The organism is Streptomyces sp. NPDC048643 (assembly GCF_040650615.1).
Taxonomy (GTDB): Bacteria; Actinomycetota; Actinomycetes; order Streptomycetales; family Streptomycetaceae; genus Streptomyces.
Genome location: NZ_JBEZHO010000010.1, coordinates 1 through 56,795, shown reverse-complemented (window position 1 = coordinate 56,795; position 56,795 = coordinate 1). Strand labels below are relative to the sequence as shown.

Genomic DNA, 56,795 nt, shown 5'->3' with positions numbered 1-56,795 from the left:
GCGCCCACGCGCACCTCCCGGGTCCGAGCGGACGCCTCCTCCCGCGTCCCTCCCGCGTCCCGAATCCGACGTCCGCGGGGGGTTCGCCGCCGTCGACGACCCCGAGACGGCGCTACGCTCCGTGTATGAGGGCTGAAGCGTCCACTCCGGAGCAGTACGCCGTCGTGGCGGTCGCCTCCTCCGCGGGCGGCATCTACGCGCTCATCGAACTACTCGGCGGTCTCGGCGCCGACTTCCCCGTGCCGGTCCTGGTCGTCCAGCACCTCGACCGCCGGCACCGCACGGTGATCGCCGACGTGCTCTCCCGGCGTACGGAACTCGCGGTCAAGCTCGCGGAGGCCGGCGAGCGGATCGAGGCCGGCACCGTCTACATCGCCCCGCCCGACCGCCATCTGCTGACGGGTCCCGGGGGCGTCCTGAGCCTGTCGGACAGCGAACTCGTGCACTTCGTCCGTCCCTCGGCCGACCTGCTCTTCGAGTCGATCGCGGGCGCGTACGGCGACCGGGCCATCGTCTGCGTCCTCACCGGATCGGGTGGTGACGGTGCGACGGGGGTGGACGCCGTGAAGTCGCGGGGCGGCACCGTCATCGCCCAGGATCCGGCGAGCGCGCAGTTCCGGGGGATGCCGGAGGCGGCCGTGGCCACGGGCGCGGTGGATTTCGTCCTGCCGCTGGCGGAGATCGCCGCACTCATGAGGGGCCTGGTCGGAAACGACAAGAAGTGAGCGACAAGAAATGAGCGACCCGAAGTGAGCGACAAGAAGTGAATGTCACGAAGTGAATGAGGAAGTCATGGCTGACGGGCGGGACGTCGAGACCGACGAGGAACTGGAGGAGCTTCTCGGCTTCCTGCGGGACGCGCGCGGATTCGACTTCACCGGGTACAAGCGGTCGACGCTGGGCCGCCGCATCCGCAAGCGGATGGCCGACGCCCAGGTCACGTCGTACGCCGACTACCGCGACCGGCTGGAGACGGACGCCGACGAGTTCGGCGCCCTCTTCAACACCATCCTGATCAACGTCACCTCGGTCTTCCGCGACCCCGACGCCTGGACCTTCCTCCAGAACGAGGTGGTGCCCGAGGTGCTCGCCCAGCTCGGGGACGACGAGGAGATCCGGGTGTGGAGCGCGGGCTGCTCCAGCGGCGAGGAGGCGTACTCGCTGGCGATCATGTTCGCCGAGACCCTCGGCCTGGACGAGGCACTCAATCGGGTGAAGATCTACGGCACCGACGTCGACGAGGAGGCGCTCCGGGAGGCCCGGGCGGGGCTCTACCCGGCGAAGGCCCTCGAATCGCTCGCTCCCGAGCTGCGCGACAAGTACTTCGAGCCGAACGGCGCCCAGTTCAGCTTCCGCGGCGACCTGCGCCGCCGGGTCATCTTCGGACGCCACGACATCACCCGCGACGCCCCGATCTCCCGCCTCGACCTCCTCCTCTGCCGCAACACGCTGATGTACTTCAACGTCGAGGCGCAGACGCAGATCGTCGACCGCTTCCACTTCGCTCTGCGCGAGAGCGGCTTCCTCTTCCTCGGCAAGGCCGAGCTGCTCCTCAACGACGCGGATCGCTTCGACGTGGTCAGCATGCGCCAGCGGATCTTCCGCCGCCGCCCCGGGAGCCAGCCCACGCCGTACCAGCCGACCGGCGTGAAGATCAGGCCGGGCTCCGCCACCGAGGTGAAGACGGTGGCCCGCACCCGGCAGGTCCGCGACCTCGTCGTCGACGGCGCGCCGACCCCCATGCTCGCCGTCGACGCCGACGGCATCGTCGTCCTCGTCAACAGCCAGGCCCGCACCCAGTTCGGACTCACGGCCGGTGACCTCGGCCGCCCCTTCCAGGACCTGGAGATCTCCTACCGGCCCCTGGAACTGCGCTCGCTGATCGAGCAGGCGACGAACGAGCGCCGCTCCCTGCGCATCAACGGCACCGAGCGCCGGGTCGGCGAGGAGCACCAGTACTACGACATCCTCATCCAGCCGCTGATGTCGCCGGGCAGCCCGCCCGTGGCCACCAGCATCACCTTCACCGACGTCACCGTCGCCACCCAGCTCAAGGCCGAGGTCAAGCGCGTACGCGAGGACCTGGAGACCGCCTACGAGGAACTCCAGTCCACGAACGAGGAGCTGGAGACCACCAACGAGGAACTCCAGTCCAGCATCGAGGAACTGGAGACCACCAACGAGGAACTCCAGTCCACGAACGAGGAGCTGGAGACCACCAACGAGGAACTCCAGTCCGGCAACGAGGAACTGGAGACCATGAACGAGGAACTCCGGGTGCGCACCGAGGAGCTGGACGCCGCCCGCCTCTTCCTCGAAGGCATCCTCTCCAGCGTCGGCGCCGGCGTCGTCGTCCTCGACCGGGAACTCAAGGTGACCAGCTGGAACTCGGGTGCCGTCGAGCTGTGGGGGCTGCGCGGGGACGAGACCATCGGGAAGTCGTTCTTCTCCCTCGACTTCGGGCTCCCCACGGACTCGCTGCGCACCGTGGTGCACGAGTGCCTCGACACCGGCAGACGGGACACCCCGCGCTATGTGGCGGCCGTCAGCAGACTGGGCAAATCCCTGCGGTGCGCGGTGCTGACCAGCCCCTTCGACGGCGACGGCGGCGGGGTGGTCATGCTCATGGAGGAGAGCTCCGGCGAACCCCCCGCCCGGACCTGACGGGCGTAGGCTCAAGACATGGAGCCCCAGGGCGGTCGGCCCGACCCGGCGGCGCAGGCCCTGCGCCGCGCCGCCCTCGCCCGAGAGCGCGCGCAGCGCGAGCTGGCCGCGGCCGCACGCCAGGAGCGACTGGCCGAGCGCACCGGCACGGACCTGCACGACCGTCTCGCGCGACTCCACCGGGACTCCGCCTCCTGCCAGCGCACCGCGGCCGAGCTCCAGGAGGCCTACGCCCGGCTGCTCACGGGCGCCGCGGCCGAGGGACTGTCCGCGACCGCTCCCGGCTTCATGGCCTCCGTGGCCGAGGTCTGCGGCACGCGCGGCGCCGCCCTCAGCTACCTCGCCGCCGACCGGAGCCAGCTCGCGGTCGCCGCGTCCGACGAACCGGCCCGCGCCGCACAGGAGTTGGAGTTCCTCCTCGGCGAGGGGCCGGCCAGGGACGCGGCCGTGGCCGGCAGCGCGGTACGTGCCGCGGGACCCGAACTGCGCGAGCGCTGGCCGGTGTACGGGACGGCGCTCGCCGAACTCGGCTTCGACGAGGTGGTCGCCGTGCCGCTTCGGCAGCACGACACCTTCGTCGGCTCCCTCACCGTCTTCGACCCGCGCTCCGGCGCGGCGGGTTCCCTCACCGAGGTCGCCGACGCCCTCGTCCGGACGATGGTGCTCGGCCCGCAGGCCGACCCCGGCCTGTACGGCGGTACCGACGTGCGTGCGGTGGTGCACCAGGCCGCGGGCATGGTGTCGGTCCAGGCGGGCTGCGCCGTCGCGGACGCCCTGGAACTCGTCAAGGCCCGCGCCTTCAGCGAGGGCCTGCCGGTCGACAGCGTGGCCGAGCGGATCGTCAGGGGAGAGTTGCTCCTCGGCTGACACGGACAGGCGCCCACGGTGCGCGGACGGCAGACCTGGACGCCCGCGCCCAGCACACCCGGGACACACCCGGGCCGGATTCCACAGACCTGAAGCACCAGTAGCAGGAGAGATCCCGAGTGGCAGAGATCCGAGAGGTGGCTGACGACCCCATGAGCACGCCCGTGTCGCAGCAGCGGCTGGCCCACGCCTTCGTCGAGTTGGCCGGGCACGGGGTGACCGAGCCCGACGACCCGTTCGGCCTGCTCGCCACACTCGCCGCGTTCGGGCCACGGCTCCTCGGCAGCCACGGCGCCACCGTGATGCACGTCCCCGACGACCATCTGCCGGTCCAGCTCGCCGGGACGGACCCGGACCTGGTGGACCTGGAATGGGAGGCGGTGGAGTGGGGTGAGGGGCCGGGGTACGACGCCCGGCGGACCGGCCGCCCGGTACCGGACAGCGCCCTGGACGCCCTGCCCGCCCAGGAGGCCTGGCCGCGGTACGCCCCCCGCGCCGTGGAACTCGGCTGCCGGCGGGCCGTCGCCCTCCCGCTCTCCGCGGGCCCCGGCAGGGGCCTGACCCTCGGTGCGCTGGTCCTGCTCTACACCGGGCCCGATCCGCTCCCCGACGATGTCCTCGCCCTCGCCCGGTCGTTCGCCGACGCGGCGGGCTACACCCTGGCGCGCGACCGCGAGATCCGCCAGAGCCGTGCCCTCGCCGACCAGCTCGGGCACGCCCTGAAGAGCCGGGTCGTCATCGAGCAGGCCAAGGGCGTGCTCGCGGCCCGCCGGAAGGTGTCGGTCGACGAGGCGTTCGTCGTGCTGCGTTCCCACGCGCGGTCGCAGCAGCGGCGGCTGGCGGAGGTGGCCCGGGACGTGGTCGACGGACGACTGGACCTGGGAACCGACTGAACCGTCCCGGACACCGGCGGGCGCACACGCCGCCGCCCGGCCCCTGACGGCGGGGCCGGGCGGAGAAGGCGAGAGAGGCCGGGCCCGCCGGACCTCAGGAGGAGACCGGTGCGCTGCTCGCGTCCGGCGTGGGCGGGGCCGGCGGAGCGGGCTTCGGCGGGCCGGGCTTCGGCGGCGTCCCCGCCGTGCCGGACGCCGGCGTCGCGGTGCCGGCCTTCGACGGCGCGTCCGTACGGCCGGACGCGGACGGTGACGTACCACCGGTCGCCTTTCCGGACGCGGCCGTGGTGCGCGCCTGCGGGGCCGCGCCGGTGCCCGCCGGCTTCGACTGCGCCGCCGCGACCGCGTCGCGCAGCGCGTCCTCCTGCTCCTGGCTCAGCGAGGTCTGCACCAACTGGCCGCCGAACTCCGCGATCTGGGGGATCACCTTGTCCCCGGCCGCCTGCTTCACCAGGACGAACAGCGCGGCGGCGCCGGGCCGCAGGTTCTGGCTCAGGTCCTTCATGAACCGGTCGTCGACCCCGGTGTCCGTGATCGCGCCGCCGGCCGCTCCGGCCGCCGCTCCCACCGCCGCGCCCAGCAGCGGCGCCAGGAACAGCAGCCCGATGACACCGCCCCACAAGGCGCCGCCGGCCGCCCCCACGGCCGTGTGGCTGACCGCCTGATGCAGCTTGATCCGGCCGTCCTCGTGCCGTTCGACGACGACGGCGTCCTCCACCTCGACGAGATGCTGCTTCGACAGCTCGAACAGCTTGTCGCGCACCTGGTTGGCGGTGGCCACGTCGTCGTAGGCGACGACGAACAGATTGCTCATGAGGGGCACCCCTTATGTCGATTTCGTTTGACTTTATAGTGATATCGCACAAGGTGCAGTCGGGAGAAATCCAGATGCGTCCGGGCCTTCACGCTCCCTACGCTGAGGTGCGTTCACGAACGACACGGCACCGCTTTCCGCCGCACAGGCACCAGTTCACGGACGCGGGGCTACTCTCTACGCACCGACGGACGGCTGCCTCCCCCAGCGCCCCGCCGGACCATCCAGAAAGCCGTCAAGGCCCTTTCCTCCACGCATCCAAGGAGTCCCGTCATGGGCACCTTGATCTTTTCCGCGACCGCGATCCTGGTCGTCATGGGTTTCTCCAACCATGTGCTCTGGCTCGCGGCGGTGGCCGTCCTCTTCCTGTACGTCCGCTACGGCCGCACCGGGGGAAACACGTCCGCCGCGTCCTCCCCGGGCGCGCCGGGCACCCAGGGTCCCGCCGCCGGCGGCTCCGGTGCCCGGCCCGACTCCAGCTACCGGGCGTACCGCGACCGGCGCGACCGGCAGGCCAGGTGGGAGCGCCGCTACCGGCGCGAACGTCCCCTGGAGTCGCGCCGCCAGGAACGCAAGTAGCTCCGCCACCGCCCCGGGGCCGCGCGGTACCGGGGCGTCACAGCCCCGGCGCACCCCAGATCGGGAACCAACGGCCGAGGTCCTCCTCGATCCGCAGGTCGCTCGCGAGCACCGCCTTGATCTGGAGCTCCAGCGCGTTGTCGCGCCGCTCGCCCGCTCCGGCGAGCGGCGCGAAGGGGTAGAAGGTCCCGCGCTTGTACAGGTAGACGAGGCCGAGGTGGCGCTGCCGGCTGTCCTGGAACGTCGCCACGGAGCAGAGCAGCTGGGGTCCGAAGCCGGTGCTCTCCAGGGCGCTGTTCACCGCGTGCAGATCACTCACCAGCGCGGGGAGGTCGTCGGGAGTCCGGCGGGAGACCAGCCAGGCGTATCCGTACTCGTCCCGGCTGACCTCCACCGGTGGTCCCGACCGTTCGGCGTCCGCGTCGAGCAGGGCCTGCGCCTCCTGGTGGGCCTCGGCGAAGGCCGCGCCCTCCACGGACGCGCAGCACACCGCGCCGGTGCCGGTCGGGGTGAACCCGGCCGCCGCCTCCAGGGTCACCGCGGCCGACGGCAGCCCGAAGAGCTGGTCGAGGTCCGGAGCGACGGGCTTGCTGCGGCCGAGCAGGATGTCCAGGAACCCCATGCGGTCAGACGGCCTCTCCGGGAGTCGGGGCGATCGGGTCCGGCACCGCGGGCTCGCCCAGCTCGACGGAGATCCGGGCCAGTTGTTCGAGCCGCTGTTCGAGGCTCGGGTGGGTGGAGAAGAGGTTGGCGATACCGGGCTCCCGACCGAACGCCGGGGTGAAGTAGAAGGCGTTGAAGGCCTGGGCGGTGCGCAGGTCCTTCGTGGGGATGCGGCCGATGTCCCCGGTGACCTTGGTCAGGGCCGACGCCAGGGCCGAGGGGCGGCCGGTGAGCAGGGCAGCGGCCCGGTCGGCGGCCAGCTCGCGGTACCGGGAGAGCGCCCGGATCAGCAGGAAGCTGATGGCGTACACGGCCGCGGACACCGCCATCACCGCCATGAAGATCGCGACGGTGTTCTGGTCCTTGCGGCCCCGCCCGCCGAAGAGCTGCGAGTAGAAGGCGAACCGCACGATCAGACCGGCGAGCACACCCAGGAACGAGGCCACGGTGATCACGGCGACGTCCTTGTGCGCCACGTGCGACAGCTCGTGCGCGAGGACGCCCTCCAGCTCGTCGGGCTCCAGCCGCCGCAGCAGGCCCGTGGTCACGCAGAGCACCGCGTGGTCGGCGTTGCGGCCGGTGGCGAACGCGTTCGGCATGTCGATGTCCGACACGGCGACGAGCGGCTTGGGCATGTCGGCCACCGCGCACAGCCGGTCGACCACGCCGTGCAGCTGTGGATACTCCTCGCGCTCCACGATCCGCCCGTGCATCGCGTACAGCGCGATCCGGTCGGAGAACCAGTACTGCGCGATCAGCAGCCCGGCCGCGATCACCACGACCAGCACCCACGACTTCAGCAGCACGATCAGCGCGGCGACGAACGCCACGTACAGCAGTCCGAGCAGGAACAGCGTGACCGTCATCCTCACGGTCAGCCGTCGATCGTTCCGGAACCGGCTCTGCATCTCGCATCACCCCGCAGCTCAGGCACTCGCCCCGCTGTCCATTGTGCGCCCGGCACCCCCCATGAACAGGTGCCGATACCCCCCGCGCTGGGCAAAGAACTCCCCTGTCAAGAGCCACTTATTTACGCCGCTCCGACAGCAGGGCAGGCCCGGGCAGCACGACGGCCGTGTCCCTCCCGGAGGAAGGACACGGCCGGCGGTTTGGCGGTGGGGCGGGGTTTACACGTCGAAGTAGAGCTCGAACTCGTGCGGGTGCGGACGCAGCTGCAGCGGGGCGATCTCGTTGGTGCGCTTGTAGTCGATCCACGTCTCGATGAGGTCGGACGTGAAGACGTCGCCGGCGAGCAGGAACTCGTGGTCGGCCTCGAGGCGGTCGAGGACGGCCGGGAGCGAGGTCGGCACCTGGGCGACGCCCGCGTGCTCCTCGGGAGCCAGCTCGTACAGGTCCTTGTCGATCGGCTCGGCCGGCTCGATCTTGTTCTTGACGCCGTCCAGGCCGGCCATGAGCAGGGCCGAGAACGCGAGGTAGGGGTTGCCGGAGGAGTCGGGCGCGCGGAACTCGACGCGCTTGGCCTTCGGGTTGGAGCCCGTGATCGGGATACGCATGGCGGCGGAGCGGTTGCGCTGCGAGTACACCAGGTTGACCGGGGCCTCGAAGCCGGGCACCAGGCGGTGGTACGAGTTCACCGTCGGGTTGGTGAACGCCAGCAGCGACGGGGCGTGCTTGAGGATGCCGCCGATGTAGTAACGGGCGGTGTCCGAGAGGCCCGCGTAGCCCGCCTCGTCGTAGAACAGCGGCGAACCGTTGGTCCACAGCGACTGGTGGACGTGCATGCCCGAGCCGTTGTCACCGAAGATCGGCTTCGGCATGAAGGTCGCGGTCTTGCCGTTGCGCCAGGCGACGTTCTTCACGATGTACTTGAAGAGCATCAGGTCGTCGGCCGCGGCAAGCAGCGTGTTGAACTTGTAGTTGATCTCCGCCTGGCCGGCGGTGCCGACCTCGTGGTGCTGGCGCTCGACCTGGAGGCCGGAGTTGGCCAGTTCCAGGGAGATCTCGGCACGCAGGTCGGCGAAGTGGTCGACCGGCGGGGTCGGGAAGTAGCCGCCCTTGTAGCGGACCTTGTAACCGCGGTTGTCCTCGACCGCACCTGTGTTCCAGGCGCCCGCCTCGGAGTCGATGTGGTAGAAGGACTCGTTCGCGGAGGTCTGGAACCGCACGCTGTCGAAGACGTAGAACTCGGCCTCGGGACCGAAGTACGCCGTGTCGGCGATACCGGTCGACGCGAGGTAGGCCTCGGCCTTCTTGGCCACGTTGCGCGGGTCACGGGAGTACTGCTCGCCCGTGATCGGGTCGTGGATGAAGAAGTTGATGTTGACCGTCTTGTCGCGGCGGAAGGGGTCGACGCGCGCGGTGGACAGGTCGGCGCGGAGCGCCATGTCGGACTCGTGGATGGCCTGGAAGCCGCGGATGGAGGACCCGTCGAACGCGAGCTCCTCGGCCGGGTCGAAGGCCTCGGCCGGGATCGTGAAGTGCTGCATCACACCCGGCAGGTCGCAGAAGCGGACGTCGACGAACTTGACGTCCTCGTCCGCGATGAACTTCTTGGCCTCGTCGGCGTTCTGGAACATCCAGCTCCTCCTACTCCCGCCCACTGTGGACCGGGGTGGTAGTTCGTTCGTGCGGCCAGTGCGGTGGCACACGCTGGAGCCGACCATAGGGACGGGGGATTTCTCAAGCGTGACCCATTTGTTTCGCCCAAGTTAACCGACCCGGGTCCGTACGGCCCCTCCTGTCCACAGGTCAAAACGGGCACAGTACCGTGGACACGTGGACAACAGGCAAGCAATCGGATCGTGGCTCTCCGGACCCCGCGCGGCCGCCGAGGACGCCGGTGTCGACTTCGGATACCGCGGCGAACAGCTCGGTCTGCCGGAGCAGGGACCGGGCTCGATCGCCCGCCCCGGCCGCCGGCTCGGCGCCCTCGTCGTCGACTGGGGCCTGTGCCTCCTGATCGCATACGGGCTGCTCACCCATGGCTACAACCAGGCCACGGGCAACTGGGCCCTCCTCGTCTTCTTCGTCCTCGGCCTGCTCACGGTCGGTACCGTCGGCTTCACGCCGGGCAAGCGCCTGTTCGGCCTGCGCGTCGTCCCCGAGGGCGGCGGCCGGCTGAACCCGCTGCGTGTCCTGCTGCGCACCGCGCTGCTGTGCGTGGCCGTCCCGGCGCTGATCTGGGACCGCGACGGCCGCGGCCTGCACGACCGGCTGGCCCGCACGATCGAGGTGCGCGCCTGACGGCCACGGCGCGGCCGTCCGCGGCCGCTCCGTAGGTCCCGGCAGCCGTCGCTGTCGGGGAGTGAGCGATCTCTCTTCGTCGGTCGGTCCGCGACGGCATCGCGACGCGGGCACACACGACGAACAGAACGCCGATGGGGCGCCCGGAGCACGACGTACAGAACGCCGATGGGGCACCCGGAGAAGTCTCCGGGTGCCCCATCGGCGTTCTGGTCCTGGGGGAAGGTCAGCGACCCTTGCCGCCGCGCGGCATCCGCATGCCCTTGGGCATCGGGCCCTTCGGCAGCGGCATGTTGCTCATGAGGTCGCCCATCGCGCGCAGCCGGTCGTTGGTCGCGGTGACCTGCGGGCCGGTGAGGACGCGCGGCAGCTTGAGCATCGTCGTGCGGAGCTTCTTCAGCTCCACCGTGTTCTCGCCCGTGCCCACGAGGATGTCGTGCACCGGAACGTCCGAGACGATCCGCGCCATCTTCTTCTTCTCGGCGGCCAGCAGGCTCTTCACCCGGTTCGGGTTGCCCTCGGCGACCAGCACGATGCCGGCCTTGCCGACCGCGCGGTGCACCACGTCCTGGCTGCGGTTCATCGCCACCGCCGGAGTCGTGGTCCAGCCTCGGCCGATGTTGTCGAGCACCGCCGCCGCTGCGCCGGGCTGCCCCTCCATCTGCCCGAAGGCGGCCCGCTCGGCCCTGCGCCCGAAGACGATCGCCGTCGCGAGGAAGGCGAGCAGGAGCCCGAGGATGCCGAGATAGACCGGGTGGCCGATCAAGAAGCCGATCGCGAGGATGACACCGAAGGTGACAATTCCGACAGCCGCGAGTACAAGACCGATCAATTTGTCGGCCCTGCGGGTCATCTTGTACGTCTGGACGATCTGCTTGAGTCGCCCGGGGTTCGCAGCGTCCGCTGCGGGTTCCTTCCTCGCCATGCCAGGAAGTCTACGTGGCCCGGGAAGCGCCTTCGACGGCAGTACCGGGCGAGCGGGGCCGCGGGGGCGCGGCGCCGGGGGTCAGGGACGCGTCAGAACGGATTCCAGCACGAGCTGCGCCTCGACCCGGTCCTTCGCGCGGCGGCGGTCCTCCAGGACGGAGGTCCACGCGTTGCGGCGGGCGGTGCGCTGACCACTGCTCATGAGCAGCGACTCGACGGCACGGAGTGCATCGGTGAACGACGGGATCGCGGTGGCGCGAACGGGCGCGGCCTGCATGGTGGAGGTCCCCCCTCGGGATGGGTGGCTCGTGCGGGGCGGTACGGGGTGTAGGACAAGGGTCACTGATTGGTGTTACCAGGGCGTGACCGACCGGTCAAACACCAATGAAACCTTGATGCCGAGGGTCGTATTTCCGGCGCCTCGCCGACGGCGTCTCCAACTGCGCGGATGGCCGCGACGGCCGTGAACGCGCCGGTGTGAACGGTGAGTTGGCTGTGCGCGGACTCACACGAAGGCGGTGGCACTCAGTGCCACCGCCTTCGTTTCGCAAAATCTCGCGAGCGATTCCCGTTCGGCGTAATCAGACCGCCTGGGAGGCCACGTAGGCGCCGCGCTTCTCGACGGCCATCTGGTAAAGCCGGCCGGCCCGGTACGAGGAACGGACCAGCGGACCCGACATGACGCCGGAGAAACCGATCTCCTCGGCCTCCTCCTTCAGCTCCACGAACTCGTGCGGCTTGACCCAGCGCTCCACGGGGTGGTGGCGCACGGAGGGCCGCAGGTACTGCGTGATCGTGATGAGCTCGCAGCCCGCGTCGTGCAGCTGCTGGAGCGCCTCGCTGACCTCTTCGCGGGTCTCGCCCATGCCGAGGATCAGGTTCGACTTCGTGACCAGACCGTAGTCACGGGCCTCGGTGATGACCTTGAGCGAGCGCTCGTAGCGGAAGCCCGGGCGGATGCGCTTGAAGATCCGCGGAACGGTCTCGACGTTGTGCGCGAAGACCTCGGGGCGCGAGGAGAAGACCTCGGCGAGCTGGTCGGGCTCGGCGTTGAAGTCCGGGGCGAGCAGCTCGACCTTGGTGCGGCCGGTCTCGCGGCCCGCGGTCTGGGCGTGGATCTGGCGGACCGTCTCGGCGTACAGCCAGGCGCCGCCGTCCTCCAGGTCGTCGCGGGCGACGCCGGTGATGGTGGCGTAGTTCAGGTCCATCGTGACGACGGACTCGCCGACCCGGCGCGGCTCGTCACGGTCCAGCGCCTCGGGCTTGCCCGTGTCGATCTGGCAGAAGTCGCAGCGCCGCGTGCACTGGTCACCGCCGATGAGGAAGGTGGCCTCGCGGTCTTCCCAGCACTCGTAGATGTTGGGGCAGCCCGCCTCCTGGCAGACGGTGTGCAGGCCCTCGCTCTTCACCAGCGCCTGCATCTTCGTGTACTCGGGACCCATTTTCGCCCGGGTCTTGATCCACTCGGGCTTGCGCTCGATGGGGGTCTGGCTGTTCCGGACCTCCAGGCGCAGCATCTTGCGTCCGTCGGGTGCGACTGCGGACACATCGGCTCCCTGTAGCTTCGATTCTTCGGCGTACACCAGGGTACGCCCGTGCGGTTCTCGGCCCCCGAGGTGGGCAACCTTCGGGAACAGGGGTCCATTCCCGTAGGGCCGCCCCGTCCGGGGGCGGGCTTCTAGGCCGGCGTCCGTTCCACGACCCGCGGCTGCAGCTCCGCGTTCTCCAGGACGTCCCGCAGGTGCCGCTCGGCCACCGGGAGCACCTCGGCGATGGTCACGTCACGGCCGAGTTCGCCCGCGAGGGAGGCGACGCCCGCGTCGCGGATGCCGCACGGGATGATCCGGTCGAACCAGGCGTTGTCCGGGTTCACGTTCAGCGCGAAGCCGTGCATGGTGACGCCCTTGGCGACGCGGATGCCGATCGCGGCGATCTTCCGGTCCTCGCGGCGCTGGCCGGCGTTGGAGGGCGCGTACTCCGGGCCGTTGAGCCGCGGGTCGAACTCCTCGTCCTGGAGCCTCGGGTCGAAGTCCAGGGAGAGGCCGCCGAGCGCCGGGCGCTGTTCGGCGGGGTCCTTGGTGTCGCCGAGGATCCACACACCGCTGCGGCCCTCGACCCGGCTGGTCTCCAGGCCGAACTCGGCGCACGTACGGATAAGGGCCTCTTCCAGGCGGCGCACGTGTGCCACGACGTCCACCGGGCGGGGGAGCTTCTGGATGGGGTAGCCGACGAGCTGGCCCGGGCCGTGCCAGGTGATCTTGCCGCCGCGGTCCACGTCGATGACCGGCGTGCCATCCAGGGGCCGCTCGTTGTCCGCCGTGCGCCGGCCCGCCGTGTAGACCGGCGGGTGCTCCAGGAGCAGACAGGTGTCGGGGATCTCGTCCAGGAACCGGGCGGCGTGCACGCGGCGCTGCTCGTCCCACGCCTCCTGGTACTCGACGGCCTCCGCACCGAATCCCATGCGGACGAACCGCAACTCACTCACGGCAAGCGCCTCCCTCGAAGCTTCCTGGGGCGGTGGTGGGCCCCGTGCGCTGCACGCGGAAGAACCTTTCGTCAGGTCCGTCGCGCGCCCACGCCACTGTACGTCCGGCCGTCACGCGTCAGCTCGACGGTCAATCCTCACACGATCGGATGAATGAATGTCGAAGTGTGCGATGACGTGCTCACGCTCCGCTACATTCGCGCCGTTCACGAGGCCATAAGGGCTGCTCACAGGCAATCCGGGCACCAGGCGGCCTCGGGGCGGTCCGAGCACGCTCCACGCCGCCCCGAGGCCCCTCGGTGACCCGAAAGGCAGGAGACCGCACCGCAGATGACGGAACGACCCGCGCAGCGCACTCCCAACCGCCAGCTCGCCGCGCTCATCGCAGAAGCGGGGTTCTCCAACGCAGGTCTCGCCCGTCGCGTGGACCAGCTCGGTCTGGAACACGGACTCGACCTCAGATACGACAAGACGTCGGTGACGCGGTGGCTGCGGGGGCAGCAGCCCCGCGGCACCACGCCCGCGCTCATCGCCGAGGTCTTCACCCGCCGCCTCGGCCGGCGCCTGACCGCGCAGGACCTCGGACTCGACGCCTGCGCACCCGTCTACGCCGGGCTGGAGTTCGCGGCCACCCCGGAGGAGGCCGTCGACATCGTCAGCGGCCTGTGGCGCAAGGACTCCGGCAGCCACGCCGAACTCCGGAAGATCGCCTTCACCCCGGCCGGACTCGTCGTCCCCAGCCGGGACTGGCTGATCGGCCGGGCCGACGACCGCGTCGCGCACGGCGACCAGCCCTCCCGGGTGCCTCCCCAGGGGCGCCCGGCACTCCCCCGGCTCACGGCCCCGCCCGAACCGGGAGTCCCCCCGGCCCGCCGCGCCCGCACCGAGCGCGGTCCCGGCCAGCGGGTCACCGGAGGGGACATCGCCGCCCTCCGCTCGGTCGGCGAACTCTTCCGCTCGCTCGACCACGCCTACGGCGGCGGCCACGCACGGCAGGCACTGGTGCGCTACCTGGAGCACGAGGCCGAGCCGATGCTGCGCGGCGCGTACGGGGAGCAGACCGGCCGGCACCTGTTCGCCGCCGCCTCCGACCTGACCCGGCTCGCCGGCTGGACCTCGTACGACATCGGCGCGCACGGGCTCGCCCAGCGGTACTTCGTCCAGGCGCTGCGCCTCGCGCAGGCCGCGGGCGACCGGGTGTACGGCGCGTACGTCCTCATCACGATGAGCCGCCAGGCCGTCTATCTGGGGCACGGGCGGGAGGCGGTGCAGCTCGCCCGGGTCGCCCAGCAGGGACTCGGGTCGTCGGGCCCGCACCTGGTGCAGGCGCTGCTGCACGCCGTCGAGGCACGCGGGCACGGTGTGCTCGGCGAGGTGCGGGCCTGCACGGCCTCGCTGGTCCGGGCCGAACGGGCGCTGGAGGCGTCCCGGTCCGGCGACGAGGTCCCGCACTGGGCCCGGTTCTTCGACGAGGCCCAGCTCGCCGACGAGTTCGGGCACTGCCACCGGGACCTCCAGCAGTTCCGGGCGGCCGCGCAGCACGCCGAGCGCTCGCTGCAACTGCGCGCACCCGGCTACGCCCGCAGCCGGCTGTTCTGCCGGGTGGTGCTGGCCTCGGCCCGGCTCGGGCTCGGCGAGCTCGACCAGGCCTGCCTGCTGGGGGCGGAGGCGGCCGGCCAGGCGGCGGAGATGAGGTCGGCGCGGGCCGTCGAGTACGTACGGGACTTCGAGAAGCGGCTCGAACCGTACAAGGACGCGGCGCCCGTGCGCGGATACCGGGACAAGGTGTCCACGCTGGGCTGAGCCCGGGGGACCGCCGCGGTCGTCCCCGGTCTCCGGCCTGGGGTGCCGGAGACCGGGAAGCTCGCTGTGCCCGCCGAGCGCCCCGGGCCGGGGACGGTCAGGCGGCCGCGGACTCCAGTTGCTGCGCCGACGGGGCCCGGCGGACGCCCAGATCCCTCAGGAGGGCGTGGGCGGCCCGCCGGGCCGAGTGCAGCGCGCCCTGGACGGTGCTGGTGTCCCGGTGGTCGCCGCACACGTACAGGCCCGCCAGCAGCCGTACCGGGCGCCGTGTGTCGTGCGGGGGCGGCATCGCCGGAACCGCCTCGGGTTCGTGGTGGACCGCGAGCAGTTCCCAGCGGGACGTCGACGTCCCGTAGAGCCGGGCCAGTTGGGCACGGACCGTCGCGTCCAGGTGGGCCGCGCCGGGCGGGGTGCCGAGCACGGTCGTGGAGACCAGGGCGCGGCCCGCCGGGGCCCGCGTCGGGTCGACCTGGCTGACGACCGCGGTGTGGGCCACCGGACCGCCCCGGTCGGCGTCCAGGAGGAGGGCCGGGTCGGCGAGCGGCGGCTCCTCCATGGTGTGGTGCAGGACGGTCACCGGATGGAAGGCGGGGACGTGCAGCCCCGGCAGGAAGCCGGCGGCGGCGCGCGCCCCCGTCGCCAGCAGGACGGAACGGCAGCGGATCTCGCCGTGCTCCCGCGTCGACACGGTGGTCGTGGAGACGGCGGTGACCTCGACGTTCGTGTGCACGGTGCCCGGTGGCAGACCGGCCGCGAGCAGCTCCGGGAGCGCGTCCGCGCCGCCCTCGGGCAGACACAGCCGGCCCGTGGCGAAGGAGTGCAGGGCGAGGTCCGCGCACCGGCTCGACGTCCCGAGTTCCGGGTCGCAGAGCAGGGCGGCCAGGAGGGGGCGCAGAAAGCCCTCGACCGTACGGGGTGGCAGGCCCCGGGCGGTCAGCGAACGGGCCGCTGTGAGGTCGGGGCGCGCGAGGAGCCGCTCCGGCTCGGTGGCGGCGAGCCGTCCGAGGGCCATCGCCAGACGGGACTGGTCCAGCGGGCCGCCGAGCGGTCCGGGCCGGGAGGTGCCGCGTGCCGGGCGGGCCAGCGGCAGCCGGGGGGCGCTCGCGAGGGCGCGTGCGGTGGTGAGTGCGCCCCTTGCGCTCCGTGGAGTGCCGGGCGCGGCGGCCCGGTGGTGGTGGCCGTCGCTGTGCAGCAGCACGCCGGGCGAGAACGGCCGCAGGGTCAGGGAGTCCAGGCCCGGGGTGCGGCGCAGTTCCGGGTAGGAGGTGGACAGGAGCCGGCCGAGCCGGTCCAGCCGGAAGCCGTCGACTTTCTCCGTGGACATCCGGCCGCCCACCTGCGGGGCGGCCTCCAGGACGACGGCCCTCAGCCCCGCCCCGGTCAGATGTCGTGCGGCCGCGAGACCGGCGACACCGGCTCCCACCACCACGACGTCCACTTCTGCTGCGTATTCCGCGATGGCCGCCCTGTGCGCGGCTTGGCGTGCGGGCTCTAGCACGTGCCCCTCCTCGAGGTTGCGCGGCCGGTGGGGACGTCATGCCCCCAACAGGCGTCAGGAATACCCGAGTTCGCAACGAGGGTGCGAGGCCCGCGCCCTCGGCGGAAGCCGCGCGGCAGCCGTGCACGGGGGCACGGGGGGTGCATGTGCCCGCCGGGGGAGGCCAGGAGGCCGGTGGAGCGGCCGGGTGGGGGCGCGTCCGGCGTGAGCGCTCCCCCTTCCCGTCCTCAGCCCAGAGCGGCCCGCAGCGTCCCGTCGATCGACGGGAACGCGAACGTGAACCCCGACTCCAGGAGACGGGTCGGCCGCACGCGCTGGCTGCCCAGGATCTCCCCGGACATCTCGCCCAGGGCGAGGCGCATGAGCGGAGCGGGCGTGGCCAGCAGGGTCGGGCGGTGCAGGACCCGACCCATGGCCGCGGTGATCTCCCGGTTGGTGAGCGGGTCGGGGGCCGTCAGGTTCACCGGCCCGGACACCGACTCCGTGTCCATGAGGTGCCGGATCGCGGCCACCTCGTCGTGCAGGGCGATGAAGCTCCAGTACTGGCGGCCGTCGCCCAGCCGACCGCCGAGGCCCGCCTTGAACAGCGGGAACAGCTTCGCCCAGGCCCCGCCCGCCCGGGACACCACGAGCCCGGTCCGGGGCAGCACCGTGCGCACCCCGGCCTCCTGCGCGGGAGCCGTCGCCTCCTCCCACTCCACGCACACCGAGGACAGGAACCCGTCACCGGGCGGCGCCGACTCGTCCACCGCACGGTCGCCCGTGTCGCCGTAGAAGCCGATGGCGCTGCCGTTCACGAAGACCCGCGGCGGCTCGTCGAGCGAAGCCACCGCCTCGGCGAGCGTCGCCGTCCCGAGCACCCGGCTGTCCCGGATCTGCTTCTTGTACGCCTGGGTCCACGGGCGTGAAGCGACCCCGGCCCCGGCGAGGTTGACCACGGCGGCGCACCCGATGAGCCCGGCCGCGTCGATCCGCTGCCGCTGCGGGTCCCAGCGCACCTCGTCCCGCGAACGGGGGGCGTGACGCACGAGCCGGACCACCTCGTGTCCGTCCGCCCGCAGGGAGCGCGCGAGTTCGGAGCCGATGAGGCCGGACGCGCCGGCGATCGCGATACGGGAACCCGGGGGGAGGGGGGAGTCGCTCATGGGTCCATCCTGCCCGGAAGGCGGCGGAAATCCCGGAACGGACCTTCGTACGGCCGCCGTACAGTGATCGGCATGGCAGCCGCACCGCACATACGTACCGCCACCCTCGACGACGAGGACCCGCTCGGCAGGCTCGACCGCGACACCTGGTCCACGCTGCACGCCGTCATGCCACGGCCCCAGCCGCCGTACGAGCCGTTCTACAGCGAGCGGTTCGGCCCCCGGGACCACCTCGTCGCCGAACTCGACGGCCGCCTCGTCGGGTACATCCGGCTGGGCTTCCCCACCCCGCTCGCCTGCAACGCGCACGTGCGGCAGATCCTCGGACTCGCCGTCGCCGACGAGGCGCGCGGCGCCGGGGTGGGCCGCGCGCTGCTGCGGGCCGTGTGCGAGGAGGCCCGCGGCCAGGGCGCCCGGCGCATCACGCTGCGGGTACTCGGCCACAACGCCCCGGCGCGCGGCCTGTACGCGTCCGAGGGCTTCGCCGTCGAGGGCGTCCTGCGGGAGGAGTTCCTGCTGGACGGGGTCTACGTGGACGACGTGCTCATGGGCCGCTCCCTCTGACCGGAGCGCCTCCCTCCGCTCGAACCGGCCACGCCGACCGGCCCCGTTCCCGCCCGCTCCCGCCCGGGCGCGTCAACACGAGGTGTCGGCCCCGGACCGCCGGCCGACGCCGACCGGAGTCTGTTCACCACGTCGGCGCCGGCCCTCGGCGAGGGCTTCGCCGGTCCCGAGGCGGTCGCCGGCGTCGCCGCCCTGCTCGCCCCGGAGGACGCCGGTTCATCACCGGCGCCGAGGTGCGCATCGATGGCGGCACCCACGTCCGAGCCGCCGGCTCCCTCCCCGGCGCCGGGGAGCCTTGGGGCCGGGTGGGAACCGGCGCCCGGGTCAGGACGTGACCAGGTCGCCCGTGTCGACGCGGGCCGTGGCGTGCTTCGCCTTGCGGGCGTCGCCCGCCACCTCGTGCGCCGTGAGCACGTACCCCGTCTCACTGTCCGAGGTCGACCGGGCGAAGACCACGCCGTACACCTTGCCGTCGGTGGTCAGCAGGGGGCCGCCGGAGTTGCCCGGGCGGACCGTCGAGCGGATCGAGTAGATCTCGCGGGTCACCGTGCCGGAGTTGTAGATGTTCTGGCCCGTCGCGTTGATCCTGCTCGCCACCGTGGCCGCCTGGAGGTCGAGGCCGCCGTCCTGCGGATAGCCCGCGACCACCGCGGAGTCGCCGCGGGAGGCGACCCCGTCGAAGGGCAGCACGGGGGCCCGCAGACCCGGCACGTACAGCACGGCGACGTCCTTCTGCGGGTCGAACAGCACCACGCGCGCCGGATACGGCCGACCGACCCCGCCCACCCGGACGGTCGGCCGGTCGATGCCCGCCACCACGTGGGCGTTCGTCATCACGCGCTGCGCGGAGTAGACGAAACCGCTGCCCTCGCGGCCCTGGTTGCCCGAGACGCCCTCGACCTTCACCGTGCTCAGCTTCGCGGCGTTCGTCGCGGACGGGGTCACGCTGTCGCCGGAGGGCCGCGCGACACCCGCCGTCGGTTCGTTCTCGAAGGGGTTGAAGACCTGCGGGAAGCCCGCCTCCGTGAGCGCGGAGGTGGCGCGCGAGAACCAGGTCGGCGTGGTCTCCGGCATCGTCTTCTGCACGGCGCCCAGCAGCGCCGAGTTGCGGATCGACTGCGTCACCACCGGTGACGAGGAGGCGCCCAGCACGCTCGCGGCCACCCAGGCCACCAGCAGCACCGCCAGGGTGTTCGCCGCGGCCCCGCCGATCCCGTCCGCGACCCGCAGCGGGCCCTGGTCCAGCTCCCGGCGCAGCTTCAGGGCAAGCCGCCCGGCCAGCTCGTGGCCCACCACTCCTGGCACCAGCACCGTGAGGACCGCCGTGACCGTCGCCGCCGGGGTGCCCGCCGTGACCAGCTCCATCATCCAGGGCAGCACCCACACGCCGATCACGGCGCCGCCCACGAAACCTGCCAACGAGACACAGCCGGCCACCAGGCCACGGCGGTACCCGGACGCCGCGTAGGCCAGGATGACCAGCATCAGCAGGAGGTCGAGCACGTCCACGGAGCCGCCTTTCTCTGGGGCCCCTTAGTACGCGCCGGGCGGGCCCATTGATCAGCCACGCGCGTGTGGTGCCGCGGAAACGACCACACACCCGTGGACCTGTAAAAACGTCCCGGACACGCCTGATGGTTCCACCGGGTGGCACACCACACATCGCGGCCCGCGCGGATCCGGGTCAGGGTGGGTCCATGCGTGTCTTCGGGAAGACTCGGGGGCCTCGAATACGGAACGGGCGGCGAGAACCCCGCCCCGTACGCCACGGACGCCCGGAACACCGGGCGAACGGGGCCCGAATACGATCGGGGCGCGAGCCCCGGCCCCCCGGACCGTGGAGTCCGCGCCGCCCCTGGGCGGCGCTGCCGAAACCGGCCCTCGTCCTGCTGGCCTGCGTGCCGGGCCTCCTCGCCGTCACGGCGCTCGTGACCTGCGCGGCGGGCGTGGACCGCACCGCGACCCGTGCGGCCGTCCCGCCACCGGTGACGGCGCGGGCGGCGGCGGAACGCCCCGTCGAACGGCCGCCCATCGTGCCGCGGTCGAAGTGGCTCGGTGCCGCGAGCCCGCACGAGCAGCCACCGCCCCGCTACGACGACCGCGTCGTCGCGGTCTTCGTCCACCACACCGACTCGCCGAACGGCTACGACTGCGCCGACGTGCCCCGCATCATCGGTGACCTCTACGCGGGCCAGACCGGCGCCAAGCAGTGGGACGACATCGGCTACAACTTCCTCGTCGACCGCTGCGGCACGATCTACGAGGGCCGCGCGGGCGGTGTCGACCGCCCCGTCACCGGAGCCCACGCCCAGGGCTTCAACCACCGCACCGCCGGCATCGCCGCGATCGGCACCTTCACCGCGGGCACCCCGGTGCCGAAGGCCATGACCGACGCCATCGCCCGCCTCGCCGCCTGGAAGCTCGGGCTCAGCGGCGTCGACCCCCGGGGCACCGTCCGCCTCACCTCCAGCAACAGCCTCAGCCGTTACGCCAAGGGCAGCACCGCCGTCCTGCCCACCATCGCCGGGCACGACGACGGCTTCATGACGAGCTGCCCCGGCGCCGCCCTCGCCGCCCGCCTCCCCGCGATCCGCGCCGAGGCGGCCCGCTACCAGGGCCGCTGACCACCCACCCGAAGTCCGGCCCCGGTCCCGGTTCTCCCGGACGAGCCCGCACGACCGGTCACAGGCCCGCCGCAGGCCGCTCACAGCCTCCCCGGAGCCGAGCGGTGCAGCGTAGGGCGTACGCACTGACCGGAGGTGGGGACCATGAGGATCAGTCGGCGGGAGAACAGAGTGGACCCGGAGCGGACGGAGACGCCGGTGCGCGCGGGTGGCTGGGCGAAGGGCGTGCGGGGCCCCTGGCTGGTGGTCTGCGCCGTGGCGACGGTCGTCCTCGGCCCGGCGGCGGTCACGTCCTCCGCGCTGGAGCAGGCCAACGCGGCCCCGTTGCGGCACACCCTGCGGGCCGAACAGCCACAGGCCCGGCTCACCGCCGATCTCACCCGCCGCCGAACGGCCCTCTGAGCCCGCGACCGGCGTCCGAGCCGCGCGCGGACGGCCGGCCCGTGCAGGGGCCGGGCCGGTTCTCGGGACTCTCCGTCGGGCAGGCCGCCGTCAGCTCTCCCGGAACCGCTCCCACAGCTTCGGGTAGCGCTCCGCGACGAGGGACTCGTTCTCGAAGTCCAGCGGCGTGCCGGCGGGCTCGGAGGCCGCGGCCGGGATGCCGAGGTCCGGCGCCACGGCGCCGGTCAGCTGCTCGTAGGCCTCGTCCGCCGCGTACCCGAGCTCCTCGCCGTCGCCGTCGATCTCCTCGTCGAAGTCGTCCAGCAGCTCGGCGAGCGTGTCGGGGTCGTGCATCGCGCCCTCGAAGACCTCCCGGCCCTGGCCGATCAGCCAGCACCGGAAGAAGTCGAAGGCGTCGTCGCTGGCCCCGTCGAGCAGCACCCACGCGGCGCCCCACAGGTCCCAGCGGTAGGCACGGTTGTAGCGGGACTCGAAGTGCCGGGCGAAGTCCAGGACCGAGTCCGGGTCCAACTGGACGAGCCGCTCGACCAGGAGGTCGGCCTGTTCCTCGGGGTCGCCCTCGGCAGCCTCGCGGGTCGAATCCACCAGCTGCCAGAACTCCGTCTCGTCCATCACGGGTCAAGCATCGGGCCTACGGGGGAGCGACGCACGCGGAGTGGCGCAGATTGTTATGCGTGCACATGCCGAAGGTAAAACCGCCGCGTTCGTGCGGTTTTCAAACGACGCATGTGCAAAGCCCCGCCCCGAGCACGATCACCGGTAGAGCGCGGCCGATCGGGCGGCGTCCTCGGCACAGCGCTCCCGCAACGACGCCGGAGCCAGCACCTCCACCTCCGGTCCGAGTCCGCGCAGCTGGGCGCGGGCGACCTCCTCCGACTCCATGAGCAGCGTGAGGCCCACCCAGCCCTGCCCGTCGGGCACACCGGACGTCCCCAGCGCCTCCTTCGCGGACGCCGGATCCAGCACGTACGGCAGCCGGCGGACGCCGTCCGGGGACAGCCGTACGGCGATCTCGACGCGCAGGATGGACCGGGCGAACTCCTCGGCCCGCTCCGCCCAGAACCCCGGCAGGTCGAACCCGTCCTCCCGCCGGAACCGCTCCGCGCCGGGTTCGACGGCGATGAACCGGTCGATCCGGTACACCCGGAAGGCCTCCGTCCCGGACACACGTGCGCAGAGGTACCACAGGCCCGCCTTGAGGACGAGACCGTACGGTTCGAGCGTCCGCTCCACCTCCGCGGCGTCCCGCCGGTACCGCGCGACGATCGGCCGGTCGTCCCACACCGCGTCCGCGACCGACGGCAGCAGCTCGGGCGTCCGCGGCTCGCTGAACCACGCGGGCGCGTCCAGGTGGAAGCGCTGCGCCGCCGTCCGCGAGGCGTCCCGCACGGAGGGCTGGAGCGCCGCCGACACCTTCAGCCGGGCCGCCGACGCCGTGTCCTCCAGGCCCATCTCGCGCAGCGCCCCCGGCACCCCGCTGAGGAACAGCGCCTCCGCCTCGCTGCGCGCCAGACCCGTCAGACGGGTGCGGTAGCCCCCGACGAGGCGGTAACCGCCGGCCCGGCCCCGGTCCGCGTACACCGGGACGCCCGCCTCGGACAGCGCCTGCGCGTCCCGCGTGATGGTGCGCTCGGACACCTCCAGCTCCCGCGCCAGCTCGGCGGCGGTCATCGACGCCCGGGTCTGGAGCAGCAGCACCATCTTGATCAGACGAGCAGCGCGCATGCGTTCATGATGCCGGGCCCCGCTGACAACGAGGGGACGGACCGCTGACACCCCGGCCACGGTGGAACGCCGATGAGGGGCACGGCGAACGCCGTGCCCCTCATCGGGTCGTGCCTCTTGCCTACCGCTGTCCCTGCCGAGGGCTACAGGCCGTAGCGCTCCCGGGCCTCCTTGACCGCGGACGCCTTGACCTCACCGCGACGGGCGAGCTGCGCCAGCGCCGCGACGACGATCGACTCGGCGTCGACACCGAAGTGACGGCGGGCCGCCGCGCGGGTGTCGGAGAGACCGAAACCGTCGGCACCGAGCGAGGACCAGTCCTGCTCGACCCACTGGGCGATCTGGTCCGGGACCTGGCGCATGTAGTCGGAGACCGCGAGGACCGGGCCCTCGGCGCCCTGCAGCGCCTGACGGACGAACGGCACCCGCTCCTCGCCGCGCAGCAGGGCCGCGTCGGCCTCCAGCGCGTCGCGGCGCAGCTCGGTCCAGGAGGTGGCGGACCACACGTCGGCGGCCACACCCCAGTCCTCGGCGAGCAGCTTCTGGGCCGCGAGCGTCCAGTGGATCGCCGTGCCGGAGCCGAGCAGCTGGATCCGCGGGGCGTTCGCCGCCGCCACGTTCACCCCCGCCGACTCCGCCGTGTTGAAGCGGTACAGGCCCTTGAGGATGCCCTCGTCGACACCGGCCGGCTTGGCGGGCTGCTGCATCGGCTCGTTGTAGACGGTCAGGTAGTAGAAGACGTTCTGGTCCTCGCCCGGGGCGGCCTCGCCGTACATCCGGCGCAGACCGTCCTTGACGATCGCCGCGATCTCGTAGGCGAACGCGGGGTCGTAGGACAGCGCCGCCGGGTTGGTCGCGGCGATGACGGGGGAGTGGCCGTCGGCGTGCTGCAGGCCCTCACCGGTCAGCGTCGTCCGGCCGGCGGTGGCGCCGACCAGGAAGCCGCGGCCGAGCTGGTCGCCGAGCTGCCACATCTGGTCGGCCGTGCGCTGCCAGCCGAACATCGAGTAGAAGATGTAGAACGGGATCATCGCTTCGCCGTGCGTGGCGTACGCGGTGGACGCGGCGATGAAGTCGGCCATCGAGCCGGCCTCGGTGATCCCCTCGTTGAGGATCTGGCCGTTCTTGGCCTCCTTGTAGTACATCAGCTGGTCGCGGTCGACCGGCTCGTACGTCTGGCCCTTCGGCGAGTAGATGCCGAGCGACGGGAAGAGCGACTCCATACCGAAGGTACGGGCCTCGTCCGGGACGATCGGCACCCAGCGCCTGCCGGTCTCCTTGTCGCGGACCAGGTCCTTGACGAGGCGGACGAACGCCATGGTGGTCGCGATGTTCTGCGAGCCGGAGCCCTTGTCGAAGGACGCGAACGCCTTGTCGGCGGCGGCGGGCAGCGGGGCCAGCGGGTGCGTGCGGCGGGCCGGGGCCGGACCGCCGAGAGCGGCGCGCCGCTCCTGGAGGTAGCGGACCTCGGGGGAGTCGGCGCCCGGGTGGCCGTAGGGGACCACGCCGTCGACGAACTGGCTGTCGGAGATGGGCAGTTCGAGCAGGTCACGCATCTGCTTGAACTCGTCCGTCGACAGCTTCTTCATCTGGTGGTTGGCGTTCTTCGACGCGAAGCCCTCGCCGAGGGTGTGGCCCTTGACCGTCTGGGCCAGGATCACGGTCGGCGCGCCCTTGTGCTCGACGGCCGCCCGGTACGCGGCATAGACCTTGCGGGCCTCGTGGCCACCGCGAGAGAGGTGGAAACACTCGAGGATCTTGTCGTCGCTCAGCAGCTTCGCCATCTCGACGAGCGCCGGGTCGGCGCCGAAGAAGTCCTGGCGGATGTAGGCGGCGTCGCGGGTCTGGTACGTCTGCACCTGCGCGTCGGGTACCTGGCGCAGGCGGCGGACGAGCGCGCCCGTGGTGTCGAGCTGGAACAGCTCGTCCCACGCGTTGCCCCACAGCGACTTCACGACGTTCCAGCCGGCGCCGCGGAACTGGGCCTCCAGCTCCTGCACGATCTTGAAGTTCGCGCGCACCGGGCCGTCGAGGCGCTGGAGGTTGCAGTTGATGACGAAGGTCAGGTTGTCGAGACCCTCGCGAGAGGCCAGTGCGAGTGCCGCGGTCGACTCCGGCTCGTCCATCTCGCCGTCACCGAGGAACGCCCACACGTGGGACGCCGAGACGTCCTTGATGCCGCGGTTGGTGAGGTAGCGGTTGAAGCGGGCCTGGTAGATCGCCGACAGCGGGCCGAGGCCCATGGAGACGGTCGGGAACTCCCACAGCCAGGGCAGCCGGCGCGGGTGCGGGTACGACGGGAGGCCGTTGCCGCCCGACTCCTGGCGGAACTTGTCCAGGTGCTGCTCGTCCAGGCGCCCGTCGAGGAAGGCGCGGGCGTAGATGCCGGGGGAGGCGTGGCCCTGGATGTAGAGCTGGTCGCCGGACCCGTCGGCCTCCTTGCCCTTGAAGAAGTGGTTGAAGCCCGTCTCGTAGAGCCAGGCCGCGGAGGCGAAGGTGGCGATGTGGCCGCCGACGCCGTGCTTCGCGCCGCGGGTGACCATCGCGGCCGCGTTCCAGCGGTTCCACGCGGTGATCCGGGACTCCATCGCCTCGTCACCGTCCACGGTGGGCTCGGCGGAGGTCGGGATGGAGTTGACGTAGTCGGTCTCGAGCAGCTTGGGCAGCGCGAGACCGTTGCCCTCGGCGCGCTCCAGCGTGCGGCGCATCAGGTACGCGGCACGGTGCGGCCCGGCCGCCTGGGTGACGGCGTCCAGGGAGGCCTGCCATTCGGCGGTCTCCTCGGGGTCGCGGTCCGGGAGCTGGTCGAGCTCGCTCGGCTGGATAGCGGTGGGGTCGGTCATTGCGCCGCCTTCCGGATGCGGAGGGGGGTTCCCTCTTCGGCAAGGGGTTTTCGGGGGTGCCCTTGGTCTTTGGCAGGACAGGGCGGGGGGCTCGGGTGGGAGCCCGTCGGTGACTGTAACTCCCTGATCGATGATCGATCAAAGGGTTCCGGGAGAAAACCTCTTCAGATCGGGAAAGTCGGCACCCCGTGCCTTGTCCTCAGGCACGGGGTGCCTTGGAAATCGGGGATTCCCGCAGGTGGGGGCACGCTTGAGCGCGGACGTGCTCGGCTGTGCCGGAGGTTGCCGCAGGTCGGCGTGGGCCGTTGCGAGGTGCCGGTCGCGTGCCCCTGCGCACGGCTCCCGCGCACCCCTCACGGACGGGGGGCGCACCCGAGGACATGGGCCTTGACCAGGTCGGCGATCAGCGGGTCGCGCCGCCGGAAGGCGTCCACGAGGGCCTCGTGCTCCTCCGCGTACGACTGCTGCACCGTCCCCAGCCACCTTATGGACAGGGCGGTGAAGACCTCGATCCCCAGCCCCTCCCAGGTGTGCAGGAGGACGGAGTTCCCGGCCGCCCGCACCAGCTCCCGGTGGAAGCCCACCGTGTGCCGGACCTGGCCGGTCCCGTCGGACAGCCGGTCGGCCTCGTACAGGGCGCTGACGTGCGGTTCCAGGGCCGAGCAGTCGTCGGCCAGCCGTTCGGCCGCCAGCTCCGCCGCGATGGCCTCCAGACCGGCGCGTACGGGGTAGCTCTCCTCCAGGTCGGCGGCCGTCAGGTTCCGCACCCGCACGCCCTTGTTGGGCGCGGACTCGATCAGCCGCAGCGACTCCAGCTCGCGCAGCGCCTCCCGCACCGGGGTCTGGCTGACCTCCAGCTCGGTGGCGATCCGCCGCTCCACGATCCGCTCGCCCGGCTTCCAGCGACCGCTGACGATCCCCTCCACGATGTGCTCGCGGATCTGTTCGCGCAGCGAGTGGACGACGGGCGCGGTCATGAAGGCTCCTTTGGGAGGAGTGAGGGACCCCGAGGGCGTTTGACGTTTAGACAATAAGGCCGTGCCCGTGCCGGTGAGGGGCGCATGGGGGCGCTTTACCGCAGGTGAGACGAGACTTACACGTTGTCAGAGCGATCCCGCCCGTAAAGACCCGTACCGGACGGTGTCCGGACGCGTCACGTCCGTGTCACCCCGGGAACCCCGCCGACCCGCACGCGGTGGTGAACGGACAGAGAGGGCACCGACGGTGTGCCCCGGTCCGCCCCAGGGGGAGTCATGAACGGTCGGGCACCCGTACGCGGACTCCGCGCGGCGGTCACGGTGGCGGTGGCCGCGCTGGTCGCGGGCGTGCTGACGGGTTGCCGTCCGATGGAGACCCGCGCGGCGGACCCGGGGTCCGGACGGGCGTCGGCGGCGGTCTCCCGGACGGTGGACGGTCCTCCGGGCGCGCCGGCCCGAGGTCTCCGGCGTGCCGGTGGGCCGGTGGAAACACCGCGCCCCCGTCCGGAACTCCGGACGGGGGCGCGGTGACGGTGCGGTGGTGCCGCTGCGTCGACTACAGGCCGAGCTCGACCTCGAACTCGCCCGCCTCCAGGATCGCCTTGACCGCGGTCAGGTAACGGGCCGCGTCGGCGCCGTCCACCAGACGGTGGTCGTAGGAGAGCGTCAGGTAGGTCATGTCGCGGACGCCGATGACGGTGCCCTCTTCCGTCTCGATGACGGCCGGACGCTTGACCGTGGCGCCGATGCCGAGGATCGCGACCTGGTTCGGGGGCACGATGATCGTGTCGAAGAGCGCGCCGCGCGAACCGGTGTTGGAGATGGTGAAGGTCGCGCCGGACAGCTCGTCCGGAGTGATCTTGTTCGCCCGGACCTTGCCCGCCAGGTCGGCGGTGGCCTTGGCGATACCGGCGATGTTCAGGTCGCCCGCGCGCTTGATGACCGGGGTCATCAGGCCCTTCTCCGAGTCCACCGCGATACCGACGTTCTCGGTGTCGAAGTAGGTGATCGTGCCCTCGTCCACGTTGATCCGGGCGTTGACGGCCGGGTGGGCCTTCAGCGCCTGGGCCGCCGCCTTCACGAAGAACGGCATCGGGGAGAGCTTGACGCCCTCGCGGGCCGCGAAGGAGTCCTTCGCCTGCGCGCGGAGCTTCATCAGCCGGGTGATGTCGACCTCGACGACCGAGGACAGCTGCGCCTGCTCGTGCAGGGCCTTCACCATGTTGTCGCCGATGACCTTGCGGATGCGCGGCATCTTGACGGTCTGGCCGCGCAGCGGGGAGGCCTCCAGCGCCGGCGCCTTCTTGGCGGAGGCGGCCGGAGCGGCGGCGGCCGGAGCCGGAGCGGCAGCGGCGGCCTTCGCGGCCTCGGCGGCGGCGATGACGTCCTGCTTACGGATACGACCGCCGACGCCGGTGCCCTTGACGGCGGCCAGGTCGACGCCGTTCTCGGCGGCGAGCTTGCGCACCAGCGGGGTCACGTACGCGCCGTCGTCACCGGAGGTCGCGGCGGGCGCCGGGGCCGGGGTGACGGGGGCGGGCGCGGCCGGCGCGGGGGCCGGGGCAGCCGGAGCGGCCGGGGCCTGCGGCTGTGCGGGGGCCGGAGCGGCGGCGGCCGGAGCCGGAGCCGGAGCCGGAGCGGCGGGGGCGGCCGGGGCCTGCGGCTGGGCCGGAGCCGGCGCGGGCTCCTCGGCGGGGGCTGCGGGGGCGGCCGGGGCCGCGGCGGCCGGAGCGGCACCGGGGGCGCCGATGACGGCCAGCTTGGCGCCGACCTCGGCGGTCTCGTCCTCGGCGACCACGATCTCCAGCAGCACGCCGGCGGCGGGCGAGGGGATCTCGGTGTCGACCTTGTCCGTCGACACCTCCAGCAGCGGCTCGTCCTCGGCGACCTCGTCGCCGACTTCCTTCAGCCAGCGGGTGACGGTGCCCTCGGTGACGGACTCGCCGAGCGCGGGCAGGACGACGTCCGTGCCCTCGGCGGAACCGCCGCCGGACGCGGCCTCGGCGGTCGGGGCCGGCGCGGGGGCCTCGGCCTCGGCGGACGGGGTGGCCTGCGGGGCGGGCTCCGGCTCGGCGGCCGGGGCCTCCTCGGCGGCGGGGGCCGGGGCGGCGGCGGGCGCGCCCGTGCCGTCGTCGATGACGGCCAGCTCGGCGCCGACCTCGACGGTCTCGTCCTCGGCGACCTTGATGGACGCGAGGATGCCCGCGGCGGGCGAGGGGATCTCGGTGTCGACCTTGTCCGTCGACACCTCCAGCAGCGGCTCGTCGGCCTCGACGCGCTCGCCCTCGGCCTTCAGCCAGCGGGTGACGGTGCCCTCGGTGACGCTCTCACCGAGCGCCGGAAGGGTTACGGAAACCGGCATGGTTTCTGTTGCTCCTTACGAATTTTGCGGAAGTCTGTGGTCGTCGTCGCGCCCTGCTCGACGCGGGTGACTGGGGCCGGCCCGGGGGCCGGTCAGTCGTGCGAGTGCAGCGGCTTGCCCGCGAGGGCGAGGTGGGCCTCGCCGAGCGCCTCGTTCTGCGTCGGGTGGGCGTGGATGAGCTGGGCGACCTCGGCCGGCAGCGCTTCCCAGTTGTAGATCAGCTGGGCTTCGCCGACCTGCTCGCCCATGCGGTCGCCGACCATGTGGACGCCGACCACGGCACCGTCCTTCACCTGGACGAGCTTGATCTCGCCCGAGGTGTTGAGGATCTTGCTCTTGCCGTTGCCCGCCAGGTTGTACTTCAGAGCGACGACCTTGTCCGCGCCGTAGATCTCCTTGGCCTTGGCCTCGGTGATGCCCACGGAGGCGACCTCGGGGTGGCAGTACGTCACCCGCGGGACACCGTCGTAGTCGATCGGGACGGTCTTCAGACCGGCCAGACGCTCCGCCACCAGGATGCCCTCGGCGAAGCCGACGTGCGCGAGCTGGAGCGTCGGGACCAGGTCACCGACGGCGGAGATGGTCGGGACGTTCGTGCGCATGTACTCGTCGACCAGGACGTAGCCGCGGTCCATCGCGACGCCCTGCTCCTCGTAGCCGAGGCCGGCCGAGACCGGGCCGCGGCCGACGGCGACGAGCAGCACCTCGGCCTCGAACTCCTTGCCGTCGGCAAGGGTGACCTTCACACCGTTCTGGGTGTACTCGGCCTTCGAGAAGAACGTGCCCAGGTTGAACTTGATGCCGCGCTTGCGGAACGCGCGCTCAAGAAGCTTGGAGGAGTTCTCGTCCTCGAGGGGCGCGAGGTGCTTGAGACCCTCGATGATCGTGACCTCGGAGCCGAAGGACTTCCACGCGGAGGCGAACTCCACGCCGATGACCCCGCCGCCCAGGATGATCGCGGACTGCGGCACGCGGTCCAGGACGAGGGCGTGGTCCGAGGAGATGATGCGGTTGCCGTCGATCTCCAGGCCCGGCAGCGACTTCGGCACGGAGCCGGTCGCGAGCAGCACGTGACGGCCCTGGACACGCTGACCGTTCACGTCGACCGAGGTCGGGGACGACAGGCGGCCCTCACCCTCGATGTACGTCACCTTGCGGGACGCGATCAGACCCTGCAGGCCCTTGTACAGACCGGAGATGACCCCGTCCTTGTACTTGTGGACCGCGGGTACGTCGATGCCCTCGAAGGTGGCCTTGACGCCGAACTGCTCGCTCTCGCGGGCCTGGTCGGCGATCTCGCCCGCGTGCAGCAGAGCCTTGGTGGGGATGCACCCACGGTGCAGGCAGGTACCGCCGACCTTGTCCTTCTCGATCAGGGCGACGTCCAGGCCCAGCTGCGCTCCGCGCAGCGCCGCGGCGTAACCGCCGCTACCACCGCCGAGGATCACTAGGTCGAAAACGGTGCTGGCGTCGTTCGCCACGTCACGTCCTCCATGCATGTGCGCCACGCCGGTCTCCATCGACCGGTCGGCGGCTGGTGTCCGGCCGCTCTTCTTCGGCCCTGTGGTGGGGGCCCTGTCCTGCCGAGAACCCATCTTCGCACTTGTCGAGGGCGAGCGAGACGCCGGGCCGGTGTGTGGGACGTCTGATCCATCACGTCGACAGGGTGCGGGGCAGGGCGAACCTGCGGATTTCGGCGAAGGCGAAACCCTCGTACGGCCATACGAACGGCCCCGGGTGAGGGAACACCCGGGGCCGTTCGTCGCCCGAAGGCTCAGCCCAGGTCGCCGGCCGCCGTCAGTTCGGCGAGGCGGACCAGGGTGCGGACCGCGGAGCCGGTGCCGCCCTTGGGGGTGTAGCCGAAGGGGCCGGCCTCGTTGAACGCGGGGCCCGCGATGTCCACGTGCGCCCAGGTGATGCCCTCACCGACGAACTCGCGCAGGAACAGGCCGGCGACCAGGCCGCCGCCCATCCGCTCGCCCATGTTCGCGATGTCGGCGGTGGGGGAGTCCATGCCCTTGCGCAGGTGCTCGGGCAGCGGCATCGGCCAGGACTCCTCGCCGACCTCCTCGGCGGCGTCGACGATCGAGGCGCGGAACGCGTCGTCGTTGGCCATCACGCCGAAGGTGCGGTTGCCGAGGGCGAGGACCATCGCGCCGGTCAGCGTCGCCACGTCGACGATCGCGTCCGGCTTCTCCTCGGAGGCCTTCCACAGCGCGTCGGCGAGGACCAGCCGGCCCTCGGCGTCGGTGTTGAGGACCTCGACGGTCTTGCCGCTGTACATGCGCAGCACGTCACCCGGGCGGGTGGCGGAGCCCGACGGCATGTTCTCGGCGAGCGCGAGCCAGCCGGTGACGTTGACGTCCAGGCCCAGGCGCGCGGCGGTGACGACGGCGGCGAAGACCGCGGCGGCGCCGGCCATGTCGCACTTCATCGTCTCGTTGTGCCCGGCCGGCTTCAGCGAGATGCCGCCCGAGTCGTAGGTGATGCCCTTGCCGACGAAGGCGAGGTGCTTCTTGGCCTTGGAGGAGGTGTACGACAGCTTCACCAGGCGCGGACCGGCGGCCGAGCCGGCGCCGACGCCGAGGATGCCGCCGAAGCCGCCCTTGACGAGCGCCTTCTCGTCGAACACCTGGACCTTGACGCCGTGCTCCTTGCCGGCCGCGGTGGCGACGGCGGCGAAGGACTCCGGGTTGAGGTCGTTCGGCGGGGTGTTGACGAGGTCGCGGGCACGGTTGAGCTCGTCGGTCAGGGCCGTGGCGCGCGCGACGGCCGCCTTGAACGCGGCGTCCCGGGGCTTGCCGCCGAGCAGCGTGACCTCGCCGAGCGGGCCCTTGCCGTTCTTGGCGGAGTCGCCGGAGCGGCCGCTGTCCTTGTAGGCGTCGAAGGAGTACGCGCCGAGGAGCGCGCCCTCGGCGACGGCACCGGCGTCGGCCGCGTCCGTCACGGGCAGCGCGAACGCGGCCTTCTTGGCACCGGCGAGCGCGCGGGCGGCGACACCGGCGGCGCGGCGCAGCGCCTCGGCGCCGAAGCTGTCGTCCTCCTCCGGGGCCGCTCCCAGGCCCACGGCCAGCACGACGGGGGCCTTGAATCCGGAGGGTGCGGGCAGCTTGGTCACCTCGCCCTCGGAGCCGGAGGCGCCGAGGGTCTCCAGGATTCCGGCGAGCCCGCCGTCGTACGCCTTGTCCACGGCCTCGGCGCCCGGTGCGACGACCGGGCCCTTGGGGCCCTTCGCGACGCCGACGACGATCGCGTCGGCCCGCAGACCGGACGCTGCGGCGGTGCTGAGAGTGAGAGCAGTCACGGTGGTGAGATCTCCGCTTCCTTGAAAGTTCTTCTGGCCGAGAGAGGTGGGTCGACCGGGCCCGACGGCTGACCCTAGATCCGTCCTCGGGGGCGGTCCTTGCCGGGGCCCCTGCCAGGAGCCGGGCGAGTACCCGGGACGAGCCTACGCTCGGGCGCGCGTTTCGCTCATTCCTGCGGGCGTTCACCTGGAGGTGGTGCCATTGTCCGGTTCCCGCCCCTCACTCGTGGTGACCTGAGCAACACTCGTCGTGTTCCAGTGGGCACGGCGCTCACTGCTTTGCATGATTTCCACAGATCTCCCTCGGTTTCCACCGAAAGGGGGGATCTGCGAGGGGGAGACGTCGACATGGCACCGAACACGCACCGAAAGAGAGCGACGGCCGCCGTCGTGGCGGCCGCCGGACTTCTGGCGCTGGGAGTGGGGGCACCCGGCGCGACCGCGGCGGCGACACCGCGGATCGACCTCAAGGTCCTGGTCGTCGACAACGGCGCGGACCAGGTCGCGGCCATCACCGCCGAGCTGAAGAACAGCGGCATCCCGTACACCACGGTCGACCTGACCGACACGGGCCGCCCGAAGATCGACGCCGCCTTCCTGAGCGACACCGTGAACGGCGCCCCGCGCGCCAAGTACCAGGGTGTCGTCCTGCCGAACGAGGCGCCGTTCGGACCGGGTTCGGCCGAGCAGACCGCCCTGGAGACGTACGAGAGGACGTTCGCCGTCCCGCAGGTCGACGCCTACACCTGGGCGCACCCGGAGGTCGGGCTCGACTACACCGACCAGAACGGCGGCTGGTCCGGCGTCCTCGACGGGGCCCGCACCCAGATCACCGCGGCGGGCACCGCAGGCCCGTTCCGCTACCTCGACGGGCCGCTCACCTTCGAGGACAACGACCCCGCGGTGGACGAGAGTTACGGCTACGCGGCGCACCCGAAGGAGGGGTTCACCAGCTATCTGGACGCCCCCACCGGCGGCACCCTCCTCGGGCAGTACGCGCACGACGGGCGCCGCGAGCTCGTGGTGACGTTCGCGTACAACCAGTACCAGAAGCAGTTCAAGGTCCTCGCCCGCGGCATCGTCGAGTGGCTCACCCAGGGCGTGCACCTCGGGCAGAGCCGGAACTACTTCTCCGTCCACGTCGACGACGTCTTCGCGCCCGACGCCCGCTGGGATTCCGGGCGCAACTGCACACCCGGCGACATCGACTGCGCGGGAGGCGACGGTGACGGTGAGGACACCAGCACGCCGATCCGGATGACCGCCGACGACGCCGCCTACGCGGCCCAGTGGCAGACCGCCCACGGCTTCACGCTCGACATGGTGTTCAACGCGGGCGCCGGCGAGGAGTGGAAGAGCGAGCACGGCGGCACCGACGCGCTCACCACCAGACTGCTCGCCGACCGGGCCAAGTACCGCTGGGTGAACCACACCTACACGCACCTGTTCCTCGGCTGCGTCCAGGACACCACGACCGTGCCGTGGAGCTGCTCGAAGAACGCCGACGGCACGACGAAGTACATGAGCCGGGCCGACGTCTCCGCGGAGATCTCGCAGAACAACAGCTGGGCCTCCTCGCACGGTCTGTCCACCGACCGCACCGAGCTGGTCACCGGCGAGCACTCGGGTCTGCGGACGCTGCCCCAGCAACCCGACGACAACCCGAACCTGGCGGGCGCGCTGTCCGCGAACGGCGTCAAGTGGACAGGCTCCGACAACTCCCGTGAACCGGCGCAACGTTCGGTCGGCAGCGCGCTGACCGTGCCGCGCTACCCGATGAACGTGTACTACAACGCCGGCCGAGCCGAGGAGATGGCCGACGAGTACAACTGGATCTACACCTCGAAGGCCGACGGCGGCAGCGGCATCTGCGAGAACAACGCGACGTCGACCTGCATGCCGGCCCCGCTGAACACCGCCACCGGCTACGCCGACTACATCGTGCCGCGCGAGGCGCGCACCGCGCTCGGGCACGCCATCGGCAACGACCCGCGCCCGCACTACGTCCACCAGTCCAACCTCGCCGAGGACCGCATCCTGTACCCGGTCCTGGACAAGGTCCTCGCCGACTACCGGGCCCTCTACGCCGACAACGCCCCGCTGCAGAACCCGCGGCAGAGCGCGATCGGCACCGAACTCCAGCGCCGTACGGCCTGGCAGACGGCCCTGGCGGGTGGCAAGGTCACGGCCTACCGCGTCGGCAACACCGTCACCGTCACCGCCCCGTCCGGCACCCAGATCCCGGTGACCGTGCCCGAGGGGACCAAGAAGCAACTCCTCCTCGGCACCACCACGTTCGGCACCGCCTACGCCGGTCAGCGCAACGACTGGACCACCCCGGAGCTCCTCCAGTCCGCGCTCAAGCTCAACCTGCCCGCCTAGAGGGGCAGCCTCACGGCACGACGCGCACCCCGGCCCGACCGGCCGGGGTGCGCGTCCGAGCCGTGCAACCGGGGGGCCGGGGGTGCCCTCCGGACGGAACCGTCCCAGGGGGGAACCGCGCGTGATGCGCACCGGCCGTCATGTCACCGTGCTCACCGAAGGCACCTACCCGCACGTCCACGGCGGGGTCAGCACCTGGTGCGACCAGCTCGTCAAGGGCATGCCCGAGGTCGACTTCCACATCGTCTCGCTCACCGGCAGCGGCCGCGAACCCGTGACGTGGGACCTGCCGCCCAACGTGTACCGGCACACCTCGGTGCCCACCTGGGGCCCACGACCCGGCCGCACCCGCGCCCCGCTCGGCCGCGCCCGGCGCCGCTTCACCGACACCTACGAGCGGTTCCTGCTCGCCTTCCTCGACCCGGACCCGGACCGGCCAGGGGACTTCGGCGACGCCCTGTACGAACTGGCCGTCCTCGCGCGCGAAGGACGCCTCTCCGCCGCACTGCGCGGCGAGGCCGCCCTGCGCTCCCTGATGTGGATCTGGACCCTGCCGCACCTGCCGACGGCAGCCGCCGCGCCCACCGTGCACGACGCGCTCACGGCGACGGACCTGCTGGAACACGCGCTGCGCCCGCTCGGCGTCCGCATCCCCGAGGACTCCGTCGCCCACGCCGTCAGCAGCGGCCTCGCCACCCTGCCCGCCCTCGCGGCGCACCGGCTGGACGGCGTCCCGTTCCTGCTCACCGAGCACGGCATCTACCTGCGCGAGCGCTACCTCGGCTACCGCGCCGCCGAACAGCGGTGGCCCGTCAAGGCGTTCATGCTCGGCTTCTACCGCGAGCTGAACTCCCTCGGCTACCGCGCCGCCGACCTCATCACACCCTGCAACCAGTACAACCGGCGCTGGGAGGAGCGCGGCGGCGCCGACGGCGACCGGATCCGCACGGTCTACAACGGCGTCGACCCGCACGCCTTCCCCCACGCGGGCCCCGAACCCGCCGTCCCCACCCTCACCTGGTGCGGCCGCGTCGACCCCATCAAGGACCTGGAGACCCTGTTGCGCGCCTACGGCATGGTGCGCGCCGAACTCCCCGACACCCGGCTGCGTTTGTTCGGCCCCGTGCCGCCCGGCGGGGAGGCGTACCGCACGCGCCTGGAGAAGCTCGCCGCCGAACTGGGCGTCACCGACGGGCTGACCTTCGAGGGCCGCATCAGCGAGGTGTGGCGGGCCTACGCGGCCGGGCACGTCGTCATGCTGTCGTCCATCTCCGAGGGCTTCCCCTTCTCCATCATCGAGGCGATGTCGTGCGGCCGGACGACGGTCTCCACGGACGTCGGCGGGGTCCGCGAGGCGGTCGGGGACACCGGCCTCGTCGTCCCGCCGCGCGAACCGGAGAAGATGGCGGCCGCCGCCCTCACCCTGCTCCGCGACGACGAACGGCGCGCGGAACTCGGCGAGTCGGCCCGGCAGCGGGTCATCGACCGGTTCACCCTGCGCCGTTCCGTCGACGCCTTCCGGACGATCTACCAGGAGCTCGCCGGACGGCCCGCGGTCTACGAGCCCACCGTCGAGACCGTCGCCGACTGGACCGTCGAACTCCGCGACCCCTGGTACCAGGCCGTCGCCACGGACGGGACCGGCTGGTGAGCGACACCCTGCGCCCGCCCGGCGCCTTCGAGGACGTCGAGGACAGCCTTCCCGCGCTGCCCGCCCAGCGCCGCTCCCCGAGCTGGGCGCGCCCCGACCCGATCGACGAACTCGCCGACCGGATGGCCGAGTTCGTCGCCGCCGCCGTCCACCCCGACGAGGTGGCCGCCGCCCTGGAGTCCGACGGCATGTCCGACGACCAGATACGCGAACGCTACGGCGTACGGAACTCCTTCGCGCTGGCCGAGGAGTTGTACGGCCGAGTCGCGCGGAACCACCCCGAACCGGCCGAGCCGCCCCACGACCCCTGGCGGATCGGCCTCCTCGGCTGCCTCCTCCGGGGCATCGTCTTCGCCCTCCCCGGCCTCGGCTACGTCCTCGCCGGACCGCTTCTCGCAGGCCCCGAGGACGCGTTCGGGCTCCCGTCCGGCACCGTTCCGATGCTCGCGGGCGCCCTGTGCGGCTGGACCTGGAACCAGGGGCTCGCGCACCGCGCGTACACCTGGCTCGGGCTCGGCGACCGGGCGGCCGCGCGCCGTGTGCTGCTCGTCGGGACCCCGGCCGGTGTGCTGCTCGGCTCCCTGGTGGCCCTCGCCGTGGCCGGCACGGCCCGGCCGGGCGCGGTCGTCTTCGCCGCCGGGCAGTCCGCCTACCTGGGCGCCGCCACCGTGCTGCTGGTGATGGGCCGGGAACGTCTCCTGCTCGCCGCCCTGACCCCCGTGACGGCGGGCGCGGCCGTCACGGTCCTGCACCCGGTCCCCGACCTCGCGCGCACGGCCCTCCTGCTGGTCTCGCTCGCCGCCGTCGCCCTGCTCGGCCTCCGCGAAGTGGCGCCCACCACAGGGGAGTCGGGGGAGGGCGGCCGACGGTCCGGGCTCGCCGCACTGCTGCCGTACGGACCCCGGCGACGCGGCGCGGACACCTCCGGGCGCACCGGAGCGCCCCGCCCGGCCTCCGAGGGCCGGGCTGCGGGCCGGAGGGGGTCCGTTGGTCGCCGTCGTCGGGGTGCCGTGGATCGGGTCGGTGCCCGCCGGTCCGCCGGCACCCGGGCGTACGCGCCCTCGACGCGCGACGCGGAGTCCTCCGGGCGCACCGGAGTGCCCCGTCCGGCCTCCGAGGGCCGGGCTGCGGGCCGGAGGCCGTCCCCTCCCGGCCCGAGGGGTGTCGCCGGATGGCTCCGCGCCCGCCGGTCCAGCCCACGGCGGCCGGCGGGAACCCTCCCGTACGCCCTCTTCGGACTCGGCAGCGGTGTCCTCGTGCTCCACGCGGCCCTCGGCGACGTCCTCGCGGGGGCCCGTACGACGGTCGCCGCCCCGGCCGCCGTCGCGCTGACCCTCAGCATGGGGCCGGCCGAATGGCTGCTGTACCGCTTCCGCAGCGGGAGCCTCGCCGGGCTGCGGGCCAGCGGTTCGGCACGGGCCTTCCGGCGGGCCACCGGCGGCGTCCTCGTCCGCTGCCTCACCGCATACCTCGCCGCGCTGCTCGCCCTCACCCTCGGCACCTCCGCGCTGTGGCCGCACGCCAGCGCCTCCACGGACGTGGTCCGCCTCGCCGGGCTGCTCCTGCTGGGCGCGGTCCTGTGGACCGGGCTGCTGCTCCAGTCCTTCGGCGCCGTCACCGGCACGGCCGTCGTCGCCTGCGCCGCCGCGCTCGCCCAGACCGCGGCCCTCGTCACCCGCACGGGCGACCCGAACCGGGTGGCCCTGCTCGTGTACGGCATCGCGGCAGTCGCCCAGACCGCCCTGGTCTGCGCCCGGCTGCGCAGGGCCACCGCCCACCGATGAACCCCGTCCGACCCCGGCACCCGGAAGAGAGCCCGCCCATGCGCACCCCCGACCTCGGGCCGTCCGGCGGATCCGGAGGCCCGGTCGCTCCCCGTACGGACCGGTCCCTCCTCGTCCCGTACTACGAGCACCCCGCCGTCCGCCCCGCCGAGTGGGAGGCGCTCCTGGCCGCGGCGCCACGGCTGTACGGCGTGGTGCTGAACCCGGCCAGCGGACCCGGCGAGGACCCCGACCCGGCGTTCGCGGCGGTCGCCGCCCGGCTGCGCGCCGCGGACGTCCGCGTCCTCGGTTACGTCGACACGGACTACGGGCGCCGGCCCCTCGCCGACGTCCTGCGCGAGATGTCCCGGCACCGCTCCTGGTACGACACCGACGGCACGTTCCTCGACCGGGCCGCCGCCACCGAGACGGGCGTGCCCTACTACCGGCGGCTCGCGGCGGCCTCCCGGGGCACGCTCGTCCTCAACCACGGGACGACACCGCACCCCGCGTACGCCCGCGTCGCCGACGTCCTCGTCACTTTCGAGGGGACCTGGGCCACGTACCGCAGGAAGGCCCCGCCGCCGTGGACCGGTCCCGGGGCGAGCGTGTGCCACCTCGTCCACGGGGTGCCGGCCGGGGTCGATCCGGCGGCCCTGGCCCGGGAGCGGGGAGCCGACCTGTACTGCGCGGTCCCCGGCGTCGGCGACCACCCCTGGGGCACGCTTCCCTGCGGCCTGGAGCCCGCGTCGTGAACCCCCGTCCGGGCCGGCGGCGCGGGGCCGTCAGCCGAGGGCCAGCACCACGAGCGCCGTCGTGGCGGCCGTCTCGGCGAGGCCGCCGAACACGTCGCCTGTGACACCACCGAAGCGGCGCGTGCAGTGCCGCAGCAACAGCTCGGCGGCCAGGCAGGCGGCGGCCACCGCCACCACGGCGCGCACCAGGTCGTCCACCCCGACGAGCGCACCGGCGCCCGCCGCCACCACGGTCACGGCCGCCGCCACCAGCAGAGCCGAACGAGCAGGCACCGCGCCCGCGACCGCCGCGCCCAGGCCCTCGGGACGGGCCGGGGGCACTCCGGTGCGCGCTGCGAGCGTCAGCGCGAGGCGGGCCACGACCGCGGAGAGGACGGCCGCGAGGACACCGCGGGACCACGAGGTCCCGTAGGCCTCGGCGAGTGCGGCCACTTGGGCCAGCAGCACGAACAGGAGAGTGATCACCCCGAACGGGCCGATGTCCGACTGCTTCATGATCCGCAGCGCGTCCTCGGCGGGCTTGCCGCTGCCCAGCCCGTCCGCGGTGTCCGCGAGGCCGTCGAGGTGCAGCCCCCGGGTCAGGGCCGCGGGGACGGCCGCCGTCGCCACGGCCGCGAGCAGCGGTCCCGCCCCCATGGCCAGCAGTGCCACGCCGACCAGCGCCGCGCCGGCCCCGACCACCAGGCCGGCCAGCGGAGCGCACAGCATGCCGCCGCGGGCCGCGTCCCGGTCCCAGCGGGTCACGGTCACGGGGAGCGCGGTGAGGGTGCCGAAGGCGAAGCGGAGGCCATCGGCGCGGGGGGAGGCGGGAGGGGTCGTGGACACCGGCGCAGGCTATCCGGACGTCCGGAGGGCGGACACGGCGCCGGTGGATAAAGTTCGCATATGGGTCATTGGTTGCAGCGGAACATTGTCGAACCAGGCAAGCTCCCCATGTTGCTCGCGCTGGCCTCGTTCGTCGTGACCTTCGTCGTCACCCGCGTCATCGTGCGCATGATCCGGGCCGGCAAGGGCCCCTTCGGCAACGTCAAGGCCGGCGACCTGCACATCCACCACGTGGTCCCCGGCATCGTGCTCACGGTGATCGGCGGATTCGGCGCGGTGGCCAGCGGCCGGTACGGCTTCGGGGCCTCCGCGTTCGCCGTGGTGTTCGGCATCGGCGCCGGCCTCGTACTTGACGAGTTCGCGCTCATCCTGCACCTCGACGACGTCTACTGGACCGAGGACGGGCGCAAGAGCGTCGAGGTCGTGGTGCTGACGGCGGCCCTGGTCGGCCTGGTGCTCAGCGGCTTCTCGCCCTTCGGCGTCAACGACGTCAACGACCAGGAACTCCAGGACCGCACCAGCGCGATCGTGACCATCGCCCTCAACTTCTGCTTCGCGCTGCTCGCCCTCAGCAAGGGCAAGGCGCGCACGGCGATCTTCGGGATCATCGTCCCCTTCGTCGCGCTCATCGGCATGATCCGGCTGGCCAAGCCCGGCTCGCCCTGGGCCAAGCGCTTCTACCGGCGCCGGCCGCGCGCCCGTGCCCGGTCCCGGCTGCGCGCCTACCGGCACGACCGCCGCTGGGCGGGCCCCAGCCGCAGGGTTCAGGAGTGGATCGGCGGCAAACCCGACCCGGAGCCCGCCCGCGCCCTGCCCGAACGGCGGTGACGCGCGGCGGAGACGCCGCACATCACCAGGACCGCCGCGATGGCCGCCAGATGCTCCTTGCCGGCCAGGTTGTCCTTGAGGAGCACCTCGACCACCATCGCCGCGATCACCAGGCCCGCCGTCACATACGCCCGGTAGCGCCAGCCGAGGAACACCGCGAGGCCCACCACGGCCGCCGACGGGCCGGTGTCCACGATCTGCGCGTCGGCGCCGGGCAGCCCCAGCGGATGGTGCGGGCCGAGCGCGATGCCGACCCGCGCGTACAGGGTCCCGGCCAGCGTGGCGACGTAGGCGATGAGAAGCGTGCGCCACCAGCCCAGACAGATCTCGGCGATCCCGAAGACGAGCAGGATCTGCGCGAGCGCGCCCCACACCGGCAGGTCCAGCGCCGGTACGAACAGGGAGAGCGGGGTACGCAACAGGGCGAGCCACAGCGGGTCCTCTGCCCGCACCGAGCCGAGGTCCTGCACCGCCTGGAAGCCCCACGACCGGTTCTGGACGAACTGCAGCACCGCCGTCAGACACACCGCGCCGAGCGTCACCGGGACCGCCCGCCACCTCCGCCGCACGAGGCCCCGGCTCACGGCGAGGTACAGCGGACCCCACTCGGCGCGGGCCCAGCGGGCGAGCCGGTTCATCCGCGGGTTCCCGCGGTCCGCCCCGCGTCGGTTCCCGTCCGTCTCATCTGTGCGACTCCAAATGCTTGCGGTGCAGCCACTTCGGCAGGCCCGGCGCCTCCAGGAACCCCTCGGCCCGCGCGGACGCGACACCGATGCGCAGCAGGTCCGCGCTCTTCTCGAAGAGCAGGAACCGCGGTTCCCAGATGGGCCGGTACTTGGCGTTGGCGCGGTACAGCGACTCGATCTGCCACCAGCGGGAGAAGAAGCTGAGCAGCGAGCGCCACAGCCGCAGCACCGGTCCGGCGCCGAGGCGCGCGCCACGTTCGAAGACCGAGCGGAACATGGCGAAGTTCAGTGAGACCTGAGTGATCTCGATCTCCCTGGCCCGCCGCAGGAGTTCGATCACCATGAACTCCATCAGCCCGTTCTCGGAGTCGCGGTCACGCCGCATCAGGTCCAGGGACAGCCCGTTCGGACCCCACGGGACGAAGGACAGCACCGCCCTCAACTCGCCGTCCGCGTCCGTGCATTCGAGCATCACGCAGCGCCCGTCGTCCGGATCGCCGAGCCGGCCGAGCGCCATGCTGAAGCCCCGCTCGGTGGCCCCGTCGCGCCAGTCGTCGGCGCGCCGGAGCAGGTACGCCATCTCGTCGGCCGGGATCTCCTCGTGCCGCCGGATGCGCACCCGGTACCCGGCCCGCTTGACCCGGTTGTAGGCCTGCCGGACGGTGCGCATCGCCCGCCCCTCGAGGGTGAACTCGGCGGTCTCGACCAGGGCTTCGTCGCCCAGTTCCAGCGCGTCGAGACCATGCCGGGCGTAGATCGTGCCGGCCTCCTCGCTCGCGCCCATCACCGCCGGGATCCAGCCGTGCTCCCGCGCCTCGGCGAGCCAGGGCTCGATGGCGCCGGGCCAGGCCTCGGGGTCGCCGAGCGGGTCGCCGCTGGCCAGCGAGACCCCGCCCACCACGCGGTACGCCACCGCCGCCTTGCCGGTCGGCGACCAGACCACGCTCTTCTCCCGGCGCAGTGCGAAGTAGCCGAGCGAGTCCCGGTCGCCGTTGCGTTCGAGCAGGACCCGCAGGTGCTTCTCGTCCTCCTCCGTGAACGGGTCGACGGCGCGCCGGGAGCGGAACGCGGCGTAGAGGACGGCGAGGACCAGCAGGGTGCTGAGCACGTTGACGGTGACGTTGACCCAGTTGGGCGTCGCGATGCCGGGGTAGTGGGAGTCGTCCGCGGCGACCGACACGAGCCGCAGGGTGCCGTAGCGCCAGCGGTCCAGGAAGGTCGAACGGTGCGCGTCCCCCGCGGTGTTGGTGACCGTGACCAGCAGCGCCGCGAACAGCGAGGTGACCAGCAGGCCGCCGACCGCGACGACCGCGGCCAGCCTCGGGTTCGACCGGTCGCCCTTGGCGTAGAACTCCCGGCGGCCGACGGCCAGCGCGCCCACGAAACCCGCCGTCAGCGCGAGCGAGACCCAGTTCTGCGCGTACTGGCGGATCTCCGGGAACGCCATCGCGACCGTGAAGAGCAGCAGGAACAGGCCGCTGAGCACGGAGTTGAGGATCCAGGCGGCCCGCTTGCGCCGTCGCATCGTGATGGCCAGGAACATCGTGAACACCCCGGACGCGAAACCCGCGGTCAGCAGGTAGGGCGTGAAGTAGTTCTCCGTGTTGTGCCGTCGTACGTCCTGACCGAGCGAGACCCACGCGGCGCTCAGAAAGTTGATGAACGTGACCGCGCGCAGATACCAGACGGCGAAGGACGCGGCCCGCCGCGAGGCGGCCGTGGACCGCCGGTCCCCGTCGCTCCGGCGGGCCGACGCCCGTTCCTGATCAGCGGCAATTCGGGCATCTCCCATAAAGCGCGATGATATGGGGCACGGCGGCCGGTACGGGGGAGGGACGGGACGCGCGATGCGCCCCGGACCCGAGTGTCGAACGGGGGCCCGCGGCCGCAGCCGCGGCGACGCCGAGTGACGCCGCCCGGCAGGGCGGCCGGGACGGTCCCGGCCCGGAAGCCGGCCGCGCGGCCCCGTCCGCAGGCCCGCGCGGTCCCGTCCGCAGGCCCGCGCGGTCCCGGTACCCGGTGTGGCCCGGAATGCGGCCGGCCCCCGGCGACGGGCTCGTCGTCAGGGGCCGGTGCGGTCTTCGGTCAGCCGTCGGTGCCGGGCTCGGGAACCGGCCGGGAAACGGGCTCCGACTCCGACTCCGACTCGGAGTCGGGCTTCGTGTCGGGCTCCGGGTCGGCCGCGGGGGAGGGGGCCTCCGGGAGGTCCGCCGCGAGGCCTGCCGCGGCCTGGACCAGCGGCAGCGCGAGCAGCGCGCCCGCGCCCTCGCCCACCGTCACGCCGTGGTCGAGGAGCGGTTCGAGTGCCATCCGGTCCAGCGCCTTCGTCTGCGCCGGCTCCCCGCTGTTCTGCCCGGCCAGCCACCAGTCCGGGGCGCGGAACGCGACCCGCTGTCCGACCAGCGCGCACGCGGCCGCCACGACGCCGTCGAGGATGACCGGCATCTTCCGCGCCGCGCTCTGCAGCAGGAAACCGGTCATCGCCGCCAGGTCGGCACCGCCCACGGTCGCGAGCAGCTGCAACTGGTCGCCGAGCACCGGCCGGGCGCGCCGCAGCGCGTCACGTACGGCGGCGCACTTGCGCATCCATGTGATGTCGTCGATGGCCTCGCCGCCCCGGCCGGTCACGACCGACGCGTCCGTCCCGCACAGCGCCGCGACGAGCACGGCCGCCGCCGTGGTCCCGCCGACACTGATGTCGCCGAGCACCACCAGGTCCGTACCGGAGTCCGCCTCCTCGTCGGCGAGGGCGACCCCGGCGCGGAAGGCGGCCTCCGCCTCCTCCAGGGTCATCGCGTCCTCGACGTCGATGCGGCCCGAACCGCGCCGGATCCGGTGCCGCACGACCTCGTCGGGCAGCCCCTCGGGGTCGGCCTCCAGCGCCATGTCGATCACCCGCACCGGCACGCCGAGCCGGCGGGCCAGCACCGCGGCGGGACTCGCGCCCTCCAGGACCGACCGGACCAGCACGGAGGCGCTGCCCGCGGGGCGTGCCGACACGCCCAGGGCGGCGATCCCGTGGTCACCCGCGAACAGCACGACCCGCGGGTGCTCGATCGGCCGCACCGGAACCGCGGACTGCGCGGCCGCCAGCCACTCACCCAGGTCGTCGAGGCGGCCCAGGGCGCCCGGCGGGACGATCTGTCGCTCCCGCCGCGCCTCGGCGTCACGGCGTACGCCTCCGTCGGGGCGCTCGATCAGATCGGTGAAGTCGTCGAGATTAAGCGAGCTCATTCGCCGAACAGTACCGGCCCCGATCGAACACGTCCGCGCCACGTCGTTGCGCTCCGGATCGCGCTCACATACGTACCGTTTGTGTCGGATTGTCGTACGGCTCGTCCCCGACAGGAGCGCCCATGCCCCCCACCTCGCTGCCGATCGCCGAACGCCGGGCCGCCTACGCGGCCGAACTCGCCCAGGGCACCGAGCGGTTCCACGAACCGCGCCGCGCCGACTGCCCCTGGTGCGGCTCGCGGCGCCTGCGCACCCGGCTGCGGACGCCCGACCTGCGACAGCGCAAGCCGGGCACCTTCGTCGTCGACGAGTGCGGGGACTGCGCCCACGCCTTCCAGAACCCCCGGCTCACCGCCGAGGGCCTGGCCTTCTACCACCGGGACGGCCGGGAGGAGGCACACGAGGGACTGGCCGAACGGCTGCTCGGCGCCCGCGGCGGCACCCGGCGCCACCGCGCCGCCGCCCGCGCCATGCTCCCCTTCCCCGAGCCGGAGAGCTGGCTCGACGTCGGCACCGGGCTCGGACACTTCCCGGAGGCGGCCCGGGAGATCCTCCCGTACACCTCCTTCGACGGGCTCGACACGTCACGGCGCGTCGAGAGGGCGCGCGCCGCCGGGCGGGTCGAGGAGGCCCACGTCGGCCGGCTCACCGACCCGCGGATCGCCGAACGGCTGCGCGGCCGCTACGACGTCGTGAGCATGTTCCACCATCTGGAGCACACCCCCGACCCGCGCGAGGAACTGCGCGCCGCCCTGGAGGTGCTGCGTCCCGGCGGCCACCTCCTCGTCGAAGTGCCCGACCCGGACAGCGCGTTCGGCCCCCTGCTCGGCAAGTGGTGGGTGGCGTACGGCCAGCCGCGCCATCTCCACCTCATGCCGCTGCCCAACCTGCTCGGCGAACTGGAGTCCCTCGGCTGCGCGATCGTCGTGACGGACCGCCGGGAGCCGCACGTCCCCTACGACCTCGCGGGCGCCGTCGCGCTGGCCCTCGGCCGCGCCCTCCCCGGCCTCGACGCCCCCTGGCGCCCCGCGCCCCCGACGCTCCTCCAGCGCAGGCTGCGGACGGGCCTGACCCGGGCCGCCGCCCCGCTCCTCGCCTCCACCGCGGCGCTCGACCATCTGATGGCCCCCCTCCTGCGCCGCACCCGCTTCTCGAACGCGTACCGCGTCGTAGCCCGCCGGGAGCCCTGAGGCGGGAGACGTGACGCCGGCCGTGACGGGGGCCGTGCGGCGAGAGGCCACGCGCCCTCGGGCTCAGCCCCGCAGCCGCAGCGCCTGCCCCGCCACCAGCAGCAGCACGTGTTCGCACTCGTCGGCGAACTGCGCGTTCAGCCGCCCGAGTTCGTCACGGTAGCGGCGCCCGGACGCGGTGGCCGGGACGATGCCCGAGCCGACCTCGTTCGAGACGGCGACGAGTGTGCGGCGGGTGGCGCGGACCGCGGCGACCAGCTCCCGCGTGCGGACGCGCAGCGCGCGTTCACCGCCGCCGGACCACTCGGCGTCGTCCCACGCGTTCACCTCGTCCATGGCGTCGGTCAGCCACAGGGAGAGACAGTCGACGAGCAGCGGCGGGCCGTCCTCCGCGAGGAGCGGGACCAGGTCGCAGGTCTCGACGGTGCGCCAGGACCCGGGCCGCCGTTCACGGTGGGCGCTGACGCGCGACGCCCACTCGGAGTCCCCGCCGCGCGTGCCCCCGGTGGCGACGTACAGGACGTCCGGGAACGCCTCCAGGCGCCGCTCCGCCTCCAGCGACTTGCCCGACCGCGCCCCGCCGAGCACCAGCGTCCTGCGCGGCACGTCCGGCACGTCCTCGTAGACGCCCACGTCGAGTGTGGTCCCGTCGGGCACCGCCCGCGCGCCGGCCGCCGCGAGCCGCCGCCGCAGTTCGGGCCCGGGCGGCACGTCGTGGTCGAGGTGCACCGCGATCACGTCCGTCGTCGGGCCGACCGCGCCGACCGCCCGCAGCTTCGCCAGCGCGTCCGGCCGCCCCACCACGTCGGCGAGCACCATGGCGTACGTGTCGCCGTTCTCGTCCAGGCCCGCCGGCGCGCCGCCGGGCGGCAGATACAGCAGTCGCAGTCCGTCCGGCCCGGTCACCGCGTAGCCCGTGCCCGGCGCGTCCATCGGCACCGCCCGCACCCGGTGGCCGGTCAGCAGCGCCAACTCCCGCCCGTCCGGCACCCGGCCGGGCTGCGGCAGCCCGGCCGGCACCTCCACGGCGGGCCCGTCGTGCGGATGCGAGAGCAGGACCTGCCGGACGCCGCCCAGCGACTGTCCGGCACGCGCCGCCGCGAACGCGGCGCCGGGCGTCAGGTCGAGCAGCAGCGTGCCGTCGACGAGCAGAGAGGTCGCCGCCCGCGCCCTCTCGCCGAGCGCGGACGCGCAGGCCGCGCAGGGACAGTCGGGGCGGGGCAGGCCCGCGGGGGCACCGGTGCCGAGCAGAGTCAGTTCCACGCCGATGATTTTTCCGTGTCCCCGCAGGTCTTGCGCGTCCGGCTAGGCTTCGGACGGGAGCCGGATCTTGTCCGGCTCGCGCTGTGCAGTGTGCTCACACCTTGGAGGCGTACATGGCGGCATGGACGTGGCGGTTCGAGAAGTCCGACGGGACAGAGGTCCAACCCGCGGTGCAGCCCGAGGAGTTCACCACGCAGGGCGACGCCGAGTCCTGGATCGGCGAGGTGTGGAAGGACCTGCTGGCGGGCGGCGCGGACCAGGTGTTCCTCTTCGAGGACAGCACGAAGATCTACGGTCCGATGAGTCTGCACGCCGAACCGGAGTAGGCCGGTCGGGGTTGCCGGGGCCCCGCCCCGGCAACCCGCGCGCCCGCCGCGGCCACGCCCCGGAGACCGCCTGCCTGGGCCACCTCCCGGGGGCCGCCGGACGGCACCCTCACTAGATCTCACCCAGCGTCACCTCCACCGTCCTGCGGTTCCCGCCGCGGGTGAACGTCACCTTGGCCTTGTCGCCCGGCTTCTCCGCGGCGAGCGCCTCGGAGAGCGAGGTGATGCTGGTGACCGCCGTGTCGTCGAGGCCCACGATGACGTCGCCCGGTTCGATCCCGGCCTTGTCGGCCGCGCCACCGCTCTTCACCTGCGCCACGGCGACGCCCGCCGGCTGCGAGGCGGCGTCGACCACGGTCCGTCCGGTGATGCCGAGCGCGGCCCGGCCCGAGTCGGTGACCCGGCCGTCCTTGATGATCTGGTCCGCCACCGTCTTCACCATGGAGGCGGGGATCGCGAAGCCGATGCCGGGCGCCGCGCTGTTGCCGAGGTCGGGGTCGGTGGCGGCGAGGGTCGGGATGCCGATGACCTGGCCGTCGAGGTTCACCAGCGCGCCCCCGCTGTTGCCGGGGTTGATCGCCGCCGAGGTCTGCACCATGTTGGCGATCGTGGCGCCCGTACCGCCCCCGGAACCGCTCTCGCTGACGGTGCGCCCGGTCGCCGACACGATGCCCTGGGTCACGCTGGACGACAGTCCGAGCGGGGAGCCCATCGCGAGCACGATGTGCCCGACCTGCACCTTCGAGGAGTCCCCGAAGACCGCGGCCTTCAGTCCCCGCGGCGGCTTGTCCAGCTTGACGACCGCGAGATCCTGCTCCGGGTACGCGTAGACGAGGCTCGCCGTCAGCTCGCCCTCGTCGCTGGCCGTCGTGACCTTGAACTTCTTCTCGTCCCCGACCACGTGCGCGTTGGTGACGATGCGCCCCGAGTCGTCGTAGACGACGCCCGAGCCGAGCGCGCCGCTCGCCTGGATCTGCACCACCGACGGCAGAACGTTCTTGATCACCTTCAGGTAGTCGTCCTGGAGGTCGTCGGCCGCCGCGGGCACCGCCGCCCGCGTGGTGGTCGAGCCCTCCGTCCGGCCGGAGCCGGACGCCGCCTCGTCGGCCGAGCAGCCGGAGACCAGCACGGCCGCGCCGGCCAGCAGAGCCAGGGACCCGCGCAGGCGGAGGGGATGAACACGGGCGCGGGCGAGGGCACGGGAGGCATCCATGCCCGAAGTGTCGCTTCGCGCCGGGTGTCACTGCCTCCGGTGCTCACCCGAACGGGTCGACGGGCTCCTACGGTCCTGCCGTCGGCCGGAGGGTCAGCCCCGCACGCCGCACAGGTGCAGCAGCGCCGCCACCTGGCGGTACGGATCGGTGCGCCCGGCCCGCTCCTCGGCGGCCAGCAGCGTCTCCACGTCCGCGGGAACGGCCGCGCCGTCGGCTGCGGTGTCGGTGAAGACCCGCACGCCGTACCAGGCGTGCAGCGGCGCCCCGATCCCGGCGAGCGTGCCGGTCAGCGTCGAGAGCCGGTCGGCGCGGACGTCGAGCCCGAGCCGGTTCGTGTAGGCGGTCGTGTCGAAGGCCGACAGCGTCGCCGCCCAGTCGCCGTGCAGACCGGGCCGCATCGCCAGCGCGTCCGCGTTGCGCACCAGCAGCGAGAGCAGTCCGCCCGGGGCGAGCATGCGCGCGAGGCCCGCGAGGAGCGCGTCCGGCTCCTGCACGTACATCAGGACGCCGTGGCACAGCACCACGTCGAAACTGCCCGGCAGGAAGTGCACCCCGGTCTCGCGCCCGTCGCCCTCGATGAGACGCACCCGGCTCCGGATGCCCTCGGGCTCGGCGGCCAGCGCCTCCCGGGCCACGGACAGCATCGTCGCGTCCTGTTCGAGGCCGGTCACCTGATGGCCGGCCCGGGCGAGCCGCAGGGCCTGCGTGCCCTGGCCCATCCCGACGTCCAGCACCCGCAGCCGCTGCCCCACCGGGTAGCGCCCGGCTATCTGCTCGTCGAGCTGCCGGGCCACCAGCTCCTGGCGTACGACATCACGCAGGCCGCCCAGCTTGCTCAGCCAGGCATCCGCCGCGCCCCCGGAGAAAGACGTCGCGCTCAGGGCCGCTCTCCGCGCTTGACCTGCGGCTTCGGCAGCCGGAGTCGACGCATCTGGAGGGTGCGCATCAGCGCGTAGCGAACCGCGCCCTTGGTGGGCTGGTCGGGGAAGCGCTGGGCGAGCTGCTTGCGCATGCGGATCGCGATGCCGATCGAGTCGAGCACGATCAGCACGATGACGACCAGCCACAGCAGCAGGGCGATGTTCTGCAGCGCGCCGACGCGCAGCATGCTCATGACGAGGATGACCACCGCCATGGGCAGGAAGAACTCGGCGACACAGAATCGCGAGTCCACGAAGTCACGCGCGAAGCGGCGCACCGGGCCCTTGTCGCGCACGGGCAGGTAGCGCTCGTCGCCGCTGGCCAGCGCCTGGCGCTGGCGCTCCATCTGGGTGCGGCGGTCGTCGCGCTGGCGCTTGGCCGCCTCCTTGCGCGTCGTCGGCGTCGTGGCGACGCTGCGGCGCTGGGTCTGGGCCTCACTGCGCTTCGGAGTGGGGCGGCCCTTGGGGGCCTGCGGGTCACGGGTCACTTTGGAGTCGGCCAGCGCCTTGTCGGCGGGGGCCTTCTCTTCCTTCGCACGGCTTCGGAACACAAAACCCAAGGGTACGGGGTTCGTGGGCATGGACGTCGTGCGAGTGGGGAACGATCCGGCAACACCGTACGTCTGTAGTGGGACAGAGGGGACGTTGCGGCCGTGTGGCCCCCGGGTCTCACCTACTCCCTACGCCGGAGTGGTGCCGGTCGCAGTCGTCCTTGGGGATGAGCGCATCCGTCCCCGAACAGTGCGGTAATGGATGCAGGGCCCGTACTGTGGGTTCTGTTGCAGTACCTGGAGCTGGAGTCCGTCAGAAGGGGGCGCGCGAAGCCCATGAGCGGTGTCATGAAGCGTATGGGGATGATCTTCCGCGCGAAGGCGAACAAGGCCCTTGACCGGGCCGAGGACCCGCGCGAAACCCTCGATTACTCGTACCAGAAGCAGCTGGAGCTGCTCCAGAAGGTGCGCCGTGGTGTCGCCGACGTGGCGACCAGCCGCAAGCGCCTGGAACTGCAGCTGAACCAGCTCCAGGGCCAGTCCACCAAGCTGGAGGACCAGGGCCGCAAGGCCCTCGCGCTCGGCCGCGAGGACCTGGCCCGTGAGGCGCTGTCCCGCCGCGCCGCGCTCCAGCAGCAGGTCACCGACCTGGAGACGCAGCACCAGACGCTGCAGGGCGAGGAGGAGAAGCTCACCCTCGCGGCCCAGCGCCTCCAGGCCAAGGTCGACGCCTTCCGCACCAAGAAGGAGACGATCAAGGCCACGTACACCGCGGCCCAGGCGCAGACCCGGATCGGGGAGGCCTTCTCCGGCATCTCCGAGGAGATGGGCGACGTCGGCATGGCCATCCAGCGGGCCGAGGACAAGACCGCGCAGCTCCAGGCGCGGGCCGGCGCGATCGACGAGCTGCTCGCCTCCGGTGCCCTGGACGACCAGTCGGGTCTGGCCAAGGACGACATCCAGAGCGAGCTGGACCGGCTCTCGGGTGGTACGGATGTGGAGCTGGAGCTGCAGCGCATGAAGGCGGAGCTGGCCGGCGGTTCCTCGTCGTCGCAGCAGGCGATCGAGGGCGGCCCGGGTCAGTCCCAGTCGTCGTCGCAGCCCCAGGACACACCCCGTTTCGACAAGCAGTGACCTACCGGGCCCACGCCTGAGGAGGGCGACATGATCGTACGGATCATGGGGGAGGGGCAGGTGAGGCTGGACGATGCCCGCCTCACCGAGCTGAACAGGCTGGACGACGAGTTGCTCGCCGAGATGCAGCGCGGCGACGACTCCGGTTTCCGCCGCACCCTGGGGGCACTCCTGGACGCGGTCCGCGCGGCCGGGTCCCCGCTCCCCGACGACTCCCTGGAGCCGTCGGAGCTCATCCTCCCGTCCCCGGACGCCACCCTCGAAGAGGTCCGGGAGATGCTCAGCGACGACGGCCTGATCCCGGGCTGACCGCGCCTCGTACGCCGGTGCCGGTCCCGGTGCCGGGTCCTGGTACCCGTGTCCGGCGCGGCCCGGGACAGCTAGAGGATGTGGCCGGAAGCACCCGTACCACCCGGTTCCGGGCGAGGCAGGTCGCCGTACCGTGGGCGGGGTGAGCACCCTGGAGCGTACGAGGGACTGGCTGCGGGCCCACCCCCTCGCCCTGGACGCCGCCCTCGCCACCGGCGTCCTCGCCTGTATGGCGGCCGGCTCCTTCGTCGACCCGCACGGCGAGAACGGCACGACCTGGAGCGCCCGCACCCCCGACGCCCTCAGCCTCGTCCTCATGGTGCTCGGCGCCGGCGCGCTCGTCTTCCGCCGCCGGGCCCCCATGAAGGTCCTCGCGGCGACCGGCGCCTTCTCCCTGGCCGAGCTGGTCACCGGCGACCCCAGGGCCCCGGTGGTCATGTCCGCCGTCGTCGCGCTCTACACCGTGGCCTCGACGACCGACCGTCCCACGACCTGGCGGGTCGGACTGGTCACCATGACCGTCCTGACCGCCGTCGCGATGCTCGCCGGGCCGCTGCCCTGGTACGCCCAGGAGAACCTCGGCATCTTCGCCTGGACCGGCATGGCCGCCGCCGCGGGTGACGCCGTCCGCAGCCGGCGCGCCTTCGTGCACGCCATCCGGGAGCGCGCCGAACGCGCCGAACGCACCCGCGAGGAGGAGGCGCGTCGCCGCGTCGCCGAGGAACGGCTGCGCATCGCCCGCGACCTGCACGACGTCGTCGCCCACCACATCGCGCTCGTCAACGTGCAGGCGGGCGTCGCCTCCCATGTCATGGACAAGCGGCCCGACCAGGCCAAGGAGGCCCTCGCCCACGTGCGGGAGGCCAGCCGGTCCGCGCTGAACGAGCTGCGCGCCACCGTGGGCCTGCTGCGCCAGACCGGCGACCCCGAGGCCCCCACCGAACCCGCCCCCGGACTGGCCCGGCTCGACGAACTCGCCGACACCTTCCGCAACGCGGGCCTGCCCGTGGAAGTGGCCCGTTCCGACCAGGGCAGCACGCTCCCCGCCGCCGTCGACCTCGCCGCGTACCGCGTGATCCAGGAGGCGCTGACCAACGTCCGCAAGCACGCGGGGCTGGCGGCGAAGGCCGAGGTCAGCGTCGTCCGCGTCGGGGACAACGTGGAGGTGACCGTCCTCGACAACGGGCCCGGCCAGGACATCGGCCCGCAGGAGGGCGGCGGCCACGGACTGCTCGGCATGCGGGAGCGGGCCACCGCGATCGGCGGGAGCTGCACGGCCGGTCCCCGCTACGGAGGCGGCTTCCGCGTCCATGCGATCCTTCCGGTCAAGAACCGCGCGCCTGCCCTGGGGGATCCCGTATGACCATCCGTGTCGTGCTCGCCGACGACCAGGCACTGCTGCGCAGCGCGTTCCGCGTGCTGGTCGACTCGGAGCCGGACATGGAGGTCGTCGGGGAGGCGTCCGACGGCGCCGAGGCGGTGGCGTTGACCCGTAGCGAGCGCGCCGACGTCGTGCTCATGGACATCCGCATGCCCGGCACGGACGGCCTCGCCGCCACCCGCCTCATCACCGCCGACGCGGGCCTCGCGCACGTCCGCGTCGTGATGCTGACGACGTTCGAGGTCGACGAGTACGTGGTGCAGTCGCTGCGGGCCGGCGCCTCCGGGTTCCTCGGCAAGGGCGCCGAACCCGACGAACTGCTCGCCGCCATCCGGATCGCGGCCGGCGGCGAGGCCCTGCTGTCCCCGGCGGCGACCAAGGGACTGATCGCCAAGTTCCTCGCCCAGCGCGACAGCGACGAGGACGGGCCCGGCCCGGCCGGCGCCGGCCGGCTCTCCGCACTCACGGGGCGCGAGCGCGAGGTCCTCGTCCAGGTCGCCGGAGGGCACTCCAACGACGAGATCGCCGAGCGCCTCGAAGTCAGCCCGCTCACGGTGAAGACGCACGTCAACCGGGCCATGGCCAAGCTCGGCGCCCGCGACCGGGCCCAACTGGTCGTGATCGCGTACGAGTCCGGTCTGGTACGTCCACGGGTGGACTGAGGTTCACCTGGGCGTACTGCGCCTGGAGTAGGTTCCGCGTAAGGAAATGGACCCAGGGGCTACGGATCGCCGCCCGTTCATGGCCCAGGGTGTGACGTGGGGTTCCCACGCTCCCCGCCTTCCGCTCGAACCACAGAAGAGAGACCCACCACCCATGTCCTGGCTGTCCAGATTCAGCCTCGCGCAGCGGGCCCTCATCGGGCTGATGTCGATCATCGCGCTCGCCTTCGGGGCGATAGCGATCCCCCAGCTCAAGCAGCAGCTGCTGCCCACCATCGAACTGCCCGTGGTGTCCGTGCTCGCGCCGTACCAGGGTGCCTCTCCGGACGTGGTCGAGAAGCAGGTCGTCGAGCCCATCGAGGACAACCTCGAAGGCGTCGACGGCATCACGGGTGTCACCTCCACCGCCGCCGAGGGCAACGCCGTGATCATGGCGTCCTTCGACTACGGCAACGACACCAAGCAGCTCGTCGCCGACGTCCAGCAGGCCGTGAACCGGGCCCGCGCCCAGCTCCCGGACAGCGTGGACCCGCAGGTCATCGCGGGTTCGACCGACGACATGCCGACCGTCGTCCTCGCCGTCACCTCCGCCAAGGACCAGCAGGCGCTCTCCGACCAGCTCGACCGCACCGTCGTCCCGTCCCTCGAGGACATCGACGGCGTCGGCCGGGTCACCGTCGCCGGTGTGCGGGACCTCCAGGTCACCGTCACGCCCGACGACAAGAAGATGGCGCGGGCCGGACTCAGCTCCACCGCCCTCGGCCAGGCCCTCCAGGCCGGCGGGGCGACCGTCCCGGCCGGCTCCTTCGACGAGGACGGCAGCAACCGCACCGTCCAGGTCGGCGGCGGCTTCACCTCGCTCGGGCAGATCCAGGACCTGATGGTCGCCGGTTCCCCGGGCAAGAAGCCGGTGCGCCTCGGCAGCGTCGCGACCGTGAAGCAGCAGCAGGCGCCGGCCGACTCCATCACGCGCACCGACGGCCGCCCGAGCCTCTCCGTCAGCGTCACCATGGACCACGACGGCAGCGCGGTCGCCATCTCCGACGCCGTCAAGGACAAGCTCCCCGGTCTGCGCAAGGACCTCGGCGCCGGCTCGGCGATCACCGTGGTCAGCGACCAGGGCCCGGCGGTCTCCAAGTCCATCCACGGCCTGACCACCGAGGGCGCCCTCGGCCTCCTCTTCGCGGTCCTGGTCATCCTGCTGTTCCTCGCGTCGGTCCGCTCGACGCTGGTCACCGCGGTGTCCATCCCGCTCTCCGTGGTGCTGGCACTGGTCGTCCTGTGGACCCGCGACCTGTCGCTCAACATGCTGACGCTCGGCGCGCTCACCATCGCGATCGGCCGGGTCGTGGACGACTCGATCGTCGTCCTGGAGAACATCAAGCGACACCTCTCCTACGGCGAGGAGCGCGAGCAGGCGATCCTCGCGGCGGTCCGCGAAGTGGCCGGAGCGGTCACCTCCTCGACCCTCACCACGGTCGCCGTCTTCCTGCCGATCGGCCTGACCGGCGGCATGGTCGGCGAACTGTTCGGCTCCTTCAGCATCACGGTCACGGCGGCGCTCCTCGCCTCCCTGCTCGTCTCGCTGACGGTCGTCCCGGTGCTCTCCTACTGGTTCCTGCGCGCGCCCAAGGGCACGCCCGCGGACGCCGAGGAGGCCCGGCTCAAGGCCGAGGAGAAGGAGGAGCGCAGCCGTCTGCAGCGCTTCTACGTCCCCGTCCTGCGCTTCGCGACGCGCCGCCGGCTCACCAGTGTGCTGATCGCGGCCGTCGTCCTCATCGGCACGTTCGGCATGGCGCCCCTGCTGAAGACGAACTTCTTCGACCAGGGCGAGCAGGAAGTCCTCACCGTCAAGCAGGAGTTGAAGCCCGGCACCAGCCTGGCCGCGACCGACGCGCAGGCGAAGAAGGTCGAGAAGCTCCTCGGCGGCATCAAGGGCGTCAAGAACTACCAGGTCACCATCGGCTCCTCCGGCTTCATGGCGGCCTTCGGCGGCGGCACGGACACCAACCAGGCGTCCTACCAGGTCATGCTGGACGACTCCGCGTCGTACGAGGACGTCCAGGACCGCATCGAGAAGGGGCTCGGCGCGCTCTCCGGCGTCGGCACCACCACGGTGTCCGCCGGTGACGGCTTCGGCAGCCAGGACCTCAGCGTCGTCGTGAAGGCGGCCGACGGGGACGTGCTGCGCGAGGCCGCGGGCAAGGTCCGTGACGAGGTCGCGAAGCTCGACGACGTCACCGACGTCACGAGCGACCTCGCGCAGAGCGTGCCGCGAATCTCGGTCAAGGCCAACTCCAAGGCGGCCGCGGCCGGTTTCAACGACGCCACGCTCGGCGCGGCCGTCGGCGAGGCGGTCCGCGGAACCACCAGCGGCAAGGCGATCCTGGACGACTCCGAGCGGGACGTCGTCATCCGGTCCGCCGAGCCGGCCACCACGCTCGCGGAGCTGCGCGGGCTGCGGCTCGGCGCGGTGAAGCTCGGTGACATCGCGGACGTGAAGCTGGTCGACGGGCCGGTCTCGATGACTCGGATCGACGGTCAGCGCGCGGCCACCATCACGGCCAAGCCGACCGGCGACAACACGGGCGCGGTCAGCGCGGACCTCAGCGCGAAGCTCGACAAGCTGAAGCTGCCCGCGGGCGCCACGGCGTCGATCGGCGGCGTCTCGTCGGACCAGGACGACGCGTTCGCGTCGCTGGGCCTCGCGATGCTGGCGGCGATCGCGATCGTCTTCATGCTGCTGGTGGCGACGTTCCGCTCGCTGATCCAGCCGCTGATCCTGCTCGTGTCGATCCCGTTCGCCTCGACCGGCGCGATCGGCCTGCTCGTCCTCACCGGCACCCCGATGGGCGTCCCGGCGATGATCGGCATGCTGATGCTCATCGGCATCGTGGTGACCAACGCGATCGTGCTGATCGACCTCATCAACCAGTACCGCGGGCAGGGGTACGGCGTGGTCGAGGCCGTCGTCGAGGGCGGCCGGCACCGGCTCCGTCCGATCCTGATGACGGCACTGGCGACGATCTTCGCCCTGCTGCCGATGGCGCTGGGCGTGACCGGCGAGGGCGGCTTCATCGCGCAGCCGCTCGCGGTGGTCGTGATCGGCGGTCTCATCACGTCGACGCTGCTGACCCTGCTGCTCGTCCCGACGCTCTACGCGATGGTCGAACTCCGCAAGGAGCGCCGCGCGAAGAAGAAGGCGGCGAAGCGGGCGGCGAAGTCCGGTGCGGACACCGCCGGCCACGGGGACGACGAGCAGGCCGACGAGAACGAGAACGAGAACAAGGACAAGGACGGGGACAAGTCCCCGGAGCCGGCCGGAGTCTGACCGGTTCACCACAAGGGCCCCCGTCCCGGCGTTCACATGGGCTCGATAAGGGCTCACCGTCGGGTCGTTGGCGATCCAGAACCGCCAGGGGTGGACGCCCCCGTCAC

Annotated in this window: 48 protein-coding genes and 2 pseudogenes; 23 read left to right on the top strand and 27 right to left on the bottom strand. The window is 72.4% G+C overall.

Annotated elements, in window-relative coordinates:
- Positions 1–125: 125 nt before the first annotated feature.
- The 4 genes from AB0C62_RS12705 (at position 126) to AB0C62_RS12690 (ending at position 4,424) form a co-directional block, all read left to right on the top strand.
- Entirely contained in the window at positions 126–725 is a 600-nt protein-coding gene (locus tag AB0C62_RS12705; protein WP_362972268.1) for a chemotaxis protein CheB, read from the top strand.
- A 67-nt stretch (positions 726–792) separates the two neighbouring features.
- Entirely contained in the window at positions 793–2,664 is a 1,872-nt protein-coding gene (locus AB0C62_RS12700) for a CheR family methyltransferase (protein ID WP_362972266.1), read from the top strand.
- Positions 2,665–2,682: 18 nt separating this feature from the next.
- Positions 2,683–3,531, top strand: a complete 849-nt coding sequence (locus AB0C62_RS12695) for an ANTAR domain-containing protein (protein WP_362972264.1) — start codon at positions 2,683–2,685, stop codon at positions 3,529–3,531.
- 152 nt (positions 3,532–3,683) lie between these two features.
- Positions 3,684–4,424, top strand: a complete 741-nt coding sequence (locus AB0C62_RS12690; protein ID WP_362972262.1) for a GAF and ANTAR domain-containing protein — start codon at positions 3,684–3,686, stop codon at positions 4,422–4,424.
- Between the two features lie 94 nt (positions 4,425–4,518).
- Here AB0C62_RS12690 and AB0C62_RS12685 read toward each other — a convergent pair whose 3' ends face one another.
- Complete coding sequence (locus tag AB0C62_RS12685; protein WP_362972260.1) at positions 4,519–5,238, bottom strand: DUF1269 domain-containing protein; 720 nt, start codon at positions 5,236–5,238, stop codon at positions 4,519–4,521.
- Positions 5,239–5,511: 273 nt separating this feature from the next.
- On the opposite strand from AB0C62_RS12685, the gene AB0C62_RS12680 reads away from it, so the two are divergent.
- Positions 5,512–5,817, top strand: a complete 306-nt coding sequence (locus tag AB0C62_RS12680) for a hypothetical protein (RefSeq protein ID WP_362972258.1) — start codon at positions 5,512–5,514, stop codon at positions 5,815–5,817.
- 37 nt (positions 5,818–5,854) lie between these two features.
- On the opposite strand, the gene AB0C62_RS12675 is transcribed toward AB0C62_RS12680, so the two are convergent.
- From AB0C62_RS12675 to glnA, 3 genes are all read right to left on the bottom strand, one after another.
- The gene (locus AB0C62_RS12675) at positions 5,855–6,439 is read right to left on the bottom strand and encodes a hypothetical protein (RefSeq protein ID WP_362972256.1); all 585 of its coding nucleotides are present in this window, start codon (positions 6,437–6,439) and stop codon (positions 5,855–5,857) included.
- 4 nt (positions 6,440–6,443) lie between these two features.
- The gene (gene htpX / locus AB0C62_RS12670) at positions 6,444–7,388 is read right to left on the bottom strand and encodes a zinc metalloprotease HtpX (protein WP_362972254.1); all 945 of its coding nucleotides are present in this window, start codon (positions 7,386–7,388) and stop codon (positions 6,444–6,446) included.
- 219 nt (positions 7,389–7,607) lie between these two features.
- Entirely contained in the window at positions 7,608–9,017 is a 1,410-nt protein-coding gene (glnA, locus tag AB0C62_RS12665; protein WP_164373243.1) for a type I glutamate--ammonia ligase, read from the bottom strand.
- A 199-nt stretch (positions 9,018–9,216) separates the two neighbouring features.
- Between glnA and AB0C62_RS12660 the strand changes: the two genes are divergently transcribed.
- On the top strand, positions 9,217–9,684 hold the full coding sequence (locus AB0C62_RS12660) for an RDD family protein (protein WP_362972252.1): 468 nt from the start codon (positions 9,217–9,219) through the stop codon (positions 9,682–9,684).
- 226 nt (positions 9,685–9,910) lie between these two features.
- Here the strand turns inward: AB0C62_RS12660 and AB0C62_RS12655 are convergent, their stop codons facing one another.
- From AB0C62_RS12655 to lipB, 4 genes are all read right to left on the bottom strand, one after another.
- Entirely contained in the window at positions 9,911–10,609 is a 699-nt protein-coding gene (locus tag AB0C62_RS12655) for a DUF4191 domain-containing protein (protein WP_081216840.1), read from the bottom strand.
- Positions 10,610–10,690: 81 nt separating this feature from the next.
- The gene (locus AB0C62_RS12650) at positions 10,691–10,888 is read right to left on the bottom strand and encodes a hypothetical protein (RefSeq protein WP_081216839.1); all 198 of its coding nucleotides are present in this window, start codon (positions 10,886–10,888) and stop codon (positions 10,691–10,693) included.
- Between the two features lie 304 nt (positions 10,889–11,192).
- Complete coding sequence (gene lipA, locus AB0C62_RS12645; protein WP_362972250.1) at positions 11,193–12,158, bottom strand: lipoyl synthase; 966 nt, start codon at positions 12,156–12,158, stop codon at positions 11,193–11,195.
- 131 nt (positions 12,159–12,289) lie between these two features.
- Positions 12,290–13,096 (bottom strand): lipoyl(octanoyl) transferase LipB, encoded by an 807-nt coding sequence (gene lipB / locus AB0C62_RS12640; protein ID WP_362972248.1) that lies wholly within the window; start codon positions 13,094–13,096, stop codon positions 12,290–12,292.
- A 330-nt stretch (positions 13,097–13,426) separates the two neighbouring features.
- On the opposite strand from lipB, the gene AB0C62_RS12635 reads away from it, so the two are divergent.
- A complete protein-coding gene (locus AB0C62_RS12635) occupies positions 13,427–14,899 on the top strand; it encodes a regulator (protein WP_362972246.1) in 1,473 nt (490 codons plus the stop codon).
- Between the two features lie 97 nt (positions 14,900–14,996).
- Here AB0C62_RS12635 and AB0C62_RS12630 read toward each other — a convergent pair whose 3' ends face one another.
- Together AB0C62_RS12630 and AB0C62_RS12625 are read right to left on the bottom strand one after the other, a co-directional pair.
- On the bottom strand, positions 14,997–16,358 hold the full coding sequence (locus AB0C62_RS12630; protein WP_362972536.1) for an NAD(P)/FAD-dependent oxidoreductase: 1,362 nt from the start codon (positions 16,356–16,358) through the stop codon (positions 14,997–14,999).
- A 266-nt stretch (positions 16,359–16,624) separates the two neighbouring features.
- Entirely contained in the window at positions 16,625–17,542 is a 918-nt protein-coding gene (locus tag AB0C62_RS12625; RefSeq protein WP_362972245.1) for a TIGR01777 family oxidoreductase, read from the bottom strand.
- A 72-nt stretch (positions 17,543–17,614) separates the two neighbouring features.
- Here AB0C62_RS12625 and AB0C62_RS12620 point away from each other — a divergent pair, with 72 nt between their 5' ends.
- The gene (locus AB0C62_RS12620) at positions 17,615–18,106 is read left to right on the top strand and encodes a GNAT family N-acetyltransferase (protein WP_362972243.1); all 492 of its coding nucleotides are present in this window, start codon (positions 17,615–17,617) and stop codon (positions 18,104–18,106) included.
- Between the two features lie 66 nt (positions 18,107–18,172).
- Positions 18,173–18,363, top strand: a pseudogene (locus tag AB0C62_RS12615) (short-chain dehydrogenase); the annotation flags it as partial.
- A gap of 67 nt (positions 18,364–18,430) precedes the next feature.
- On the opposite strand, the gene AB0C62_RS12610 reads toward AB0C62_RS12615, so the two are convergent.
- The gene (locus tag AB0C62_RS12610; RefSeq protein WP_362972241.1) at positions 18,431–19,615 is read right to left on the bottom strand and encodes a MarP family serine protease; all 1,185 of its coding nucleotides are present in this window, start codon (positions 19,613–19,615) and stop codon (positions 18,431–18,433) included.
- A gap of 389 nt (positions 19,616–20,004) precedes the next feature.
- On the opposite strand from AB0C62_RS12610, the gene AB0C62_RS12605 reads away from it, so the two are divergent.
- Both AB0C62_RS12605 and AB0C62_RS12600 read left to right on the top strand, forming a co-directional pair.
- Positions 20,005–20,730: a peptidoglycan recognition protein gene (locus AB0C62_RS12605; RefSeq protein ID WP_362972239.1), complete on the top strand. Its 726-nt coding sequence runs from the start codon at positions 20,005–20,007 to the stop codon at positions 20,728–20,730.
- A 144-nt stretch (positions 20,731–20,874) separates the two neighbouring features.
- Positions 20,875–21,132, top strand: coding sequence for a hypothetical protein (locus AB0C62_RS12600; protein WP_362972237.1), 258 nt, complete (start codon positions 20,875–20,877; stop codon positions 21,130–21,132).
- A gap of 90 nt (positions 21,133–21,222) precedes the next feature.
- Here AB0C62_RS12600 and AB0C62_RS12595 read toward each other — a convergent pair whose 3' ends face one another.
- The 7 genes from AB0C62_RS12595 to AB0C62_RS12565 all read right to left on the bottom strand — a co-directional run bounded on the left by AB0C62_RS12595 (position 21,223) and on the right by AB0C62_RS12565 (position 32,343).
- Entirely contained in the window at positions 21,223–21,744 is a 522-nt protein-coding gene (locus AB0C62_RS12595) for a DUF4240 domain-containing protein (RefSeq protein WP_362972535.1), read from the bottom strand.
- Between the two features lie 141 nt (positions 21,745–21,885).
- The gene (locus AB0C62_RS12590) at positions 21,886–22,857 is read right to left on the bottom strand and encodes a WYL domain-containing protein (RefSeq protein ID WP_362972235.1); all 972 of its coding nucleotides are present in this window, start codon (positions 22,855–22,857) and stop codon (positions 21,886–21,888) included.
- Positions 22,858–23,000: 143 nt separating this feature from the next.
- Positions 23,001–25,700 carry a pyruvate dehydrogenase (acetyl-transferring), homodimeric type gene (aceE, locus tag AB0C62_RS12585; RefSeq protein ID WP_362972233.1) on the bottom strand — a complete coding sequence of 900 codons (2,700 nt, stop codon included), beginning with the start codon at positions 25,698–25,700 and terminating at the stop codon, positions 23,001–23,003.
- Positions 25,701–26,053: 353 nt separating this feature from the next.
- Positions 26,054–26,677 carry a GntR family transcriptional regulator gene (locus tag AB0C62_RS12580; protein WP_164373264.1) on the bottom strand — a complete coding sequence of 208 codons (624 nt, stop codon included), beginning with the start codon at positions 26,675–26,677 and terminating at the stop codon, positions 26,054–26,056.
- Between the two features lie 556 nt (positions 26,678–27,233).
- Positions 27,234–29,039, bottom strand: a complete 1,806-nt coding sequence (sucB, locus tag AB0C62_RS12575) for a 2-oxoglutarate dehydrogenase, E2 component, dihydrolipoamide succinyltransferase (protein ID WP_362972231.1) — start codon at positions 29,037–29,039, stop codon at positions 27,234–27,236.
- A 92-nt stretch (positions 29,040–29,131) separates the two neighbouring features.
- Positions 29,132–30,520, bottom strand: a complete 1,389-nt coding sequence (gene lpdA / locus AB0C62_RS12570) for a dihydrolipoyl dehydrogenase (RefSeq protein ID WP_362972229.1) — start codon at positions 30,518–30,520, stop codon at positions 29,132–29,134.
- Positions 30,521–30,813: 293 nt separating this feature from the next.
- Positions 30,814–32,343 carry a leucyl aminopeptidase gene (locus tag AB0C62_RS12565; RefSeq protein ID WP_362972227.1) on the bottom strand — a complete coding sequence of 510 codons (1,530 nt, stop codon included), beginning with the start codon at positions 32,341–32,343 and terminating at the stop codon, positions 30,814–30,816.
- Positions 32,344–32,691: 348 nt separating this feature from the next.
- On the opposite strand from AB0C62_RS12565, the gene AB0C62_RS12560 reads away from it, so the two are divergent.
- The 4 genes from AB0C62_RS12560 (at position 32,692) to AB0C62_RS12545 (ending at position 38,894) form a co-directional block, all read left to right on the top strand.
- A complete protein-coding gene (locus tag AB0C62_RS12560) occupies positions 32,692–34,725 on the top strand; it encodes a hypothetical protein (protein WP_362972226.1) in 2,034 nt (677 codons plus the stop codon).
- A 124-nt stretch (positions 34,726–34,849) separates the two neighbouring features.
- Positions 34,850–36,376: a GT4 family glycosyltransferase PelF gene (pelF, locus tag AB0C62_RS12555; protein ID WP_362972534.1), complete on the top strand. Its 1,527-nt coding sequence runs from the start codon at positions 34,850–34,852 to the stop codon at positions 36,374–36,376.
- Positions 36,373–38,160 (top strand): hypothetical protein, encoded by a 1,788-nt coding sequence (locus tag AB0C62_RS12550; RefSeq protein WP_362972224.1) that lies wholly within the window; start codon positions 36,373–36,375, stop codon positions 38,158–38,160. Before pelF ends, AB0C62_RS12550 begins: the two co-directional genes overlap by 4 nt.
- A gap of 38 nt (positions 38,161–38,198) precedes the next feature.
- Positions 38,199–38,894 (top strand): spherulation-specific family 4 protein, encoded by a 696-nt coding sequence (locus AB0C62_RS12545; protein WP_362972222.1) that lies wholly within the window; start codon positions 38,199–38,201, stop codon positions 38,892–38,894.
- 30 nt (positions 38,895–38,924) lie between these two features.
- Here AB0C62_RS12545 and AB0C62_RS12540 read toward each other — a convergent pair whose 3' ends face one another.
- Positions 38,925–39,719, bottom strand: a complete 795-nt coding sequence (locus AB0C62_RS12540) for an adenosylcobinamide-GDP ribazoletransferase (protein ID WP_362972220.1) — start codon at positions 39,717–39,719, stop codon at positions 38,925–38,927.
- 60 nt (positions 39,720–39,779) lie between these two features.
- Between AB0C62_RS12540 and AB0C62_RS12535 the strand changes: the two genes are divergently transcribed.
- The gene (locus tag AB0C62_RS12535; RefSeq protein ID WP_362972218.1) at positions 39,780–40,547 is read left to right on the top strand and encodes a hypothetical protein; all 768 of its coding nucleotides are present in this window, start codon (positions 39,780–39,782) and stop codon (positions 40,545–40,547) included.
- On the opposite strand, the gene AB0C62_RS12530 is transcribed toward AB0C62_RS12535, so the two are convergent.
- The 3 genes from AB0C62_RS12530 to cobT form a co-directional block, all read right to left on the bottom strand.
- A complete protein-coding gene (locus AB0C62_RS12530) occupies positions 40,484–41,185 on the bottom strand; it encodes a hypothetical protein (RefSeq protein WP_362972216.1) in 702 nt (233 codons plus the stop codon). The two genes, AB0C62_RS12535 and AB0C62_RS12530, sit on opposite strands and share 64 nt — an antisense overlap.
- Before the next feature lie 43 nt (positions 41,186–41,228).
- Positions 41,229–43,025 (bottom strand): phosphatidylglycerol lysyltransferase domain-containing protein, encoded by a 1,797-nt coding sequence (locus AB0C62_RS12525; protein WP_362972214.1) that lies wholly within the window; start codon positions 43,023–43,025, stop codon positions 41,229–41,231.
- Positions 43,026–43,318: 293 nt separating this feature from the next.
- The gene (gene cobT, locus AB0C62_RS12520; RefSeq protein WP_362972212.1) at positions 43,319–44,467 is read right to left on the bottom strand and encodes a nicotinate-nucleotide--dimethylbenzimidazole phosphoribosyltransferase; all 1,149 of its coding nucleotides are present in this window, start codon (positions 44,465–44,467) and stop codon (positions 43,319–43,321) included.
- 122 nt (positions 44,468–44,589) lie between these two features.
- Between cobT and AB0C62_RS12515 the strand changes: the two genes are divergently transcribed.
- A complete protein-coding gene (locus tag AB0C62_RS12515) occupies positions 44,590–45,657 on the top strand; it encodes a class I SAM-dependent methyltransferase (RefSeq protein ID WP_362972210.1) in 1,068 nt (355 codons plus the stop codon).
- A 63-nt stretch (positions 45,658–45,720) separates the two neighbouring features.
- Here the strand turns inward: AB0C62_RS12515 and AB0C62_RS12510 are convergent, their stop codons facing one another.
- On the bottom strand, positions 45,721–46,920 hold the full coding sequence (locus AB0C62_RS12510) for a bifunctional adenosylcobinamide kinase/adenosylcobinamide-phosphate guanylyltransferase (RefSeq protein ID WP_362972208.1): 1,200 nt from the start codon (positions 46,918–46,920) through the stop codon (positions 45,721–45,723).
- 113 nt (positions 46,921–47,033) lie between these two features.
- Here AB0C62_RS12510 and AB0C62_RS12505 point away from each other — a divergent pair, with 113 nt between their 5' ends.
- Entirely contained in the window at positions 47,034–47,246 is a 213-nt protein-coding gene (locus tag AB0C62_RS12505; RefSeq protein WP_081216814.1) for a hypothetical protein, read from the top strand.
- 112 nt (positions 47,247–47,358) lie between these two features.
- Here the strand turns inward: AB0C62_RS12505 and AB0C62_RS12500 are convergent, their stop codons facing one another.
- From AB0C62_RS12500 to AB0C62_RS12490, 3 genes are all read right to left on the bottom strand, one after another.
- Positions 47,359–48,459: a trypsin-like peptidase domain-containing protein gene (locus AB0C62_RS12500; protein ID WP_362972206.1), complete on the bottom strand. Its 1,101-nt coding sequence runs from the start codon at positions 48,457–48,459 to the stop codon at positions 47,359–47,361.
- 93 nt (positions 48,460–48,552) lie between these two features.
- Positions 48,553–49,254 carry a methyltransferase domain-containing protein gene (locus AB0C62_RS12495; protein ID WP_362972204.1) on the bottom strand — a complete coding sequence of 234 codons (702 nt, stop codon included), beginning with the start codon at positions 49,252–49,254 and terminating at the stop codon, positions 48,553–48,555.
- Between the two features lie 83 nt (positions 49,255–49,337).
- Positions 49,338–49,961, bottom strand: coding sequence for a DUF3043 domain-containing protein (locus tag AB0C62_RS12490; protein ID WP_362972202.1), 624 nt, complete (start codon positions 49,959–49,961; stop codon positions 49,338–49,340).
- A 246-nt stretch (positions 49,962–50,207) separates the two neighbouring features.
- Here AB0C62_RS12490 and AB0C62_RS12485 point away from each other — a divergent pair, with 246 nt between their 5' ends.
- From AB0C62_RS12485 to AB0C62_RS12465, 5 genes are all read left to right on the top strand, one after another.
- On the top strand, positions 50,208–51,005 hold the full coding sequence (locus tag AB0C62_RS12485; RefSeq protein ID WP_362972532.1) for a PspA/IM30 family protein: 798 nt from the start codon (positions 50,208–50,210) through the stop codon (positions 51,003–51,005).
- Positions 51,006–51,035: 30 nt separating this feature from the next.
- Complete coding sequence (locus AB0C62_RS12480) at positions 51,036–51,314, top strand: hypothetical protein (RefSeq protein WP_351424478.1); 279 nt, start codon at positions 51,036–51,038, stop codon at positions 51,312–51,314.
- Positions 51,315–51,456: 142 nt separating this feature from the next.
- A complete protein-coding gene (locus tag AB0C62_RS12475; protein WP_362972200.1) occupies positions 51,457–52,677 on the top strand; it encodes a sensor histidine kinase in 1,221 nt (406 codons plus the stop codon).
- On the top strand, positions 52,674–53,357 hold the full coding sequence (locus AB0C62_RS12470) for a response regulator transcription factor (RefSeq protein ID WP_362972198.1): 684 nt from the start codon (positions 52,674–52,676) through the stop codon (positions 53,355–53,357). Before AB0C62_RS12475 ends, AB0C62_RS12470 begins: the two co-directional genes overlap by 4 nt.
- Before the next feature lie 154 nt (positions 53,358–53,511).
- Complete coding sequence (locus AB0C62_RS12465; RefSeq protein ID WP_362972196.1) at positions 53,512–56,688, top strand: efflux RND transporter permease subunit; 3,177 nt, start codon at positions 53,512–53,514, stop codon at positions 56,686–56,688.
- Between the two features lie 36 nt (positions 56,689–56,724).
- Here AB0C62_RS12465 and AB0C62_RS12460 read toward each other — a convergent pair.
- Positions 56,725–56,795 (bottom strand): annotated as a pseudogene (locus AB0C62_RS12460) (3-methyladenine DNA glycosylase); the annotation flags it as partial.

Bases quoted from the DNA above. Each gene is read 5' to 3' on its own strand.
- AB0C62_RS12625 (WP_362972245.1), bottom strand. From the start codon at position 17,542: ATGAGCGACTCCCCCCTCCCCCCGGGTTCCCGTATCGCGATCGCCGGC.
- AB0C62_RS12675 (WP_362972256.1), bottom strand. From the start codon at position 6,439: ATGGGGTTCCTGGACATCCTGCTCGGCCGCAGCAAGCCCGTCGCTCCG.
- AB0C62_RS12470 (WP_362972198.1), top strand. From the start codon at position 52,674: ATGACCATCCGTGTCGTGCTCGCCGACGACCAGGCACTGCTGCGCAGC.
- AB0C62_RS12580 (WP_164373264.1), bottom strand. From the start codon at position 26,677: ATGACCGCGCCCGTCGTCCACTCGCTGCGCGAACAGATCCGCGAGCAC.
- AB0C62_RS12695 (WP_362972264.1), top strand. From the start codon at position 2,683: ATGGAGCCCCAGGGCGGTCGGCCCGACCCGGCGGCGCAGGCCCTGCGC.
- AB0C62_RS12705 (WP_362972268.1), top strand. From the start codon at position 126: ATGAGGGCTGAAGCGTCCACTCCGGAGCAGTACGCCGTCGTGGCGGTC.
- AB0C62_RS12505 (WP_081216814.1), top strand. From the start codon at position 47,034: ATGGCGGCATGGACGTGGCGGTTCGAGAAGTCCGACGGGACAGAGGTC.
- AB0C62_RS12525 (WP_362972214.1), bottom strand. From the start codon at position 43,025: ATGGGAGATGCCCGAATTGCCGCTGATCAGGAACGGGCGTCGGCCCGC.
- AB0C62_RS12680 (WP_362972258.1), top strand. From the start codon at position 5,512: ATGGGCACCTTGATCTTTTCCGCGACCGCGATCCTGGTCGTCATGGGT.
- AB0C62_RS12600 (WP_362972237.1), top strand. From the start codon at position 20,875: ATGAGGATCAGTCGGCGGGAGAACAGAGTGGACCCGGAGCGGACGGAG.
- AB0C62_RS12515 (WP_362972210.1), top strand. From the start codon at position 44,590: ATGCCCCCCACCTCGCTGCCGATCGCCGAACGCCGGGCCGCCTACGCG.
- AB0C62_RS12465 (WP_362972196.1), top strand. From the start codon at position 53,512: ATGTCCTGGCTGTCCAGATTCAGCCTCGCGCAGCGGGCCCTCATCGGG.
- AB0C62_RS12590 (WP_362972235.1), bottom strand. From the start codon at position 22,857: ATGCGCGCTGCTCGTCTGATCAAGATGGTGCTGCTGCTCCAGACCCGG.
- AB0C62_RS12685 (WP_362972260.1), bottom strand. From the start codon at position 5,238: ATGAGCAATCTGTTCGTCGTCGCCTACGACGACGTGGCCACCGCCAAC.
- AB0C62_RS12655 (WP_081216840.1), bottom strand. From the start codon at position 10,609: ATGGCGAGGAAGGAACCCGCAGCGGACGCTGCGAACCCCGGGCGACTC.
- cobT (WP_362972212.1), bottom strand. From the start codon at position 44,467: ATGAGCTCGCTTAATCTCGACGACTTCACCGATCTGATCGAGCGCCCC.
- pelF (WP_362972534.1), top strand. From the start codon at position 34,850: ATGCGCACCGGCCGTCATGTCACCGTGCTCACCGAAGGCACCTACCCG.
- sucB (WP_362972231.1), bottom strand. From the start codon at position 29,039: ATGCCGGTTTCCGTAACCCTTCCGGCGCTCGGTGAGAGCGTCACCGAG.
- AB0C62_RS12500 (WP_362972206.1), bottom strand. From the start codon at position 48,459: ATGGATGCCTCCCGTGCCCTCGCCCGCGCCCGTGTTCATCCCCTCCGC.
- AB0C62_RS12490 (WP_362972202.1), bottom strand. From the start codon at position 49,961: ATGCCCACGAACCCCGTACCCTTGGGTTTTGTGTTCCGAAGCCGTGCG.
- AB0C62_RS12560 (WP_362972226.1), top strand. From the start codon at position 32,692: ATGGCACCGAACACGCACCGAAAGAGAGCGACGGCCGCCGTCGTGGCG.
- AB0C62_RS12595 (WP_362972535.1), bottom strand. From the start codon at position 21,744: ATGGACGAGACGGAGTTCTGGCAGCTGGTGGATTCGACCCGCGAGGCT.
- AB0C62_RS12480 (WP_351424478.1), top strand. From the start codon at position 51,036: ATGATCGTACGGATCATGGGGGAGGGGCAGGTGAGGCTGGACGATGCC.
- AB0C62_RS12650 (WP_081216839.1), bottom strand. From the start codon at position 10,888: ATGCAGGCCGCGCCCGTTCGCGCCACCGCGATCCCGTCGTTCACCGAT.
- AB0C62_RS12530 (WP_362972216.1), bottom strand. From the start codon at position 41,185: ATGAACCGGCTCGCCCGCTGGGCCCGCGCCGAGTGGGGTCCGCTGTAC.
- AB0C62_RS12535 (WP_362972218.1), top strand. From the start codon at position 39,780: ATGGGTCATTGGTTGCAGCGGAACATTGTCGAACCAGGCAAGCTCCCC.
- AB0C62_RS12635 (WP_362972246.1), top strand. From the start codon at position 13,427: ATGACGGAACGACCCGCGCAGCGCACTCCCAACCGCCAGCTCGCCGCG.
- glnA (WP_164373243.1), bottom strand. From the start codon at position 9,017: ATGTTCCAGAACGCCGACGAGGCCAAGAAGTTCATCGCGGACGAGGAC.
- AB0C62_RS12690 (WP_362972262.1), top strand. From the start codon at position 3,684: ATGAGCACGCCCGTGTCGCAGCAGCGGCTGGCCCACGCCTTCGTCGAG.
- AB0C62_RS12620 (WP_362972243.1), top strand. From the start codon at position 17,615: ATGGCAGCCGCACCGCACATACGTACCGCCACCCTCGACGACGAGGAC.
- AB0C62_RS12545 (WP_362972222.1), top strand. From the start codon at position 38,199: ATGCGCACCCCCGACCTCGGGCCGTCCGGCGGATCCGGAGGCCCGGTC.
- AB0C62_RS12700 (WP_362972266.1), top strand. From the start codon at position 793: ATGGCTGACGGGCGGGACGTCGAGACCGACGAGGAACTGGAGGAGCTT.
- htpX (WP_362972254.1), bottom strand. From the start codon at position 7,388: ATGCAGAGCCGGTTCCGGAACGATCGACGGCTGACCGTGAGGATGACG.
- AB0C62_RS12485 (WP_362972532.1), top strand. From the start codon at position 50,208: ATGAGCGGTGTCATGAAGCGTATGGGGATGATCTTCCGCGCGAAGGCG.
- aceE (WP_362972233.1), bottom strand. From the start codon at position 25,700: ATGACCGACCCCACCGCTATCCAGCCGAGCGAGCTCGACCAGCTCCCG.